The following is a 41,586-nucleotide window of genomic DNA, read 5'->3' on the forward strand; positions in this document are numbered from 1 at the left end:
AAAAATCCTCGTCCGAGAAAATCCGCGTGGTGGTTGAACCGGGTCGGCGGCGGGTGCGTAAAACTCTCCCAACGGCCCCTCACACCACGGGAGTAACACATGACGACCACCCCCGAGCGTACGAACGAGGACGAACCGGGCACCACCCAGCCGACCTCCCACGCCACCACGCGCCGCACGGTCCTCGCGGGCGCGGGTGTGGTCGGCGCGGCCGCGGTCCTCGCGGCGTGCTCCAGCGCGGGCGGCGGCAGCACCTCCGCCGCGCCGCCCTCCCAGGCGAGCGGGGACGGCGCGCAGAGCAGCGCACCGGGCGGTGCGCCGAGCGGCGCACCGGCGCAGGGAGGCGGCGGGGGCACGGTCCTCGGCCCGACCTCGGACGTGCCGGTCGGTGGCGGCAAGGTGTACGCCGCGGAGAAGGTCGTCGTCACGCAGCCTTCGGCCGGGACCTTCAAGTGCTTCACCGCGGTCTGCACGCACATGGGCTGCACGGTGAACAGCGTCTCCGGCGGGACCATCAACTGCCCCTGCCACGGCAGCCAGTTCCACATCGCCGACGGCTCGGTCGCGGGCGGCCCGGCGCCGAGTCCGCTCGCGTCCGAGAAGATCAGCGTCAACGGCGGCCAGATCTCGCTGACCTGACCTTCGGATGAGAACGTGGTTCTACTTCCGGGGGACGCCCGCGCGTCCCCCGGACCCCCGCGCGGCGTGCCTCGGCCGGGTTGTCGGCCTCCGCGCCGGAGAACCGGCTGACGAGGCGTCATACACGTGCAACGGGGTTCCCGGTACGATGGCGGCGTGTCCAAGGTAGACCTGTCACCGAGGCCCGTCGAGACCATGTCTCCCCGCCAGCTGGAACGCCGGAAGCACCTGATCGACGCAGCCCTGACGCTGGTCTCCGAGACCGGAGTGGAGCGGCTGCAGATGAAGCAGGTCAGTGAACGCTCCGGGGTTGCCCTCGGGACCACGTACCGCTACTTCTCCTCGAAGGACCATCTCCTGGCCGCGGCGGCGTCCGACTGGCGCGCCAAGCTGATGGACGATCTCACCGCGGAGCTGCGCGGCTCCGTCCCGCCCGCCCGCGGCAGCGACCGCGTCGTCCGCTTCGTCCGCCGCGGCATGCGCGCGTTCCAGCGGCAGCCGAACCTCGCCCGGCTCCTGGTCACCGTCACGGTGTCCACGGATCCCTTCGCCAGCGAGGTCGTCGACGCGATGGCGGCGACGGGCCGCGCCTCCCTGCTCGCCCTCATGCCGGACGTCCCGCCCGCGGCGCGGGAGGTGGTCCCCCACCTCATCGACGCGGCGTGGCAGGGCGAGCTCGTCGCCTGGGTGACCGGCCGCAGCACGCTGTCGGACGCCTTCGCCCGCCTCGAGGAGGTCATCCGCCTCGTCCTCGCGCCCTACAGCGCGGGCTCGATGGCCGTCTGAACAGCGACGATCCCAGCCCTGCGGCGACGAAAACACCCATGCCTCGCCGAGCTTCATCTGCGAGACTGCCGGTCCGGCGCGCGCTGCCACTGCCGACCACAGGACTCGGGGGATGCCTATGGGCACGTTCCAACGCACCAACCTCTTCTACGGCGTCGACCATGAGCAGGTGTACGCCGCATGGGAGGAGTTCTGGCGGCGGGAAGGGCACAGCCTGGAGGCCCTGCGCGACGACGACGCCCGCCGGCACTACTTCGGCGACTACTACACCCTCCACGAGCAGAGCGACGGCTGGACCGTGCTGAACTGGACGAACGGCTGGGAGTGGGACCTGCGCAGGCGGGCCCAGCTGCACGTCTCACGGGTGCTCGACTGCCCCGGGCTGCTGGTCTTCATCTACGACGACGACTTCTGGGGCTGCGAGCTGTTCAACCACGGCTCCGTGGTCGACCAGTTCCAGCAGCAGACCGACAACATCGGCTCTTTCTTCGGCGATCTTCCCTGCAAGGGGCGCCCCGACCTGCTTCTCGCCCAGTTTCCGGCGCTGAACCTGGACATGGAGCACGCTCGGGGTTATCTGACCCACTACAGCATCGACGACCCCGCCTACGAGGACGTCGACTGGGAGGACGAGCACGACCCTCGCAACAGCCCCGTCCGCCCGGGCGACGGCTGCGGCCGCCTTGACGGAGGCGCCTTCTGGGCCTTCAAGAACTTCCTCGGCGCCGGAGGCGGCCCGGCCTGGCGCAGGTTCACCACGGAACCCACGGCATCCGCCTGAAGGCCGGGCGGGGTCAGTCCCTGTCGCCCGAACGGGCTCGGCACCACTTCCGCACGGACCGCCCGACCCTTGAGGGCGGGACCCCGACGCGCGTCGCGTTCTGGGGAGCGTCCGGTGACTGACGCTGCCCGCCCCCGGCCGCGTGGCGACCTGGAGGGGCGTCAGCTCAGGAGCGGGCCGCGACCTGGGCCGCGTAGACGCGTTCGGCGCGGCGCAGGGCGGTGCGCAGGAGGCCGGGGTCGGTCAGGAAGCCGCTGCCGTCGGGCGGGATGAGCCAGTGGTACGGGCCGTGGGAGACGTGGGGCACGGGGACCCGGAGGGGGTGGCCGCGGCCGGCGGTGGTGACGCCGCGGATGGGCGGGGACCAGCCGGCGGCCGTGCCCACCGGAACGAGCACGGAGACGAGGCGCTCCGCGACCGCGCAGAGCGCGGGGCCGGCGTCGCCGGCGAGGCGCAGGCGGTCGAGGGCCTCGAGGCCGAGTTCGAGTTCCGCGCGGACGACGTCCCAGACGACGCCCACGGCGAGTTCCGCGCTGCCGTCGGGGCGGCCGTTCCACTCCGCCAGGGTCGAGCCGGGAACGGGCGCCGCGCGCAGCAGCCAGCCGATCGCCCGCGAGCTGTCCGCCATGGCAGGAGGGTAGGGCTTGGCCCTTCGGCGGCGCACTCCGATTGCGCGTTATTGCGAATCTCGTCCCGGTTGAGGCGGTACTGACGCATCAATCATCTCGTCGTCCTGTCGGCTCTCTGCCGCGCGGACGTACTCCGACAGGACGGAGGAGACGATCGCGCGCGCCGCCGAGCCGTAGCGGGCCACCGCGACGTAGTGGTCGAACACCCGCCGGTACAGGGCGATCTCGCTCGCCTCGGAGACGTTCACCTCGGCCGTCCACGTCTCCACCTGGACCAGCCGGTCGTCGAAGATCCAGAACGAGTGCAGCGGCGCCAGCGGCAGCGCCGCCGTGTCCGGGATGACCCCGAGCCGCACGCCCGGCAGGGACGCCACCGCCAGCAGCCGGTCCAGCTGGCCGCGGTGCGCCTCCGGCGGGCAGAGCCGGGCGCGCAGCGCGGCCTCGGTCAGCACGAAGTGGAACTCGTGGCCCGCGTGGTAGAGGACGCGCTGACGCTCCATCCGGGCCTCCACCGCCTGCGGGACGTCGTCGGGCGTGCCCTGGAGGGCGACCAGCGCGGTGAACAGCGAGCGCGCGTAGGCGGCGGTCTGGAGCAGCCCGGGGACCATGCCGGGCTCGAAGACGCGCAGCACGGTCGTGGCCCGGTCCAGGTCCATGCCGACCCGTTGGCGCGGGGCGTGGCCGGCGCGCAGCGAGCGGCGCCAGGTGACGTAGTGGCTGTCCAGGGCCTGGAGACGGGCGGTGACTTCGGCGGCGGCGTCCGGTTGGCCGCAGGCGCGGCACCACGCGTCTAGGTCGGCGGCGGCCGGAGTCTGGCGGCCGTGCTCGATCCGGGAGACCTTGGACGGCGCCCAGCCGAGCCGTTCGGCCAGCTCCTTGCCGTTGAGACCGGCGTCCCGGCGCAGGCGGTGCAGCCAGGCGCCCAGCGCCTCGCGTTCGCGCTGAAAATCCGTCATGGCACCGCCCCTCCCGAACGCCCGCCCCCGAGCTCCTCCCGAACGCCGCCCGCTGCCGGACCCGGCCGACCGTCTCCCCCGGCCCGTCTCCACCCGACCCGCCTCAGCCCGGGCCGGCTCAGCCCAGGAAGGACAGCAACTCCCTCGGGATCTCGACGGCATCCTCCCCCGGCAGCAGATCCCGCAGCTGTTCGCGCGCGCACGGATCGGTGACCGCGTACCCCTGGACCACCAGGGTGCCCCGGTCGGTCGCGTAGAGGGTGGGGCAGTTGCCGTTGTTCGAGGTGGTCCCGAGGAAGGTGAGCCGCATGGTCAGGGGGATCCCTTGGCAGGTGCGTTCAGTGACAATTGCTAGCACTCCCATGACAGAGTGCGCAAGCAGAGTGACACACCGTAAGGTGTGCACCGCGCATACCCGGCGCGCGCCACCCGGAAAGCGCCCCTCACCCTCCGTTCAGCGGAGCGTCCAGCGCGAAGGCCGCGTTGACGAGCGCGACGTGTGTGAACGCCTGGGGCGCGTTGCCGAGCTGGCGACGCGCGAGCGGGTCCCACTGCTCGCTGAGCAGCCCCAGCTCGCCGCCCACGGCGACGGTGCGGCCGAACACCTCGGCGGCCTCCTCGAAGCGCCCGCCCAGGGCCAGCGCCTCGGCCAGCCAGAAGCTGCACGCGAGGAACGCGCCCTCGCCGCCGGGCAGGCCGTCGCCGGTCGTGGCGGGATCGTAGCGGCGGACGAAGCCGTCGAGGTCGAGCTCGTCGCGGATCGCGTCCACGGTCCGCGTCACGCGCGGGTCGTCGGCGGGGAGGAACCCGCACTGGGCGAGCAGCAGGGTGGCGGCGTCGAGGCCGTCGCCGCCGTACGCCTGGACGAAGACGCCGCGCCGCGCGTCGTAGCCGTGGGCGCAGACGTCGGCGTGGACGACGTCGCGCAGCGCCCGCCACTGCGCCAGCGGCGCGGGCAGCCCGGTGGCTTCGGCCATGCGGACGGCCCGGTCGGCCGCCACCCAGCACATGACCTTGGAGTGGGTGAAGTGCCGCTTGCCGCCGCGCATCTCCCACAGACCCTCGTCGGGCTCCCGCCAGCGCGCGGCGACGGTGGCCATCAGGGAGCGGAACAGGCTCCAGACCTGGCGCTCCATGGGAATCCCGGCGTCCAGCGCCCGGTGCAGCATGTCGGCGACCTCGCCCTGGATGTCGAGCTGCATCTGCCCGACCGCCGCATTGCCGAGCCGGACCGGCCGCGAGTCGTCGTAGCCGGGCAGCCAGTCGGCCACGGTCTCGGGCATCGCCCGCTCCCCGGCGACGCCGTACAGGGCCTGGAGTCCGGAGCGCTCCCCGGCGATGGCCCGCAGCAGCCAGCGCCGCCAGGACGCGGCCTCCTCACGGTAGCCGCCGCGCAGCAGCGCGGCGAGGGTCAGGCTGGCGTCGCGGAGCCAGCAGTAGCGGTAGTCCCAGTTGCGCACGCCGCCGACCCACTCCGGCAGGGAGGTGGTGGGAGCGGCGACGATACCGCCGGTCGGGGCGTAGCTGAGCGCCTTCAGCGTCAGCAGCGAGCGCAGCACGGGCGCGCGCCAGGGCCCCTGGTAGCGGCAGCGGCCCGACCAGCCCTCCCAGGCGTCGAGGGTCTGCCGCAGGCTGCGCTCGGGGTCGAAGCGGCGGGCGGCGGCCAGGTGCGAGGGCTGCCAGGTCAGCGTGAAGGCGACGCGTTCGCCGGCCGCGACCGTGAAGTCGGAGCGGGTGCAGCCCTCGGCGCCCTCGCCCGCGCCGTAGGTGTGGACGCCGGGCGGGACGGAGAGCCAGGCGGCGTCGGGCCCGGCGACGGCGACTCGGTGGTGGCCGGTGCGCCGCACCCACGGGACGACGCGACCGTAGTGGAACCGGACCCGCAGGCTGCCGCGCATGGCGACGGTGCCGTCCAGGCCCTCCACGAGGCGGACCAGGCGCGGCGGCTCGCCGTCGCGGTTCGGGGGCCGCTGCGGCATGAAGTCGAGCACCCGCGCCTCGCCCGTGGCCGTGCGCCAGCGGGTCTCCAGCACGAGGGTGTCGCCGAGGTAGCGGCGGCCGACCGGGCGGGCGCCGTCGCCGACGGGGGCGAGGGTCCAGTGGCCGTGGCGCTCCTCGCCGAGGAGCGCGGCGAAGCAGGAGGGCGAATCGAAACGGGGCAGGCAGAGCCAGTCGACGGAGCCGTCCGCGCCGACGAGGGCGGCCGTGCCCATGTCGCCGAGGAGGGCGTAGTCCTCGATCCGTCCCGCCATGACGATCCGTCCCGCCCTGAGTCGCCCGCCGGGGGTCGTTACCGGCCGAATTACCGCCGTTTTCGCGGCATTTGTCTTAATATGGTGCCTCACAGCCCCGGAACGTCGCTACCGTTGCCGCTCCCTACCGGGAAGGAGCGCACCGTGGCCGGTCACACCTGGCAGACCTGGTCGCCCAGCTGGGTCGATCTGGAGACTCCGAACGCCGCCCGCGTCTACGACTACTACCTCGGCGGCAGCCACAACTTCGAGGCCGACCGCCGGATGGCGCGCCAGGCCGTGGAGCAGTGGCCGGACCTTCCCAAGATCATGCGGGCCAACCGGGCGTTCCTGCGCCGTTCGGTGCAGTACCTGGCGGCCGAGGGGTTCACCCGCTTCCTGGACATCGGCTCCGGCATCCCGACCCTCGGCCCCGTGCACGAGGTGGCCCGGGAGCTCCAGCCGGACGCGCGGGTCGTCTACGTGGACCGCGATCCGGTCGCGGTGGCCCACAGCCAGCTGATGCTGGCCGAGGACCCGCTCAGCCGGGTGGTCCAGGCGGACGTGACCGAGCCGGAGGAGCTGCTGGCCCGTCCGGACGTCGCGGACCTGCTGGCGGCCGGGGAGCGGGTGGGCCTGCTGCTGATCGCGGTGCTGCACTTCGTCCCGGACACGTACCGGCCGCACGCGCTGGTGGCCCGGCTGCGCGACGCGCTGCCCCCCGGCAGCGCGCTGGTGCTCTGCCACGCCTGCCGCGAGGGCCGCCCGGACCAGGTCGGCCCGCACCAGGACATCTACGCCCGCACCCGCACGCCGCTGACCATGCGCGGCCACCAGGAGATCGGGCGCTTCTTCGACGGCTTCACGCTCGTCGATCCGGGCCTGGTCTACCTGACGCAGTGGCGTCCGGACACCCCGGAGGCGGTCGGGCCGCACCCGGAGCGGCTCCCGGGCCTGGTCGGGGTGGGGCTGCTGCCGTGAGCGCCGACCGGCCCCGCCCCGGGCCCGCACCGCCGCCCTCGGACGCCTCCGAAGCAAGGAGGGCCGCGGAGGCCGCGGAGGCGGTCTCCCCGCAGGCGTTCCAGGACCGCTGGACCGCGATGCTGCGCCGCCACGGAACCTCACTGCATCCGACCAAGGTGGCGGCGCTGGGCGCCCGGACCGCCGTGATGATCTGCGAGGGACGGCTCGGCGCGGCCGCGGCCGCCCTGGTCGGCGCGCACTTCACCGACCCGGACCTGCTGGTCGAGGCGGTCGAGCTGCTGCGCGGCGCCCCCTCCGGGGAGGCCGGCCGAGCGGACGGCTCCCCGGAGGGCGACCCGGCCGGCGCCTTCGCCGCCGCCTGGGCGATCGCGCTGCGCGAGCGGACCCTGCGCCAGCAGGAGACCATCCGCACCGCGGCCGACGTCGCCCGCCGCGAGGCCGAGCAGGCGCTGCACGCCTCCGAGGCGCGGTTCCGGGCCCTGTTCGAGCACGCGGCCGTCGGCATCGGCGTCGGGAGCGTCGAAGGCGAGATCCTCGCGGCCAACCGCTCGCTGCTGGAGATGTTCGGCGCCCGACTTGAGGACCTGCGCGGCCGCGCGGTCACCGACCTGGTGCACCCCGAGGACACCCCCGAGATCTGGCAGGCCTACGAGGACCTGATCGGCGGGAAACGGGAGAGCTTCCAGTGCGACAAGCCGTACTACCGCCAGGACGGCGAGGTGGTCTGGACGCACCTGACCGTCTCGCTGATCCGCGACGAGGACGGCACGCCGCGCTACCAGGTGGCCATGCTGGAGGACATCACCGACCGTTACCGTCTCCAGGAGCGGCTGGCCCACCAGGCCACGCACGATCCGCTGACCGGCCTGCCCAACCGTGCGGCGTTCTTCGAGCGCCTGGAGGAGCTGTTCGCGACGGCCTCGCCGGGCTCGCACTTCGGGCTGTGCTACATCGACCTCGACCGGTTCAAGATCGTCAACGACTCGCTGGGCCACGCCACGGGCGACCAACTGCTCGTCGAGGTCGCCGGACGCCTGGCCACGGCGCTCGGCCCGCTCGGCCACACGGTGGCCCGGCTCGGCGGCGACGAGTTCGTGGTGCTGCTGGAGCACTGCGACGGCGAGCACGACGCCGTCGCCGCGGCGCGCGCGGTGCTGGGCGCCCTGCGCGAACCGATCCTCATCGACGGCCACAAGCTGGCCGTCGGCGCGAGCGTCGGCGTGCTGGAGCGGCCCGTCGGCACGATCACCCCGGGCGCGGCGGTGCGCGCCGCCGACCTCACGCTCTACCGTGCCAAGGAGGCGGGCGGCGCCCGCTGGACCCTCTACGACGCCCGGACCAACGCGGAGGCCGTGAGCCGCTACACCGTCTCGGTGCGGTTGCCGATGGCCCTGGACCGCGGCGAGTTCTTCCTGGAGTACCAGCCGCTGTGCTCGCTCGCCGACGGCTCGCTGGCCGCCGTCGAGGCGCTGGTGCGCTGGCGGCATCCGCTGCTGGGCGTCCTGCGGCCGGACGAGTTCGTGCCGGCGGCCGAGGAGACCGGTCTGATCCTTCCGCTCGGCCGCTGGATCCTCAACCAGGCGTGCGCCCAGGCGGCGGACTGGCAGCGCCGCTACGGCGCGAAGGCGCCGCAGGTCAACGTCAACATCACGGCGCGTCAGGCGCGCAGCAAGGGCCTGGTCGCCGACATCGGCCGGATCCTCGCCGACACCGGCCTGGAGCCCGGCCTGCTCCAGCTGGAGATCACCGAGGGCACCGCGCTGGGGCCCCACGACGAGTCGCTGCGCAACCTCAACATCCTGGTGGACAAGGGCATCACACTGGCCGTGGACGACTTCGGCACGGGCTGGTCCAATCTGGCCTACCTGCGCGACCTCCCGTTGTCCGGGATCAAGCTGTCGAGTTCGTTCATCGGCGATCCGGCCACCGGGTCGGCGCCGGAATCGGATGTCGCCTGGCGCATCGTCGGCGGCCTCGCCGACCTGGCTCGCAGTCTGGGACTGACGTTGACGGCGGAGGGCGTGGAGACGCTGGAGACCGCCGAGCGGCTGCGCGCCCTGGGCTGCGCCTGGGGTCAGGGCTGGTACTTCGGCCGGCCGGTCATGCCGGAGCAGCTGGAGGAGCTGTTCCTGGCAAATCCTTACAAAAGCGACGAATAGCATAAAACCCAGTTAAATTGCCTTGACTTCCGGGCGTCGCTTTGACCATGATGTTCCCCTGGTGGTCGATGGCCCTGGTTCTCGAACCGGCTTCAACGACCGCCGACGTGGTGGTCGACGCTTCACGCGTCAGGATCGCCGGCGGCACGGGGGCGAGGCTCGGGGGCGGGCTTCGGAGTCAGGGCTGGGGCACTCCGCCGATGCGATCGTTTCCCGTCTGAGCGCGGGCCTGACGGCTCGCGCAGCGGTGGCGCACGCCCCGATGGCGCATGCCCTGCCGCCCTCCGGAGGAATCTCCGATGAGCACCGGCAAGCCCCTGACCCTGCCCCCCATCCCCCGCACCGTCGCCGACGGCGTCCCCGCACGCCGGGTCACCGACCGACCGCGGACCAGATCCACCGTCAGCCTGGTCATCCCCGCGTACAACGAGGCGCGCAACATCCCCTGGGTCTTCCAGGAGATCCCACGGTGCGTGGACGAGGTGCTGCTGGTGGACGGCGACTCCCACGACGCGACGGAGCGGATGGCGCGGCTGTGCCGTCCTGCCACCCGCATCCTGCGGCAGGACGCGCCGGGCAAGGGCAGCGCGCTGCGCACCGGCTTCCTCGCGGCCCGCTGCGACTACGTCGTGATGCTGGACGCGGACGGCAGCATGTGGCCCGGGGAGATCCCGCACTACATCCACTTCCTGGACAACGGCTACGACTTCGTCAAGGGCTCGCGCTACATCGCGGGCGGCGGCTCCCAGGACCTCACGCCGATCCGCTCGTTCGGCAACAAGGTGCTGGTCGCCGCCACCAACCTGCTCTACGACGCGGGGCTGACCGACCTCTGCTACGGATTCTGCGCGTTCCGGCGCAACTTCCTGGACGAACTCGACCTGCACGCGCCCGGGTTCGAGATCGAGACGGAGATGGTGGCGCACGCGCTGCGCTCGGGCCTGCGGGTCGCCGAGGTCCCGAGCCTGGAACTCCCCCGCCGCGCCGGCCGGTCGCACCTGCACGCGATCTCGGACGGCCGACGCGTGCTGCGTACCCTGCTCGCCGAACGTCCCCGCTCCACCGGGGGCGACCGAGGGCCGGTCGGCGCGGCGGCGGGAACGGGGTCGGCTCCCACGGGGGCGACTCCCACGGGGGCGGCCCGATGAGAGGCCACGGCCGGCGCTCCGCAGCAGCCTGTCCCTGCCTTGCCGCACGCGATCTGCGCTACACCCCCGTCAGGGTCGTGGAACTGGAGCTGGACCGGCCGCAGGAGCTGCGCGCGCCGGGCGGCCTCGGTCCGGTCGTCCCGAGCGGACGCGTGTCGGCGCTGGTGCGACTGCACGGACACCCGCTCGGGCTGGTCCAGGCCGACGGCGCACCCGGCGATCCGGCCGGGCTCCGCCGGGCGCTGGTCGCCGCCGCCCATCGTGAACTGCCCCTGCCCGAACAGCGACACCACCTCGACCTCGCGGCGCCGCTGCCCTGGCCCGATCCGACCGTCAGCGTCGTCGTGGCCACCCACAACCGGCCGCAGTCGCTGCGCCGCTGCCTGGACTCGCTGCTGCGCACCCGCTACCCGGGCCTGGAGGTGCTGGTCGTCGACAACGCGCCCGCCACCGACGAGGCCCGGCGCCTGGTGCTGACGGGCTATCCGCCCCAGGTGCGCTACCTGCGCGAGCCCGTGCCGGGCCTGGCCCGCGCGCACAACCGCGGTCTGGTGGCCGCCCACGGCGCCGTCGTGGCCTTCACCGACGACGACACCATGGTCGACCCGCGCTGGCCGAGCGCACTGGCCGAGGCCTTCGCAACGGACCGTTCGGTCGGCTGCGTCACCGGCCTGATCCTTCCGGCCGAGCTGGAGACACCCGCCCAGGCCGCGCTGGAGGCGCACGGCGGCTACGCCAAGGGCTTCGCCCTGCGCCGCTGGTCGATGCGCGAGCGGCCGCCCGGCGAGCCCCTCTTCCCGTTCGCCGGCGGCCGGTTCGGCTCCGGCGCGAACATGGCCTTCCGAGCCTCCCTGCTGCGCCGGCTCGGCGGCTTCGACCCGGCGACGGGCACCGGAACCCCGGCGCGCGGCGGCGACGACCTGCTCGCCTTCTTCCGGGTGCTGACCTCCGGCGCGTCCCTGGTCTACCAGCCCGACGCGATCGTCTGGCACCACCACCACCGCACCCCCGACGCCGTCCCCGCGCAGGCGTTCGGCTACGGCGTCGGCTTCGGCGCGTATCTGACGGCCGCGGTCCGACACCAACCCGGCGCACTGCCCGCCCTGTTGAAAGTCCTGCCGCGTGGCGTGGGCATGGCCCTGCGGGGCGCCGGCCGAGACGCCGCGCAGGGACCGCCGCTCGCCGGGGCCAGCCCCGCCGAGCTGGCCCGGCTCCAGCTGCGCGGGCTCGCCTACGGTCCGATCGGCTACCTGCGCAGCGCGCTCCAGGACAGGTACGGCGCGGGCCGCGCCCACGGCGGCAGCAGGAGCGAGGCCAGGGACAGGAGCGGAGCAGCGGCCCGATGTCGGGGCCACCTGACGAGGACGAAGGCGGTGAGACCCGGTGGACGCAGCCCATGGCACTGACCCCGGATCCGGGTCCCGCCTCTCGGTGGTCGTCTGCTGCTACACCACCGACCGCTGGGACGACATCCGCGCCGCGATCGCCTCCGTGGCGGCCCAACAGCCGCCCGTACGGGAGACCGTGATCGTGGTGGACCACTGCCCCGGCCTGGAGCGGCTGGCCCGGGAGCACCTGGCCGACGACGCGGACGGGTCGTGCGTACGGGTCGTGGCGAACGCGGAACGCCGCGGCCTGTCCGGCGCACGCAACACCGGGGCGGCCGAGGCCCGCGGGGACGTGGTGGCGTTCCTGGACGACGACGCCACCGCGGAGCCGGGCTGGGCGGCCGCGATCCTGGCCGGATACGCGGACGCGGCCGACGTGCTGGGCGTCGGCGGCGCCGTGCTGGCCCGCTGGGAGCGCGGCCGACCCGGCTGGTTCCCGCCCGAGTTCGACTGGGTGGTCGGCTGCTCCTACCGGGGCGGACCGGAAACCGCCGCGCCCGTGCGGAACTTCATCGGCGCGAACATGTCCTTCCGCCGCACGGCCCTGCGGTCGGCGGGAGGCTTCCGCATCGACCTGGGCCGGGTCGGCACCCGGCCGCTGGGCTGCGAGGAGACCGAGCTGTGCCTGCGGCTCACCACCTCCCGGCCCGACGCGACGCTACTGCACCAGCCGGACGCGGTCGTGCGCCACCACGTGCCGCCGCAACGCGGCACCTGGCGCTACTTCCTGACCCGCTGCTACGGCGAGGGCCTGTCGAAGGCCGCGGTCACCGCCCGCGCGGGCGCCACCCGCGCGCTCGCCAGCGAGCGCGCCTACCTGCGCCGGACCGTCCCGCGCGCCGTCACCTCGGCGTTGCGTCCCGGCCCGCAGTGGTCTCCGCGCCGTGCCCTGGCCCTGGTCGCGGGCGTCTCCGCGACGGTCCTCGGCTACGGCGCCGGGACGCTGCACCGGCAGACACTGCACCGGCTGACACCGCCCCAGACGCCGAAGTCCGCCGCCGAGAGCGCCCCGGCCCGGGCGCCGCGTGCCGCCGCGACCCCGGCGCTGCTGTCCCCGGGGCGGGAGCAGGGCGGTGGCGCATGACCGTGGTGCCGGTGCTGCTCTACCACTCCGTCAGCGACTCACCGCCGGAGTGGATCGCACCGTTCACCGTTCCCCCCGCCACGTTCGCCGAGCAGCTGGACCGGATCATCGACGCGGGCCTGACCGTCGTCTCGCTGCGCCGTCTGGTCTCGGCGATCCGCGGCGGCCGGGCGCTGCCGCCCCGGCCCGCCGTGCTGACCTTCGACGACGGCTTCGCCGACTTCTACTGGAGCGTCGCCCCGCAGCTCCAGTCCCGCGAGCTGCCCGCCACCCTGTTCGTCACCACGGGCGCGATCCACCCGCCCGGCGGCTCCCCGACCGGCAGCCTGCTGGGCCCCGCCGACATGCTGAACTGGCGGCAGGTCGCGGGCCTGGACGCGGTCGGGATCGAGATCGGCGGCCACTCGCGCACCCACCCCCAGATGGACACCCTCACCAGCCGCGCGCTGTGCGAGGAGGTGGACCTGTGCAAGCAGGAGCTGGAGGAGGCCCTCGGCCACTCCGTCAGCAGCTTCGCCTACCCGCACGGCTACTCCAGCCCGGCGGTGCGCCGCAAGGTGCTCCGCGCGGGCTGGGACAGCGCCTGCGGCGTCGCCAACGCCTTCAGCTCCACCTCCGACGACACGCTGCGCCTGGCCCGCCTCACCGTCCGCGCGGACACCTCCGCCGCGACCTTCCAAGCCTGGCTCGACGGCCGCGGCGCCCTCACCGCCCCCTTCCCCGACCGCTGGTCCACCGTCGGCTGGCGCGCCTACCGCCGCCTCCGCGCCCGCCTCGGCCTCTCCCTGCCGCGCTGAGCCGCACCCCGCCGTGCCGGCATCAGCCCAGCTTCTTCAGCCCTTGGTCCTTGCTGCTGTCGAACATGGCGCCCCCCGTCGTTCCCGCGTTGGTTCCGTCGAAGCCCGGGTTGCTCCAGCCGGTCTCAGGCGCGTCCTCCTCCGGCTGCCCGGCAGCGCCACGCGCGGCCCGGCCCTCCCGCTCCAGCACCACGGGCAGGAACCAGTCGAGGAACATCCCCGGCTCCGCGCCCGGGCCGGTCAGCTCAACGAACCGGCGCTCACTGCCGCTGTCGTCAGCGAGCCAGTCATCCAGGCTCTGCGCGTAGGCATCGGCCTGGTCGGCACGGCCGGGCCACTCCCGCTCGCCCGAAAAGACCATCGAGGCCAGCTTGTCCACCAGCGACTCGGCGGACGCATGGGCGGACCTCACCTCGCTCCCCTCCGCGAGCCACTCCATGAGCCTCTCGACGTTCTCGCGGTCCACCGCCGCCATGCGCAGCCCCCCTGTGCCGTCCCATGTTCTGACAGGACACTAGAATCCGGGCCCCGGCGCGCGCTCTCCGAAAGAAGCAGAACTTCGCGCACACCGGCGACCGGCCTCCCGCGGACCGGTGCCGCCTGCGCCGACCGCGCTAGTGCTGCCACACCCGGACCCACTGCACCTGCATCTGGGCCTGGTTCACGTCGGCCGGCGGGGCGAAGGGGTAGCCCACGGCCAGGTTGAGGATCATCTCCATGGGCAGTTGGGGGATGTCCGCCGGAGTGTCGATGTGCCAGCGGGCCACGCCGTCGACGTACCAGGTCACGGAGTTCTGCTCCCAGTCGACCGCGAACACGTGGAACCCGGCGGGGAAGTTCACCGGCCCGTACCAGTGCTGGCGCTGCGTGGGCGTGCCGTCGGCGGCCTGCCAGTGGAGGGTGTTCTGCACCAGCTGGGTGGTGCCGCTGAACTCGGCGATGTCGATCTCCTGCGGCACGTCGTGCTCGGCCGGGAGCAGCCAGAAGGCCGGGAACATGCCTCCCTGCGGCGGGATCTTGATCGCGGCGGCGAAGTAGCCGTGCAGGAAGGTCTCCCGGGGCTGCGCGTCCCAGTTGTCGCGCCCGGTGGTGACCATGCCGGAGGCCCACGGGTAGGTCTTGCCGTCGCTGCCCTTGGTGGGCGTGCGGGTGGCTTCCAGGTTCAGCGTGCCGTCGGACACGGAGACCTGGCCGGGCAGGTACCACTCCAGTTCGTGGTTGCCCGCGTTGGTGCAGCCGGAGACGTTCCAGTCGTAGCAGGTGGCCCACTGTGCGGTGTCGAGCGAGCCGCTGCTGAAGTCGTCGGAGAAGGTGAGGTGCCACGGGCCCGGCGCCCCCTTGGCCGGGGCGGGCGAGCTCACGGAGGCGCTGGGATCGCCGGCGCTCGGCACGCCGACGGCGTTGCCGGCTCCCGGGGACGTGCCGCCGCAGGCGGCCGTCACTCCGAGGAGCAGCGCACCTGCCGCCAGCCGAAGCAGGTGCGTCGAACCTGACCGCCGTATCGCACGCATCCGGGCCACCTCCTCAGCCGACCACGAAGTGGTACACGGACGCGTCGGCGTTCTGGTACACCAGTGTGAATCCGGGGGTGGCGGAGGCGGCATCCGCCAGTCGGGCGACGGTGTCGCCCGGCAGTTCGCCGGTCAGCCGCAGCTCCCACGTCTGTGCGCGGCTGAGGATCAGGTAGCCGGGCGTCCCGGGCTTCAGGAAGCCGACGCTGTCGCGCAGTCCGGCGATCGGGTCGGCGACCAGCAACTCCTCGGTGCTGCCGGGCTCGGCGACGAGGCGCACCTCGGGATGGTCCTCGTAGCGTTCGTCGATGCCCGGCACCGCCCCGGTGACGCCCACGATGACCGAGCCCGGTGGCGCGTTGTCGATCGTCCACTGCGCGGCGGCGACCTCGCCGGAGGTGTAGTAGTTCATGGCCTCCTTGCTGTCGTAGCCGAAGAAGAGTCCGGCCAGCAGGGCGAGCAGCAGCGCCGGCACGGCGACCTTCCGCAGCCTCGACCACCGCGCCGGAGCCGCCTCGTCGGACTCCGGCCGCCGGGGCCGCAGCAGCGCCGCGATCAGGAACGCCGCGAAGGGAAGCGAGAACAGGTAGGCCCGGAACAGCATCTCGCCGCCGTAGGCGTTCGCGGCCAGAAGCGGCAGGGGCGAGAAGAACAGCCAGACCACCGGCGTGCGGCGGGTCCAGGGCCGCAGCACCAGAGCGGCGAGGGCGAGCAGGAACACCGCGGCGGACAGGCCCCGGTCGATCCAGCCGACGAGCATCTGCTCGGGCGCGGCCGTGCCGAGGCTGCGGAAGCCCGAGGCCACGTTGCCGTCCGGGCTGGCCAGCGACGACACGAAGGAGCCGAGGTTCTTCGAGAGGTAGGGCCGGGCCACGGTGGCGCCCCAGACGGCCGTCAGGACGACCGAGCCGATGAGCGGCGGCAGCACCACCCGCCTGTTGCGGCGCGGCACAGCGAGCAGCGCCAGACTGCTGATCACCATGAGCGGGGTGAGCTGGTGCGAGCAGACGATGGCCGCGTCGAGCAGCAGCACGACCACCAGCGACCAGCCCCAGCGCACGCCGCGCTCGGGACGGTCCGGCGGGTATCCGGGGGGCGGCTCCCCGGGTGCTCTCGCCCTGGCCGGAAGCCGTCGCAGCACCAGGGCCATCAGCCAGGCGTAGAGGATGAAGGCGAACGCCTGCGGAGAGAAGTAGTCCTGGCCGACCCAGGAGGTGGAGTAGAAGATCCACACGCCCGCCCAGACGACCCGCCGGTCGGTGGTGACAGAACGGAACATCCACAGCAGCGGCACCAGCAGCAGCGCGTTGACGAACGGCGGCGCCCAGGACGCGTAGCCCACCGGTGAGGACAGGCCGAGGACCTTGAGCACGCCGACGTTCGCCAGGAAGAATCCGGGCCACTGGTTGTAGATGTCCAGGTCCCCGGCGTGCGGGACCACCCCGTCGTGCCGCAGCATGGCGTCGACGATCGCGACGTGCTTCCAGGCCCACGCATAGCGCAGAGTCGGGTAGAGCAGCGTCGGCGTCGCGTGGATGACAGCGATGAGCCCGAGCACGTAGCCGGCGAGCCAGCCCTGGCCGAGGCGCGGTTCCCGGAGGGTGAGCACGAAGCCGATCGTCAGCAGGACGACGGCGACCCAGTAGAGCGGTGTCAGGACCTGGAGCAGCCCGAGGGCGCCCATGCCGGACAGGTCGACCTGACGCAGCGACACCAGCCACAGCGCCATCGCCGTGGGCAGCGGTGCGCAGGGCGCGTACCGCCGCAGCCCCACGCCCACCGCGCTCACGCTCACAGCCCCGGCCATCGCACCGCCTCCGCGAGCACCGGTGCGACCGCGCGGCGGTACCAGATCCGGCTGCGCCCGTAGCGCGGCGACTTGGAGACGTTCGCGGCGACGTGCCAGAGCCAGGCCAGCAACACCACGGTCGGGTCGGCGGCGTCGCCCTCGCGTGCCGCGCCGGACGCCGAGGCGAGCAGGGCCGCGTCGCCGGGGGCGAGTGCGCCCGTGCGCAGGACGTCCGCGACGACCGGGCCGAGGTCGGCCCCGGTCCGCAGGCAGCGCAGCATCAGCACGAAGGTACAGGCGTCGACGGCCACCGGTCCGTCCTCGCGGCCCTCCCCCCAGTCGATGACGCCGGTGACCCGGCTCGCCCGCTCGTCCAGCAGCACGTTCCCGGGGTGGTAGTCGCCGTGGGTCCAGCCGACGGCGAGCACGCGCCCGTCCAGGCCGCGGCCGATCCGCTCGCCCACGGCGGCCAGCCCGGCCGCGCCCGCTCCCGTGCGGCACCAGGGGATCCGGTCGCGCACGGCGGCGAGCGGCTCGGTCACCCACGCCTTGACGCGACGGTCGGTGCAGGGCTCGGACCGCGCGGTGGCGCGTCCCAGCGCGGCGAGGGCGTCCAAGGCCAAGTGCGCGACGTGGTCGGCGGCGACGCGGCCGTCGGTGTCGCGGCGGGCTCCGGCCGGTGCCGAGACCAGCACCGTGCCGGCGTCGCGGCCGGGCAGCAGGCTCTGGGTGATCAGCGGTCGCGGGGCGTCCAGTCGCCGGTCGAGCGGCGTCGGTACCAGCCGCCGCCACGCGCCGAGGCGCTCCTCGTCCTGGAGGCGCGTCAGCACGTCCCATTCCCGCGCGAGCGCGGCGGCGGCCGACGCGCTGTAAGCGTGCTTCAGCACGACGCCGCCTTGGCCCGGCAGGTCGAGCCGCACGACGAGCACGTCGGCGAGACCCTCTCCGCAGGGGTGTGCGAGCGGAGGATCGTCGGGCCGGTACTCCCGTGCCAGCCGGCGGGCGAGCCGCTGTTCGAGCGGCCCCCGCAGCACCGCCGACCGTCGCACGGGCAGCCACCCGCGCAGCTGTTCCCCGAGCGTCACCGCCTGTCCCTCAGCGCTCATCGGGCCGCACCCCCGCCCGTCCGCCTGCCGCCACGCCGTGCACCGCCCCGCCATGCACCGCCATGCCATGCGTGCGAACGCCGTGCCCGGCCCTGCCATGCACCGAGATGCCATGCCCCGACATGCCATGCACCGCCACCCCGTGCACCGCCATGCTGTGCGCGGCCGTCAGGTCCGCGTTCGCCAGGGCCAGGCGGGCGAGTCGGATCACGGCGCCGCGGCGGCCCGCCTCCGGGAGCGCGAGGACAGCGAGCACCGCTCGCGTCTCGTGCGTCAGCGCGGGCGGGCGGCAGATCGGGCAGTGCCCCGGGCGGTGGCCGAGGAGCGCGGCGACCGCGTCGGCCAGGCCGGCCTGGTAGGCGCCGGGGGCGACGTGGATGTGGCCCTCCGCCAACTCACGTGCGTGCGAGGGCACCACGCCATTGCGGGACCAGCGCAGCAGCGGCAGGTCGGCCGGACCGTCGCCGACGGCGAGCACGGGCGGCTCCACCGGTTCGCCCATCAACGCGAGCAGGGCTCGCACGCCCTCCGCCTTGTCCGCTCCGTGCGGGACGAAGTCGGTCTGCGCGTCGCCCGGCACGGCGTCGAAGAGCCGACCGAACCGGCCGTCACGCAGCAGGTCGGCCGTCTCCCGCTCGGGCAGGCCGGTGCGCCGCCCGTCCGCGTGTCGGAGGGAGGCGCGCACGCACCAGTGCGACAGCGGGTCGGTCTCGTGGCCGGGCAGGGAGGCGAGCAGGAGGGCCAGTCCGCCGTCGCCCTCGCCGCGCCGCGCGTCGTCGAGGACCACGCGGACGCGGCCGCTGCCCGCGTCGACGCAGGCAGCGCCGTACTCCCCCACGCCGCCCGCCAGCCCGTAGGCGGCGCAGCGGTCGCGCACCTCCGCGAGGGAGCGGCCGGTGGCCAGCAACGGCCGGTAGCCGTGGGCGCGCAGGGCGCGCAGCGCGGTGACCCCGAGCGGCGAGGCGGCGGGGAAGCCGAGCACGTCGGTCTCCAGCACGCCGTCGACGTCGAGCACGCACCAGCCGCGCGGCTCGGCAGCGGGCTCCCGCTCGTCGAGGTCGGCCAGCAACGCACCGGCGAGGAACCGCTGCGCGGCCCTGGCCTGCGCTCTTCGCGCGCGGGCGCGCAGATCCGGTCCGTCACCTGCGCCGTCGCCCGTGCCCGAGCGGGCGCCCGCGCCGCCCGCGAGCCGCACCGCGTTGCGGGCCTGGACCAGCTGGAACAGGAACCAGCGCGCCGGGTCGACACCACGTCCGGTCAGCTCGGTCCAGTGGCGCAGCAGTTCCTGCTCGGCCTCGTCGTCGGCAGGGCCGTGGGCGACGGCCCCGGCCAGGTCGTAGACGGCGTCGTAGCAGGCCAGGTCGAGGCTGGCGAAGCCGCCCTCGGCCCAGTCCAGCTTGCGGTGGCCCCGGTCGCCGTCCCCGGCCCAGTGCTCGGGCGCGGTGCGCCCGTCGACGAGGCAGGGACGGGAGGCCGACGCGAGCAGGTGTCGCGTCAGCGGCTGGACGAGCGCGGGCCGCAGCAGCACGGCGGCCCGGCCGAGCACGGGGGCGAGGGTCCGGGCGGCGGACTCCCAGACGGGGTCCCGCCCGCCCAACCGGCCGCTGCGGTCCTCGTGCAGCGGCAGCCGGCGCTCGCGCTCGGCGAGGTAGACGGCGACCTCGCGCGGCGGGACGGGCTGCGGGTCACAACGCGGCGGCCCGTCGGGCGGGCGGCCCCGGTCGCGGAGCAGCACGCCGTCGGCGAACCCGCGCACGCGCGGGACGAGCCCGTCGAGCGCCGCCGCCGATTGCGGCGCGAGCCGTCCGAAGCGGCCGACGCCGGTCCACTCGGCGTACAGGGCGAGTTCCTCGCGGGTGCCGTCCTCGGGGTGTTCGACGACCGCGGTGACCGGCACGCCCAGGTGTCCGGTGCGGGCGACCGGCCCGGGCTCGGCGGCCCGCACGTCGAGCACCCGGACGCCGTCGAGCAGGCGCGGCAGCAGCTCCGCGAGCGCGCGCGGCGCGAGCAGGGAGGGCACGTGCCAGGCGGTCCCGAGCAGGGTCACGCAGTCGTGGCGGGCCAGCCGTTCCGGGACGACGGGCGGGTCCTCGAAGCAGGCGAAGACGGGGACGATCGCGGCCGCCGGGACCCCCCGGCGCTCCAGCGCCGCCGCCACCTCGGCGAGCGCGCCGCCGGTGACGGGCGGGTCGTCGGTCAGCAGCACGCGTGCGGCGGACGCCGCGCCCGGGGGCGGCGGGACGCCGGGCCGGGTGGTCGCCACGGCCACGCGGCGGTAGCCCAGGCCGCGCAGGGCGGCGGCCAGGAGCGGCGCGAGGTAGCTGCCGGAGGTCCGGACGCCGAGCACCAGCAGCGGCGGTTCGCGGGCCGGGTACCGCGCGGCGTAGCGGCGGGCCAGCTCGGCCGCGTCGGCCGGGTGCTGGTCGAAGCTGCGGAAGCAGGCGGGCGGGCGGAGCAGGTCCCGTCCCACGAGCCGGGTGGCGAAACCGGGACCGGCCAGGACCCGTCCGGCGGCCACGGCTCCGAGGTCGGCGCCCATGACCAGGCCGGCGAGCGCCAGCGTCAGGCGCGTGGCCTCGCTCGCCCAGGCGCGCAGCGCGCGGGTCGGCGGGGCCGCGCGGTATCCCGCACCGGCCGCGTCGAGCGCACGGGAGGCGAGCCGGAGCGCGGGGCCGCGTGCGGCGCGCAGCGCCGGAGGCATCGCGGGGCCGTCGCCGCCGTGGCGGGCCAGGTGGACGAGCAGGCGTCGCGGCGGCCAGGCGACGGCGTCGATCCGGTCCTCGACGATCTGCGAGGCCCCCGCCGCCCACAGGAACGCGTCCAGCCACTCGTCCGAGGCGAGGGCGGAGCACAGGCCCGCCAGGGCCTCGTCCAGCGTCGCGAAGGGGTCGGCGACCGCCGCGCCCGCACCCGCGTCCCCGAGGGCGACCCCGGGCGCGGCCTCGCCCGTCGGGCTGGCCTCGCTTCTGGTCGGGCTCATCATCGGGCTCCCGGAAAGCCGTTCGGAGCGGGGGCGTCCTCCTCCGTGGGCACTCTTCGTTCAAGGGTGCTCCCCGTGAGAACGCCGGGCGACTCGAACCGGTTCACGTCGGCGGCGGGGGTGTCGGGGCCGGCAGCCACCAGTCGCGCCGCCACAGCAGCACCGCCGCGACGATGCTTTGCCCGATCAGCCACGCCGCGCCGGCCCCGTTGATGCCGAGGACCGGGAGCAGCAGCTCCGTCAGGCCGAGGACGAGCACAGCCAGCGCCGCGAGCACGCCCACCACGACGCGCATCCGGCGCCTGGCCCGCGACAGCGCGACGACGGTCGTATTGAGCAGGTTCGGCAGCGCGGAGAGAGTGAGCAGCCAGAGCACGACCAGGCCGTGGCTGGCGTACTCGGGGCCGAACAGCCGCAGCGCCCAGGGCGAGACGGCCAGGACGACCACGACCGCGAGCGTCAGCACCCGCCCCGCGTGGCGCAGCACGCGGCGGTAGTCGGCCAGCCGCGTGACGTCCCGTGCGGACTCCACGACCAGCGAGTAGCCCATGTTGACGCTGAAGGCGTAGAGGGCCAGGGGCACCAGCCAGGCGAGCGAGAAGTACGCGCTGTCCGCGGCTCCGAGCCGGTTGAGCACGATGACGGGCGGCAGGTTGACGGCGGCGAGCCAGCACATCGCGCCCAGGTAGTCGGCCGACACGTAGCCGAGCGTGAGGCGGGAGCTGTCCGCGGCCGCCTGGGGGGCGGCGCGTTCGTGCCGCGGCAGCGCGCGGGCGAAGACGAAGACGTTGGTGAGCGCGAGCGAGAGCGCGAGTCCGACCATCCAGGAGACGAGGATGCCGCTCGTCGCGCCGATGGCGGCGAAGACGGCCAGCAGCCCGATCTTCTCGACCGAGAACAGCCCGTTCTCCAGCGCCACCCAGTCGGCCCGGCGCAGGCCGGTGAGCACGCCGTCCTGGAGGTTGAAGATGGCGTAGCCGCCCGTCGCGAGGACGAAGAAGGCGCCCAGGCTCCAGGTGTGCAGGAAGTCCAGCCCCGGCGAGAGATGCGGGATCAGCAGCACGAACCCGGCGGTGAGCAGCAGCGTGACCGTGCCGGCCACCAGATAGGCCCGGCCGACCAGCCGCCCGGTGCGCGGACCGGCCGAGGGCACGAAGCGCACCATCGCGTTGGCCAGGTTCAGCTGGCCGACCCCGCCGAGGAACATCATCGCGGAGACGGCGGCCGTGTTCCGGCCGACCTCGTCGGGGGTGTACCAGTGCGCGCCGAGAGCCCAGTAGAGCGCGCCGAACAGCGATGTCAGCGCGGAACTGAGGGTGAGCAGGTGCCCGTTGCGCAGCAGCGGGTCGTACCGGCCGGCCGCGCTCAGGAGCGCCCTGCTGCGCGACCGCAGCGATCGGGCTGCGGCCGACGTGTTGGCTCCGGTGCTCACCACCGGCGGGCTCCCTCCTCGGCCTCTCCCTCGGCCCGGATCAGCAGAGTGCCCAGTTTATGCCCTTATGTCCAACCTTTGGTGGCGAACTACGAACTGCGGGCACCGCGCAGACCGGTCACGACGCGCGCCGCGCCCGCCTCCAGCCTGCGCCTGAGCTCCTCGATGCGGGTCAGCGGCAGGCGCTCGACACGGCAGTCGAGCACGGTCCGAGGCACGGCCCCCATGGCCTCCTTGTACGATTCGAGCCCGGCGACGCCCCCCGACATACCCATGCTGTAGGAACGGCAGCCCTGCTCGCAGGCGTCCTCGATGGCCACCCGCTGGAGCAGCAGGCTCGCCCGCAGGGAGGCGAACCGCTTCACGGCATAGCTGCGGAACGAGACGGCGTGGTTCCGGTAGACGAACGTGACCAGCCCCGCCACCGGCTCGCCCTCGTAGCGCGCCAGCCAGATGCGGCAGGCGCCGTCCAAGGAACCCGCCAGTGCCTGGAACATCGGCAGGGGTTCCCGACGACGGGCCAGAGCCGCCGCGAGGGACCAGGGAAGGCCCGACTTCTCCGCCCGCTCGGCCGACCACTGCAGGTACAGGTCGTAGAACGCGGCGACCGACCGCTCGGACGCGTCGTGTTCGACGGTGAGGCCCGCACGCTCGGCCTTGTGCACGTTCTTCCTGGTGGAGGCGTGGAACCGGTGACTCCAGACCTCGGAGAAGCCGCCGTCCAGGTCCAGCACGTGCACGCGGGAGCGGATCGCCTCGACGCCGCGCACCAGGCCCTGCTCCCAGCAGTCGGTCACGTCGTGCATGGCCGAGACCCGGATTCCGGCCGATCGCTCACCGAGCAGGTCGGAGAGGACGAGCGCCACATCGGACGGTCTGAGTCCGCCGGTCGCCAACAGCCCTCCGGGACCCATGCGGTGCGGGTACGCGGCCTCGAAGGCAAGCCCCGGCACGAGGCTGCGGCGGACCAGGGGCAGCAGCAGGTTCCGCCCTTCCCGGGTCACGTAGAGCCGGCTGGCGTCCCGGGCGCCCGTCAGCCGGACCACCGCGTCGAACCAGGCCGGGGTCTGGAAGACCGACGCGCCCGGATCGCTCGCCAGCAGGGCGTCCCAGGCGGACCGCGGCGCTGGGCTGACAACCTGTGGTGTGGTGGGCACGCGGCCTCCGGCGGAAGACGTTCGGGTGGATTGACCCTATGCCATAAACGGATATTCCGGGCTTATCAGGCATGATCGTAGGGGAGCCGCCCGGCTCCCGCCCGACGTCCGACGGGAGCGGAACGATGCGGCCCTGCGGCGTCGAGGTGACCAGTCCCGCGCCCCGCGACCTGTGGTGGGAGTTCCTCGGCCGGGACGACCTCGCCCTGGCCACCCAGACCCCGACGTGGCTCGACTGCCTCTGCGACGCCTATCCGCTGGAGGACGCGAGCCGGCTCTACCGCTTCTCCAGCGGGCGGCGGCTGCTGGTGCCGATGGTGCGCCGCCGAGGCGGGCTGGGCCGCCTGGTGCGGGAGGAGTCCTGGCCCGGCTGGGGCGTCGGCGGAGCCGTCGTCCCGGACGGCGCGCCCGACCCGCAGCAGGCGCGTCTCGTCCTCGCCGACCTCGCGGCGCGGCCCGCGCTGCGCGTCGCGGTCCGGTTCAACCCGCGCACACCCCCGGCCGAGTCCGTCTGGGAGGCGACCGCGCCGGACGGGTTCGCGACCGTCGAGCGCACCACGTACCTGACGGACCTGTCCGCGGGCTTCGACGCCGTCTGGTCCCACGGCTTCCACCCGTCCGCGCGCCAGGGCGTGCGGCGCGCCGAGCGCGCGGCCGTGGAGGTGACGGTGGACCGCACCGGGGGTCTCGTACCGCAGTTCCAGCGGCTCCACCGGGAGTCGGTGGCGCGCTGGGCCGAGCAGCAGCACGAGCCGCTCGCGCTGGCGCGCTGGCGCCAGCGGCGCGACGAGCCGCCGCGCCTGCTGGAGGCCGTGGCGGAGCGCTTCGGCGACGGCTGCGCGGTCTGGCTGGCGAGCGTCGCGGGGCAGCCGGCCGCTGCCATCGTGGTGCTGCGCCACGGTACCCACGCCAAGTACTGGCGCGGGGCCATGGACCGCGACCTGGCCGGGCCGGTCCACGCCAACCAACTGCTGCACCGCCTCGCTCTCGAGGACGCGTGCACGGCCGGCTGCCTCGTCTACGACATGGGCGACGCCCGGCCCGGCTCCTCGCTCGCCCGCTTCAAGGAGAACCTCGGCGCGCGACCGGTCGCCTCCCCCGCGTACTACCGCGAGCGGCTGCCGCTCACGGCCGCCGACCGCCGCCTGCGGGCGGCGGTCAAGCGGGTCATCGGATTCAAGGACGCCTGACGGCCGGGATCACCCTCCGCCCGTAGGCGTCGATCACGTCGTCCTGCCCGTCGTCCTGCCCGGCGTGCTGCCCGGCGGTGCCTGAGGCAGAACCGGTCGACGATCTCGTCCGGCCCGATGCTCAAGAATGCTCAACCCCCGCTCATAGCAAACAAGATCAGTCGCAAATGGTTGCCACTCGCGCGCACTCTGCGTACGCTGACGCGCGCACCACCGGCGGCGAATGCCTTGTCCCACAAGGCGCCCCTTCTCAGTGGTCGCCGCGGCGGCCGTACTCGCTCGGCCCGACACCCCGTCGACGCACCAGCAGAACGACGACACCGGCTCTGCCCTTCGCTTGTTCGACGTACTCCCGTTCGACGTACTCCGCACCCTGCGACCCTTGAGGAAGGCACATGACAGGCATACGACTCATAGCCGCCGCAGCACTCGCCTTAGGCGGCACGCTCCCGTCGGCCGCGGTGACCGCCGGATCGGCGGCGGGAGCGGCGGCCCTGCCCGTGGTCGTCCCACAGCCGGTCTCCGAGGCGCCCGGGACCGGAGGGGCGTTCACCCTGGATGCGGGCACCTCGATCACCGTCACGACTTCGGCGACCGACGTCGCCGGGGTGGCGTCCTATCTCGCCGGGCTCGCGCGCCCGTCGACGGGACTGGCCCTGCCGGTCGTCTCCGGCGCCGACACGGCGGCGGACTCGCTCGTCCTCGATGCGACCGGGCCGTCCTCGCTCGGCCCGGAGGGCTACACGCTCAGCAGCACGTCGAAGTCCGTTGTCATCACGGCGAACACCGCCGACGGCCTCTTCCACGGCGTGCAGACCCTTCGCCAGATCCTGCCGGCGCAGATCGAGTCCACGACGGTGCAGTCGGGCTTGAGCTGGAGCGTCCCGTCGGTGACGATCTCGGACAATCCGCGCTACGCCTACCGCGGCATCATGATCGACACCGCGCGCCACTTCTACCCGGTCCCGGCCGTCGAGCGGGTCATCGACCAGGCCGCGATGTACAAGCTGAACGTGCTCCACCTGCACATGACCGATGACCAGGGCTGGCGTATCGCCGTCAACGCCTACCCGGACCTGACGACGGTCGGCAGCAACATCCCGGTGGCGTCCGGAAAGGTCGACGGCGGGCCCGGCTTCTACACCCAGGCCGACTACAAGGCCATCGTCGCCTACGCGGCGGCGCGGTACATGACGATCGTGCCCGAGGTCGACGGCCCTGGGCACACCGGCGCCGCGGTGACCTCGATGGCCACGGGCAAGGACCGTAACGACATCCCGATCGACCCGAACAACTCCGCCGACGACACCGATGTGCAGACCTTCCTCGACAAGGTCACGGCCGAGATCGCCCCCATGAGCAGCAGCGGCTACTTCCACATCGGCGGCGACGAGTTCTCCGGGACCTCCGCGCAGTACCAAGCGTGGGTGTCGAGCTCCGCCAGTGCCGTCGTGGCCTCCGGCAGGACGCCCATCGGATGGAACGAGATGGGCCAGGACACCACCATCCCGACCGACTCCGTGCTCGAGTACTGGGCGGGTGACGACACCGGTGTCGCCACCGGCCTGGAACGCGGGGAGAAGCTCATCGAGGCCCCCGCGCCGCATGCCTACTTCGACATGAAGTACGACGCGAACACGCCTCTGGGCCTGACCTGGGCGGGGTACGTGCCGCTCTCCAAGGCGTACGGCTGGGATCCGTCGGCCGCCACAGCCTCGCTGGAGTCCGCCGCCGGCATCCCCGCAGGCACGGTTCCCGGCGACCCGACCATCGGCGTGGAGGGTGCGCTCTGGGCCGACTCCGTCCCCGCCTCCTACACGACCGGTCAGATCGAAGGCTACGCGGACTTCATGCTCCTGCCGCGCCTGCCCGCACTGGCCGAGGAGGGATGGTCTCCGGCGTCCGTGGTCACCGCGTCGAGCGCCTGGACCGACTTCGCCTCGCGGATCGCCGCCCAGGGACCGCGCTGGGACGTCCTCGGATACGGCTACTACCGCACCCCCGAAGTGGCGTGGCCGGCCCGGCCGATCCACCTGGTCGACCACTGGACGATGGACGGCGCCTCCGGCACGACCGTCGCCGACTCGGGGACCGGCGGGTTCAACGGCACCGTCACCGGGACGACCAGGTTCGCCCCGGGCAAGGTGGGCGACGCGGCGGTCTTCGACGGCAGCGCGTCGCCCGTCACCACCTCCGCGCCGGACCTCCCGGCCCCGTGGACGGTCAGCGCGTGGGTCGATCCGACCGCCGCCAACGCAAGCGTGTCGCTGCTCTCCGGTCCCACGATGGCGCTGAAGGTCCAGCAGTGGAACGCCACCGGGGAGTTGGGCGCCACGAAGTACGGCGTAGCGGACTACACGGTCAACGACAAGGCGCCACTGAACACGTGGACGTACGTGTCTTTCGTCGACGACGGCACCCGGATCACGGTCTACGCCAACGGCCAGAGCGTCGGCGCCATCGCCGCCAGCATGCCGCTGAACAGGGCCTCGATCGGCAGCACAGCCAAGGACCCGGGCAAGGAGAACCTCGACGAGGTCTCGGTGTTCGACAACGCCCTGACCGCGAGCCAGGCGGCAGCGCTGTACGCCTCGGCCCAGACCGGCGGCACCTCGACCGGCTGAACACGGGTCGCAGCGGCGGCCGCACGCGCGGCCGCCGCCGACCCTCAGGCAGCCCCCGGATTCCCGGCGCGTCTGCGCCCTGGCCTGTTGTGGATCACCCGCTCAGGACGGGGATGACGTGCTCGCCGTAGGCGTCGATGGTCGGTTCGACGGCGTCGTGCATGGCGTAGATCGCGAACTGGTCCACGCCCAGCGAGCGCAGGTGCTCCAACTTCTCCAACTGCGCCTCGACCGGGCCGATGAGGCAGAAGCGGTCGACGATCTCGTCCGGGACGAAGGCGGTGTCCGGGTTCCCGGCGCGGCCGTGGTGGGAGTAGTCGTAGCCCTGGCGCTCCTTGATGTAGTCGGTCAGCGCGTCCGGCACGAGCCCGCTGTGCTCGCCGTAGCGGGAGACGAGGTCGGCGACGTGGTTGCCGACCATGCCGCCGAACCACCGGCACTGCTCCCGGGCGTGGGCGAGCTGCTGCTCGCTGCCGTCGGTGACGTAGGCCGGAGCGGCGACGCAGACGGTGACGGACGCCGGGTCGCGGCCCGCCGCCACCGCGGCGTCGCGCACCGCCTTGACCATCCACTCGGTCAGGAACGGGTCGGCCAGCTGGAGGATGAAGCCGTCGGCCTGGCGGCCGGTCAGCTCCAGCGCCTTCGGGCCGTAGGCGCCCATCCAGATCGGCAGCTTCGGCTCACCCGTGATCCACGGGATGTGCATGACCGTGCCGTCGACCTCGGCCTCCCGGCCCTCCGCCAGCTCCTTGATGACGTGCATGGCGTGCGAGAGCCGGTCCAGCGTGGCGGGCTTGCGGCCCGCGACCCGCTGCGCGGAGTCCCCGCGGCCGATGCCGCAGACGGTGCGGTTGCCGAACATGTCGTTCAGGGTGGCGAAGAGGGAGGCGGTGACCTCCCAGGTGCGGGTGACGGGGTTGGTGACCATGGGGCCGACCGTCAGCCGCTCGGTGTTGGCCAGGATCTGGCTGTAGATCACGAACGGCTCCTGCCACAGCACGCAGGAGTCGAACGTCCAGCCGTGGGTGAACCCGGCCGCCTCCGCCCGCTTCATCCGCTCGACGAGCAGACGGGCCGGAGGGTCGGTCTGGAGCACGAGGCCGATGTCCATGCGGGGCCTTTCAGAGGTGCGGTGTCTGAGGTGCGGTGCGGGGATGCTGCCCGGGTCTCGGTCAGGTACCGGGTCTCAGTTCAGGTACTGGGTCTCAGTTCAGGTACTGGCAGGTGGCACGCGGCACGAAGGTGCCGTGGCCGGCGTGGCCGAGGTACTCGCCCCGGTCGACGACGACCGCGCCGCGCGACAGGACCGTCCGGGCGCGCCCGGTGACCTGGCGACCCTCGTAGGCGGAGTAGTCGACGTTCATGTGGTGGGTGGCGGCAGACATGGTGTAGCGGTCGTGCGGGTCGAAGACCACGATGTCGGCGTCCGCGCCGGGCGCGATGGTGCCCTTGCGCGGGTAGAGGCCGAACATCCGGGCGGGCGTGGCGCAGGCCAGCTCGATCCAGCGGCGGCGCGAGATGTGGCCGTCCAGGTGGGCCTGGTGCAGCAGGTCCATCCGGTTCTCCACGCCCGGCAGGCCGTTGGGGATCTTCGAGAAGTCCCCGCGCCCCAGGTCCTTCTGCCCGACGAAGCAGAACGGGCAGTGGTCGGTGGAGACCACCGACAGGTCGTTGGTGCGCAGGCCCCGCCAGAGGGCCGCCTGGTGCTCCTTGGGCCGCAGCGGCGTGGAGCAGACGTACTTGGCGCCCTCGAAGTCCGGCTCGGCCAGGTTGTCCGTCGACAGGAACAGGTACTGCGGGCAGGTCTCGCCGAAGACGTTCAGCCCCAGGTCCCGGGCCTGCGCGAGCTCCGCGACGGCCTGCTCGGCCGAGACGTGCACGACGTAGAGCGGCGCGCCGGCCACCCGGGCGAGCTGGATGGCGCGGTGGGTCGCCTCGGCCTCCAGCAGCTCGCGCCGCACCTCGCCGTGGTAGCGCGGGTCGGTGTGCCCGGCGGCGAGTGCCTGCTCGACCAGGACGTCGATGGCGATGCCGTTCTCCGCGTGCATCATGATCAGCCCGCCGTTGCCGGCGGAGCGCTGCATCGCGCGCAGGATGCGGCCGTCGTCGCTGTAGAAGACGCCGGGGTAGGCCATGAACAGCTTGAAGCTGGTCACGCCCTCCTCGACGAGGAGGTCCATCTCCTTCAGCGACTGCTCGGTGACGTCCGACATGATCATGTGGAAGCCGTAGTCGATCGCGCAGTTGCCCTGCGCCTTCGCGTGCCAGGCGTCCAGGCCCTCGCGCAGGCTGTGGCCGACGCTCTGCACGGCGAAGTCCACGATCGTGGTCGTGCCGCCGAAGGCGGCCGCCCGGGTGCCGGTCTCGAAGGTGTCGGACGCGAAGGTGCCGCCGAAGGGCAGCTCCATGTGCGTGTGCGCGTCCACGCCGCCCGGGATCACGTAGCAGTCGGCGGCGTCGATCGTCCGGTCCGCCTGCCAGGCCTGGGCCTCGGGGCTCCCCGTCGCCGCGAGGGCGACCACCCGCTCCCCGTCGATCAGGACGTCGGCGTGGAGCTCGTCGGCGGCGGTGATCACCAATCCGTTCCGGATGACGGTCCGTCCGTGCGTCACAGCGTCCCCTTCCTCACAGTGCCTCCTCGATCACAGTGCCTCCTCGATCGCGGGGCCTTCTCGATCACAGGGCCTCGTCCATCGCCCACAGCTCCTTCTGCGCCCGGTCGAGCGCCTGCACCAGCAGCTCCGCACCCTGCTCGGCCTCGTCGACGGTCAGCGACATCGGCGGGGCGATGCGCAGCGCGTTGCCGAGCGGTCCTCCCTTGCCGATGAGCAGGCCCAGGTCGCGGGCGTGTTCCAGGGCCAGCGCGGCGGCGACCGCGCTCGGCTCGCCCGCCCGGTCCACCAGCTCGACGCCGAGCATCAGCCCGCGCCCGCGCACCTCGCGGACGACGGGCAGGTGCCGTGCCCCGGCCTCCAGCCGCTCGCGCAGCACCGCGCCGGTGCGCCGGGCGTTGCCCTGAAGGTCGTGCTCCAGCAGGTGCCGCAGGTTCGCCAGCGCCCCGGCCGTGGTGACGGGGCTGCCGCCGAAGGTGGAGATGGAGTTGGCGCCGAGGGAGTCCATCAGCTCGGCGCGGGCCACGACGCCGCCGATGGACAGGCCGTTGCCGAGGCCCTTGGCGAAGGTCAGCGCGTCGGGCGGGCCGGCCTCCGCGTGCGCCTGCCAGCCCCAGAAGTGGTCCCCGGTGCGGCCCCAGCCGGTCTGCACCTCGTCGCTGATCCACAGGATCCCGTAGCGGTCCAGCACCCGCTTGAACGCGGCGAACAGCCCGTCCGGCCCGTGGGTGAAGCCGCCCACGCCCTGGATCGGCTCGGCGATCAGCGCGGCGACGGGGCCGCCGACCTGCCCGAGCATGTCCTCCAGGTCGGCGGTGCAGGCCTCGATGAACGCGGCGTCGTCCAGATGCGCGAACGGGCCGCGCGTGCGGATCGAGCCGTGCACGTAGAGGGTCTGCAACGGCGAGAGGCTGGTCGGCGACCAGGAGCTGTTGCCGGTGATGCCGATCGTGGAGAAGGACCGCCCGTGGTAGCTGTTGCGCATCGCCAGCACCTGGTTGGAGCGCCGGTAGCCGGTGGCGAGCAGCAGCGCCGCGTCGTTGGCCTCGGTCCCGGAGGTGGTGAAGAAGACCTTGGCGTCCGGGATCCCGGAGAGCTCGGCGATCTGCTCGGCGAGCTCGACCATCGGCGAGGAGAGGTACAGCGTCGAGGTGTGCAGGATCCGCGCGGCCTGGTCGGCGACGGCCCTGGTCACCTCGGGCAGCGCGTGGGCGGTCATGGTGGTGAGGATGCCGCCGAAGAAGTCCAGGTAGCGGCGGCCGTCGGAGCCGTACACGTGCCGGCCCTCGCCGTGGGTGAGCTCCAGCGGCTCGCGGTAGTACAACGCCAGCCAGGACGGGGTGACCGCCCGGTGCCGGTCCAGCAGGCTCTTGGCTTCGTGGGCGCCGCGCGCCTCGTGTGCCCTGTCGTCCGTCATCGCCGTTCAGGCCCCCGTCAGCGGGCCGTAGGCGTCGGGGCGCCGGTCGCGGTAGAAGGCCCACTGGTTGCGGACCTCCTCGATCAGCCCGAAGTCGAGGTCGCGTACGACGAGCTCCTCCTCCTTGTCGGAGGCGACCTCGCCGACGAACTGCCCGCGCGGGTCCACGAAGTAGCTGGTGCCGTAGAAGTCGTCGTCGCCGTACTCCTCCACCCCGACGCGGTTGATCGCGGCGATGAAGTACTCGTTGGCGACGGCGGCGGCCGGCTGCTCCAGCTGCCACAGGTAGGCGGACAGCCCGCGGCTGGTGGCGGACGGGTTGTAGACGATCTCGGCCCCGGCGAGGCCGAGCGCACGCCATCCCTCGGGGAAGTGGCGGTCGTAGCAGATGTACACCCCGACCCGGCCGACGGCCGTGTCGAACACCGGCCACCCGAGGTTCCCGGGGCGGAAGTAGTACTTCTCCCAGAACCCCTTGACCTGCGGGATGTGGTGCTTGCGGTACTTGCCGAGGTAACTGCCGTCGGCGTCGATGACGGCGGCGGTGTTGTAGTAGAAGCCCGACTGCTCGACCTCGTACACGGGCACGACCATCACCATGTTCAGCTCGCGCGCGAGCTCGCGCATCCGCGTCACGGTGGGCCCGTCCGGCACCGGCTCGGCCCACCGGTAGTGCTCGGGTTCCTGCACCTGGCAGAAGTAGGGGGCGTTGAACACCTCCTGAAACCCGATCACCTGCGCACCCTGCGCGGCCGCGTCCCGCGCGTACCGCTCGTGCACCTCGATCATGGACTCGGTGTCCCCGGTCCACTTCGCCTGCACGAGTGCCGCGCGCACCACGCGCGGCACTCCCTGCATCGACCCTTGCATCGACCTGTTGACGGATTCCGACATGTGCGGCGCCTCGCCTTCAGCGTGGATCTACGTGCGTAGAAGTAGAAGCATGGTCGTTCCCGACCTTGATGGCAATATGTCGGGCATACCACAACCCTGGCGGTTCTTCCCTGCTCAGGGGCGTGTCGCACGCTCCGTGGCCGGCAAAAAGTCCGCATGGGTCACGGAGGACTCCCCCAGCACGGCCGCAAAGTCCCTGGCCCACGGCATGGGGAAGCCCTTCGCGGACTGAGCCCACCGCCAGGAAGCCGAGCAGGGCCGAGCGCATCCGCACGTACGGCTCGATGCGCGTCAGGCGTACCCAACGGAGTGGCGGGCCGGCGCCGGCGAGACCTGGCAACCAGCTCCGTACGAAGACTGGACCGGCGTCTCGACCGCGGCCCCGCGGAAGAGGGCGCAGTCGGATGTCGCAGGAGAGGGTGCCAGGCGTCGACCCTTGCGGACCATGGCGCCAGGACCGGCAGCAGGGATGAACAGGGCACGACCGCCGTGTGCCCTACAGGCGGTGGGACACGCGGACGCGCTGGCCGAGGGACGCCGCCCGCCTGGTCCCCCGGTGCTCGTCGAGATAGTGGGCCAGTTGGGCGAGTTGGACGTTCACCGCAGCGGATTGCACACCCTGCGCACGGTCCAGGGCGTCCTCGACCGCCTGGCAGGCTTCGCTGATCTCACCCGAACGGAAGTGGGCTGTGGCAAGCAGGCAGAGGGCGAGAACCTGGTCGGTCAGCCGATCCGGGCTTCGGGTGACGCTGGCCGCCTCGAACTCACCCCGGGCTCGCTGCAGTTCGCCGAGCTCGAGGAGGCATCGCAGCGTGGTGTCCGCAAGTTCGGCTGCCCCGAAGTAGTCGAGCCAGGCGTCGTTGTCGGAGCCGGCCTCGACCAACCCCTTGGCCGATCGCTCCAGGCTCACCTTGGTGGCCCCGGCGTCCTGGCGGGCAGCGTGAAATCGGGCCTCGGCCGCGTGCAGGGCAGCCCTGGCCCGCCGACCGTGGCCGGCGGTGCCCAGCAGGGCCGCACGCACCAGGTCGAAGGTACCCGGATGGTCGCCTGCCAGCGGCGCGTGTTCGGCCAGGGCAGCCAGGACGTGCGCGCCCAGCACGCGGTCCTCGCCGTGGTGCGCCATGGACAGGGCCAGCAGCAGGTAGCGACGGGCCAGTCCGTGGAGACCTGCGTCGTGGGTGTAGCGGCCGACGGACAGGTGGGCGAGGGCGGCGGAGCGGAAGACGCTGCGCCCGACGGTGCCTGGATACCGGCCGGTCAGCAGCGGCGCCAGGCTGCTTTGCAGGAACTGGACCGCGGGCAGCCGGGCCGCGATTCCGCCGGTGCGGCGGGCGATCAGATCGAAGGCCTGGAAGGTGGTGCTGAAGCGGGCGAGATCGACGGGTGTCACGTCATGGCCGGGGCCGTGGCCGACCGGCGCGGCCGCAGTGTCGGCGACCAGCCAGTGCAGGGCCGGTCCGCTGAGCGCGGCTGCCGGGATCCCGTAGCGGGTCGAGCTGTGCCGGTCCAGGTCGCTGACCCACAGGGCACGGGCCGCGGCGACGAGTTCGACCGGATCGTCCAGGAACTCGGGCGTCCACGGGGAGCGTGTCGAGCCGACGGGCCGGGCCATGCCGATGTCAGCGGTGGTGACGATCCGGCCGAGCCTCAACGCGAGTGTTTCGGCGATGAGTTCGGGCGGCACCGCGCGGCTCATCCGGCCGTCGCGCCACCGCTGCACGCTGGTGTGCGTGCACTTGGCGTCCCGGCCGTGTCGAGCCGCCGTGTCCCGCACCGCGCGCGCGAACTGCTTGTTGGACATGGCGGCCTGCTCGATGAGTGAGATGAGCTGCGAGTTCGGCCGCAGTGCGGGCGCCGGTGCGGCGTACATGCCACTGCTCATGCAGGGCACTTTAGGGCCCCGCGCGGGGCGTTCCATGTCGGTTGCGTTAATTCGTGCGCTCTGAGCCCTGCTGTGACGAGTGGACCCCCGGTGAGCCCTATTGCCGACAAGTGAAGATCTGATTTTCTACTTCCCTGCGCCCCCTTCACAGGAACCCCGCGTGGCGTGGCGCAATCACCCGGAGTAGTCCGTCCGCGCCTCTGCGCTCGGTCTCCATTCGACGAACCGACAGGAGCACTCGTGACACTGTCCCGATCTCCGTTGACAGGCTCCTGCCATGGCTAGGGGACACGGCCGCGACTCCGAGTCACTTGAGACGCATCCCGCGCGCGACGACCTGGCACTGCGCACAGCGTGCGAGGACGCCGCCATGGGCCGCTGGGACGCACCGCGCGACGTGATCGCGGCCAGCGGACGCGACTGGGACCGGAGGGTCTTCCGGCTGCAGATTCTGGCTCGCCACGGGGTACGCCTGCGCTGGGCCGAAACCTGGGCGTCTGCCGAACCCGGCAACCCGGACGCCGTGGTGATGCTCGCGCACGTCCAGGCACTGCGCGCCATCCTGGCAGGTGAGACCAAGGACCGTGAACTCCTGGACTCGGCCTGGCAGACCTGTCTGCGGGCCGCCGACGCACTGCCGCCGGACCCCTCACCGTGGCTGGTACTGATGGCGCTGACCCGTACGCTGGCGCCGGACACCAAACTGATGCAGCAGTTGTGGGCCGAAGCCAGCCGCCGCGACCCCTACGGCCGCGAAGGCCACCACGAACTTCTGGCCTACCTGATGCCACGTCATCACGGCTCCGCTGCCATGATGTTCGACTGGGCGCACGAGCGGGCCCAACTGGCCCCCCGGGGTACGCCGATCGCGGTGCTGCTCCTGGTCGCGCAGGCCGAGCACTACCGTCACCGTACGCAGCAGGATCCACAGAACCTGCGGTTGGTCATCCACTCGTGGACGGACCGCCCCGACGTCGACCTTGTGCTGGACCACTGGTGGAGTTTCCGTTCACCACGGCGCCACGCCAACTTCATCGACGACGCGCACTATCTGGCGCACGCCCTCTCCTTTGCCGGCCGGCACGCCGAAGCGGTGGAGGTCTTCGAGGAGATCGGCCCCTACATGAGCCAACTCCCCTGGGCCCTGTGCGGAGACGCGGAGCAACTGTTCCGCAGTCACCGGGAGCAGGCGATGAAGCCGGTCCGCGCCAACCCCGGCCGCTGGCGTCGATCGACCTGAACAGCCCGACCGACCTGATCGACCCGGTCAGGCTCATCAACTGGTCGCGCGCCGACCTCCCTTGACGCCCCCTCATACTCTCCCGCCGGTCCGCAGCCCCCTCCCCCCGAGAGGAAGAGACACCATGCCCCTGGAACCCGAGTACCTGTCCGACGAGGAGCGCCTCGCGCAGCTGGGTTACACCCAGGTGCTGGCCCGGCGCATGTCAGGCTTCTCGAATTTCGCCGTCTCCTTCACCATCATCTCCATTCTTTCCGGCTGCCTGACCCTCTACGGCTTCGGCCTCACCACCGGTGGTCCGGCCATGCTGACCTGGGGCTGGGTGCTGGTCGGCGCCATGACTCTGTTCGTGGGCCTGGCGATGGCCGAGGTCTGCTCCTCGTACCCGACCTCGGCGGGACTGTACTTCTGGGCGAAGGAGATGGCACCGCCGGGTTCGGCGGCCGCATGGGCCTGGTTCACCGGATGGTTCAACGTGCTGGGCCAAGTCGCGGTGACCGCCGGTGTCGACTTCGGTGCCGCCACCTTCCTGAACGCCTACCTCGATCTCCAGTGGGGCTTCAGCACGACCGCCCAGCACACGATGATGCTCTTCGCGGGCATCCTGCTGCTGCACGGTGCGCTGAACACCTTCGGCGTGCGGTTGGTGGCGCTCCTCAACAGCGTCAGCGTCTGGTGGCACGTCGGCGGCGTGCTGGTCATCGTCGGGGCGCTGATCGTCGTTCCCTCCCACCACCAGTCGGCCGGATTCGTCTTCGGGCACTTCGCCAACGGCACCGGTTTCCACTCCGGGCTCTACGTCGGCCTGCTGAGCCTGCTCGTCGCTCAGTACACCTTCACCGGCTACGACGCCTCGGCCCACATGACCGAGGAGACCAACGACGCCGCGGTGGCGGGCCCGCGCGGAATCGTCCGCTCGATCTGGCTCTCCTGGATCGCCGGATTCGTGCTGATCGTCGGCATCACCTTCGCCATCCAGAACTGGGACGGCACTCTCAACACCGCCACCGGGGTGCCGCCGGCCCAGATCTTCATCGACTCGCTCGGGCTGACCGGGGGCAAACTGCTGCTGCTGATCGTGATCGGCGCCCAGCTGTTCTGCGGGATGGCCTCGGTCACCGCCAACTCCCGCATGATCTACGCCTTCTCGCGAGACGGCGCGCTGCCCTTCAGTCGGGTCTGGCACCAGATCAACCCCAGCACCCGCACACCCACCAAGGCAGTCTGGCTGGCCGTGGGAGCTGCGCTGTCACTCGGCCTGCCGGACCTGATCAACGCCACCGCGTACGCCGCGGTGACCTCGATCGCCACCATTGGCCTGTACATCGCCTACGTGATCCCGACCTTCCTGCGGCTCCGTCAAGGGGACCGATTCCAACGCGGCCCGTGGCACCTGGGCCGTTTCAGCCGCCCGATCGGCATCGTCGCGGTGGCCTGGGTGCTGCTGATCACCGTGTTGTTCATGCTGCCCCAGGTCAACCCGATCACCGCCCAGAACTTCAACTACGCCCCCGTCGCCGTGGCGATCGTGCTCGGCTTCGCCACGCTCTGGTGGTTCGTCTCGGCCCGCACCTGGTTCCTCAACCGGAACCACCCGCACAACCGCAAGCTGGCCGCACCCGACCAGGCTGCCGCGGAGTCGCTGTCGCGGCGCTAGGGCGCGTATCGAGTCGTGATCAGCGAGTTGCTCCGGTGGGGTCTTTGATCCAGATCATCGAGGCTCGCAGATGGAGGCCGGCGAGGTAGCTCTCCGGGGTCTTGTCGTACCTGGTGGCGATGCCTCGCCAGGCCTTCAGCTTGTTGATCAGCCGCTCTACGGTGTTCCTCTCCTTGTACGCATTATCCAGCAGCGGTGAGCAGCGGCCCTCCAGCCGGACGAGGCCGCATGCGAGGACTCTACGAAGCGAACGTGCATGATCCAGGCCTGCGTCGGGGTGCGGCGCATTCCCGTGGCGACGCCGTCGGCAGGCGCGGGCTCCCCTGGTCTGGAGCTCCCGGTCGTGGGCCCCGCCTCCTGGGTCCACGACCGGGTCACGAGGGGATGCAGCGCAGGCTCTCGTCTCAGCCCCCGAACAGCTTCAGCAGGTGTATCCGCACGGCCTGCTGGTCGCCGAGGTCGATGCCGTTCGCCGATTTCACCCGCCTGGTGCAGGAAACCCCGGCGCTCCGCGACTACGCCCACCGCATGTGGACTCGCCACGAAGCAGCCCTGCCGCGAGCCATTGCCGAGGAAGTCGGCGCCCCCGAGGACGACGTCACCTGCGCGGCTCTGGCTCATTTCGCCCTTGAGGCCCGCAACCTCATCCTGCGGCACACCGAGCCGCACCGCGCCGCCGACGAGGCTTTCGCATTGCTCGAACACGGCCGGGCGGCCTCCCACCCGCGCAGCTGACCCGGCCTGCTCGGAGCCGTGGCGTGCGCGGGCGCATTGGGAGCGCCCACCGCAGCACCGCGCACGCCTACACCGACGCCTGGACCGTGAGCACCGCCGTCGCCATCCTCGGTCTCGCGGCCCCGATCCTCCCGCGCGCCAACCGCAGTCCCTCCCACCCGACATGTACGGGCGGGCACCACGTCACAGAGCCTGCCCACTCAACCCGCTCACGCCCGGAGGGCGGCAGCGTCGTGACCGATCCAGGGCTCATCCGTCGGAGTCTCGCCGACTAGGATGGCCCGCATGGCACGTTGGGAACCGGACGCACAGGGGCGGCTGCAGCAGGCGGCCATGGAGCTCTTCGCCGAGCGCGGATACTCCGAGGTGACCGACGCGTACGAGGTCCTCGTCGACGACCTCTCCCGGCAGGTCAAGGCCGGCTTGTCGGCGGACGTCTCCGTGCTCTACCCGCAGTTGGCCGGATAGCCCCGCACCGGCGCTGACACGACCTGCCTCAGCGGGCCCGCAGCCGGGCCACCCCGACCGCACGACAGCGCGGCAGGTCGAAGGCCGCCGGCCCCCCGGGCTGCGGGCCTCCTCCCCACCGCGCTCTCGGTCGGCGATCGGTCGGCGATCAGTCGGCGATCCTGGCGTGCATCTCCCAGACCAGGATCTCCGCGGGCTCGACCGCGGTGACCTTCCGCCCTCCCGTCGCCGTGAAGCGCACCGCGTCACCGGCGCCCAGCGGTCCGACGCCCTCCAGAGCGACGTCACCGCGGGGAACGAACAGGTGGAGGAAGGGCGCGTCGGGCAGTTCGATGCTCTGGCCGGGCTGCAGGCGGGCGGCATGCAGCGCGGCGTAGCGGTTCTTGATGCGGATGGCGGAGGCGCCGTCGTGCTTGTCCATGCCGGACGCGACGGGGACCAGACCCCCGGACATCAGCTCGTGGTCGATCTCGAGCTGTTCGTAGCCCGGCACGATGCCGGCCTCGTCGGGGACGACCCACATCTGGACGAAGTGCACCGGCTCGGTGTGGGCGTCGCCGCCGTCCAGGCGCCAGGAGTCGTTCTTCTCGGAGTGCAGGATGCCGGTGCCGGCACTCATCCGCTGCGCCAGTCCCGGATAGATCACGCCGGAGTGGCCGGTGGAGTCCTGGTGCACCAGCGATCCCTGCATCACCCAGGTGACGATCTCCATGTCGCGGTGAGGGTGGGTCTCGAAGCCGCTGCCCGGGCGGACGAGGTCGTCGTTGTTGACCAGCAGCAGCCCGTGGTGGGTGTTGGCGGGGTCGAACCGGTCACCGAAGGAGAAGGAGTGCTTGGAGTCCAGCCAGCTGATCTGCGTCCGAGAGCGGTCGCCGGCACGGCGGACGTCGATCTGAGGCCTCATGTTGGCGGTGCTCACTGTTTTGATCCCTTCAGATTCCCGACACGCTTCGTGCCTTGCTCAGCATAGTTGATCCTTCAACTATTCCGGAGGCCCGGATCGCCCGCGCGCCACCACAGACGGGAATACACGCAGGCGTGGCTCCGGTTGCTCGGAGACATCGGATGCACGGAGTTGGTTGCGATGAGCCTCTTGGGACCTGGAGTCACGTTCAGTCGCATCGGCGCGCCCACGACAGCGCGTCGAGGACTTCGGGCCCGGCGGCGCCTGCTGGTCGCAGCCATCGCGGTGACGGCGGACGCGGCAGCTGCCCTGCTCCTCGCCGGCCACGGCATGGCCGTCACCTTCGTCGGCGTCGCCTCGGCGGTCCTGGCCTGGGTACTGGTCGGACGTCTGACACGTTGGCAGCCACTGTCCACCCGCAAGGCCTTGGAAGACTCGGAGGAGCGACGATGAGCGTGATCGCGCGACCGCCGTCCTCCGGCGCAGTCACCCGTCCGCGCAAGGAACGGGTGACTCGTTCGGGTGGGCGGTGCACGCGGCGGGAAGGACGTCATGCCGTCGAGCTTCTGGCCGTCTCGGCGCTCGGCCTGGTCCCGTGGACGGTCGTCCTGGGGCTGACGCTGCCCTCCGACTACCGCGTGCATGCGTGGAGCGCCGCCTGGGTGGGCTTCGACGTGATGCTGCTGGGCGGCATGGCGACGACCGCCGTGCTGGGCCTGCTCCGCCGCCGGGCTGTGGTCATTCCCGCACTGGTGACCGCTGTGCTGCTGGTGTGCGACGCCTGGTTCGACGTCTCCCTCGATCTCGGCACATCCGGCGTGTGGACGTCCTCCGCGCTGGCGGTGTTCGTCGAACTGCCGATGGCGGCGTTCCTCTTCCGCAAGGCCTACACCTTGCTGCGCCTCCAGTGGGTACCCCAGGAGCCGAGGCCGATCGTGGACGACGCCGCCGAACCGGACGGCCCCCGCGCGGCGGCCATCCGCACCGGCACCGGCACCGGCACCGGATCGGGCCACGTCATCGCACGCTGACGGCACCCTTCCGTCGCCCCGGACTGCATCTGTTCGATCTGTTCGGCGACGGCCGGCACCCCGCTGCCGCCGCTCCGCACCACGACGTCCGTCTCTCCGAAGTGGCGGGCCCCCGGGATGACCGAGCAGGCTGGAAGTCCCGCCGGGGCCGCCCGGAACGGACCCCCGGCGCCGCTGATCAGTGGGATTCTGCGGAGGGAGCGGAGGGAATCGATCCGCCGTGGTCATCGTCGCCGTCGTCTTCGCCGTCCTCGGGGCCGCCAGCAACGCGGCAGGCACAGCCTTCCAGCGGAAGGCGGCAACCACCGTCCCGCGCGGCGGAGGGCTGCGACTCATCGTGGCCTTGTCGAAGCAGCCGGCCTGGCTTGCCGGCATCGCCGGAGTGGTGGGTGCGGCCCTGTTCCAGGCCCTGGCCCTGACCTTCGGCCCGCTGGCCCTGGTGCAGCCGCTGTTCATCCTCGAGCTTCCCTTCGCTCTGCTGATCGCGGCACCGCTGCTGCACCGGCGACTCCCGGCCGCTGGCTGGTACGGCGTAGGCGCCGTCGTGCTCGGTCTCGCTCTCGCACTGGCCTGCGCCGCGCCCACCGGCAACACCAGCCAGGCGTCGATGGACCGCTGGATCCCCGCGCTGGCCGTCTGCGTGGGCCTGATCGGCGTCGCAGTCGTGATCGCGAGGCGCTCCGGATCCTCACTCGTTCGGGCTACAACTCTGGGTGCCGCCGCAGCCATCGGCAACGCACTGACGGCAGCCCTGCTCAAGTCGGCGACGGGGACCTTCTCCGACCACGGCCCGAAAACCTTCCTCACGTCATGGCAGACGTACGGCTTCGCCGTCACCGGCGTGGCCGCCGTCCTCCTCCTGGAGAACGCCCTTCAGGCCGGCTCCCTTGCCGCGTCCCAACCCGCCCTGACCATCGGCGACGCCACAGTCAGCCTGCTCCTGGGTATCACCTTGTTCGGCGAGACCATCCGGACCGGCTGGTTCGTGATCCCGGAGCTCGCCGGCGTGGCCGTGATCACCGTTGGCGTCCTCGCCCTCTCTCGTGCCGTCCCCCACATCCGCGACGTCACCGACCGACGCTGAGAGCCACCCGCCGGTCGCGGGATCCGGGGGTGATCGTTCCGGGTACAGGTCGGAGCCGACCCTCCATACCGACGTCGCCGGTCAGAGCCATGGGAATCCTGTCCGTCTCCCGTCGGGCCTGTGCCCGGACGGATACCGAATGTTGCAGAACGCTTACAGGCGACTACGGAGTGTGCCAAGCTGACGCCACGGCAGCTCTCGACCTTGGAGTCCCCACGAACTCGTCAGGAGGGCTGGATGAGCTACTGCCCGACCTGCATGCGTTATGTCAACGGCGCCGTCAGCTGGGCT

General features: G+C 72.4%; 35 protein-coding genes and 1 pseudogene. 18 read left to right on the top strand and 18 right to left on the bottom strand.

Annotated elements, in window-relative coordinates:
• The first annotated feature begins 99 nt into the window (after positions 1-99).
• The 3 genes from TR50_RS35865 to TR50_RS35875 all read left to right on the top strand — a co-directional run bounded on the left by TR50_RS35865 (position 100) and on the right by TR50_RS35875 (position 2,206).
• A complete protein-coding gene (locus TR50_RS35865) occupies positions 100-639 on the top strand; it encodes a Rieske (2Fe-2S) protein (protein WP_042432185.1) in 540 nt (179 codons plus the stop codon).
• A gap of 156 nt (positions 640-795) precedes the next feature.
• Complete coding sequence (locus TR50_RS35870) at positions 796-1,425, top strand: TetR/AcrR family transcriptional regulator (protein WP_152648825.1); 630 nt, start codon at positions 796-798, stop codon at positions 1,423-1,425.
• 112 nt (positions 1,426-1,537) lie between these two features.
• Positions 1,538-2,206, top strand: coding sequence for a hypothetical protein (locus TR50_RS35875; protein ID WP_152648826.1), 669 nt, complete (start codon positions 1,538-1,540; stop codon positions 2,204-2,206).
• 166 nt (positions 2,207-2,372) lie between these two features.
• Here TR50_RS35875 and TR50_RS35880 read toward each other — a convergent pair whose 3' ends face one another.
• The 4 genes from TR50_RS35880 to TR50_RS35895 form a co-directional block, all read right to left on the bottom strand.
• Positions 2,373-2,834, bottom strand: coding sequence for a hypothetical protein (locus TR50_RS35880; protein WP_042432195.1), 462 nt, complete (start codon positions 2,832-2,834; stop codon positions 2,373-2,375).
• A gap of 48 nt (positions 2,835-2,882) precedes the next feature.
• Positions 2,883-3,791, bottom strand: a complete 909-nt coding sequence (locus TR50_RS35885; protein WP_042432197.1) for a helix-turn-helix domain-containing protein — start codon at positions 3,789-3,791, stop codon at positions 2,883-2,885.
• A 118-nt stretch (positions 3,792-3,909) separates the two neighbouring features.
• Positions 3,910-4,101, bottom strand: a complete 192-nt coding sequence (locus TR50_RS35890; protein ID WP_042432200.1) for a hypothetical protein — start codon at positions 4,099-4,101, stop codon at positions 3,910-3,912.
• Positions 4,102-4,234: 133 nt separating this feature from the next.
• Positions 4,235-6,043: a glycoside hydrolase family 15 protein gene (locus tag TR50_RS35895; RefSeq protein ID WP_042432203.1), complete on the bottom strand. Its 1,809-nt coding sequence runs from the start codon at positions 6,041-6,043 to the stop codon at positions 4,235-4,237.
• Positions 6,044-6,187: 144 nt separating this feature from the next.
• Between TR50_RS35895 and TR50_RS35900 the strand changes: the two genes are divergently transcribed.
• From TR50_RS35900 to TR50_RS35925, 6 genes are all read left to right on the top strand, one after another.
• A complete protein-coding gene (locus TR50_RS35900; RefSeq protein ID WP_042432205.1) occupies positions 6,188-7,003 on the top strand; it encodes an SAM-dependent methyltransferase in 816 nt (271 codons plus the stop codon).
• On the top strand, positions 7,000-9,165 hold the full coding sequence (locus tag TR50_RS35905) for a putative bifunctional diguanylate cyclase/phosphodiesterase (RefSeq protein ID WP_236654733.1): 2,166 nt from the start codon (positions 7,000-7,002) through the stop codon (positions 9,163-9,165). Before TR50_RS35900 ends, TR50_RS35905 begins: the two co-directional genes overlap by 4 nt.
• A 299-nt stretch (positions 9,166-9,464) precedes the next feature.
• Positions 9,465-10,313, top strand: a complete 849-nt coding sequence (locus TR50_RS35910; RefSeq protein ID WP_042432208.1) for a glycosyltransferase family 2 protein — start codon at positions 9,465-9,467, stop codon at positions 10,311-10,313.
• A gap of 77 nt (positions 10,314-10,390) precedes the next feature.
• A complete protein-coding gene (locus TR50_RS35915) occupies positions 10,391-11,719 on the top strand; it encodes a glycosyltransferase family 2 protein (RefSeq protein WP_063775211.1) in 1,329 nt (442 codons plus the stop codon).
• Positions 11,697-12,785, top strand: a complete 1,089-nt coding sequence (locus tag TR50_RS35920; RefSeq protein WP_201776921.1) for a glycosyltransferase family 2 protein — start codon at positions 11,697-11,699, stop codon at positions 12,783-12,785. Before TR50_RS35915 ends, TR50_RS35920 begins: the two co-directional genes overlap by 23 nt.
• On the top strand, positions 12,782-13,582 hold the full coding sequence (locus TR50_RS35925; protein WP_236654734.1) for a polysaccharide deacetylase family protein: 801 nt from the start codon (positions 12,782-12,784) through the stop codon (positions 13,580-13,582). The genes TR50_RS35920 and TR50_RS35925 overlap by 4 nt, the downstream gene beginning before the upstream one ends.
• Before the next feature lie 22 nt (positions 13,583-13,604).
• On the opposite strand, the gene TR50_RS35930 is transcribed toward TR50_RS35925, so the two are convergent.
• The 7 genes from TR50_RS35930 to TR50_RS35960 form a co-directional block, all read right to left on the bottom strand.
• Positions 13,605-14,057: a hypothetical protein gene (locus TR50_RS35930; RefSeq protein ID WP_042432211.1), complete on the bottom strand. Its 453-nt coding sequence runs from the start codon at positions 14,055-14,057 to the stop codon at positions 13,605-13,607.
• Positions 14,058-14,196: 139 nt separating this feature from the next.
• A complete protein-coding gene (locus TR50_RS35935) occupies positions 14,197-15,093 on the bottom strand; it encodes a glycoside hydrolase family 16 protein (protein ID WP_042432214.1) in 897 nt (298 codons plus the stop codon).
• 13 nt (positions 15,094-15,106) lie between these two features.
• Positions 15,107-16,900 carry a hypothetical protein gene (locus TR50_RS35940; protein ID WP_052441736.1) on the bottom strand — a complete coding sequence of 598 codons (1,794 nt, stop codon included), beginning with the start codon at positions 16,898-16,900 and terminating at the stop codon, positions 15,107-15,109.
• Positions 16,885-17,988, bottom strand: coding sequence for a phosphotransferase (locus TR50_RS35945; protein WP_160311245.1), 1,104 nt, complete (start codon positions 17,986-17,988; stop codon positions 16,885-16,887). The genes TR50_RS35940 and TR50_RS35945 overlap by 16 nt, the downstream gene beginning before the upstream one ends.
• Positions 17,978-20,968, bottom strand: coding sequence for an HAD family hydrolase (locus TR50_RS47310; protein ID WP_042432219.1), 2,991 nt, complete (start codon positions 20,966-20,968; stop codon positions 17,978-17,980). Before TR50_RS47310 ends, TR50_RS35945 begins: the two co-directional genes overlap by 11 nt.
• Before the next feature lie 103 nt (positions 20,969-21,071).
• Positions 21,072-22,403 (bottom strand): lipopolysaccharide biosynthesis protein, encoded by a 1,332-nt coding sequence (locus tag TR50_RS35955; RefSeq protein ID WP_042432222.1) that lies wholly within the window; start codon positions 22,401-22,403, stop codon positions 21,072-21,074.
• Positions 22,404-22,489: 86 nt separating this feature from the next.
• On the bottom strand, positions 22,490-23,557 hold the full coding sequence (locus TR50_RS35960; RefSeq protein ID WP_042432225.1) for a GNAT family N-acetyltransferase: 1,068 nt from the start codon (positions 23,555-23,557) through the stop codon (positions 22,490-22,492).
• A 146-nt stretch (positions 23,558-23,703) separates the two neighbouring features.
• Here TR50_RS35960 and TR50_RS35965 point away from each other — a divergent pair, with 146 nt between their 5' ends.
• Both TR50_RS35965 and TR50_RS35970 read left to right on the top strand, forming a co-directional pair.
• Positions 23,704-24,747: a GNAT family N-acetyltransferase gene (locus tag TR50_RS35965; protein ID WP_160311246.1), complete on the top strand. Its 1,044-nt coding sequence runs from the start codon at positions 23,704-23,706 to the stop codon at positions 24,745-24,747.
• Between the two features lie 395 nt (positions 24,748-25,142).
• Entirely contained in the window at positions 25,143-27,371 is a 2,229-nt protein-coding gene (locus TR50_RS35970; RefSeq protein WP_084701579.1) for a family 20 glycosylhydrolase, read from the top strand.
• A 94-nt stretch (positions 27,372-27,465) separates the two neighbouring features.
• Here the strand turns inward: TR50_RS35970 and TR50_RS35975 are convergent, their stop codons facing one another.
• From TR50_RS35975 to TR50_RS35995, 5 genes are all read right to left on the bottom strand, one after another.
• Entirely contained in the window at positions 27,466-28,482 is a 1,017-nt protein-coding gene (locus TR50_RS35975) for a TIGR03842 family LLM class F420-dependent oxidoreductase (protein WP_042432232.1), read from the bottom strand.
• A gap of 94 nt (positions 28,483-28,576) precedes the next feature.
• The gene (gene hydA, locus TR50_RS35980) at positions 28,577-29,983 is read right to left on the bottom strand and encodes a dihydropyrimidinase (protein WP_042432236.1); all 1,407 of its coding nucleotides are present in this window, start codon (positions 29,981-29,983) and stop codon (positions 28,577-28,579) included.
• Positions 29,984-30,047: 64 nt separating this feature from the next.
• The gene (locus TR50_RS35985) at positions 30,048-31,400 is read right to left on the bottom strand and encodes an aspartate aminotransferase family protein (protein ID WP_042432239.1); all 1,353 of its coding nucleotides are present in this window, start codon (positions 31,398-31,400) and stop codon (positions 30,048-30,050) included.
• 6 nt (positions 31,401-31,406) lie between these two features.
• Positions 31,407-32,249, bottom strand: coding sequence for a nitrilase-related carbon-nitrogen hydrolase (locus tag TR50_RS35990; RefSeq protein ID WP_152648831.1), 843 nt, complete (start codon positions 32,247-32,249; stop codon positions 31,407-31,409).
• 541 nt (positions 32,250-32,790) lie between these two features.
• Positions 32,791-34,176 carry an NsdA family TPR-like regulatory protein gene (locus tag TR50_RS35995; RefSeq protein ID WP_152648829.1) on the bottom strand — a complete coding sequence of 462 codons (1,386 nt, stop codon included), beginning with the start codon at positions 34,174-34,176 and terminating at the stop codon, positions 32,791-32,793.
• A 277-nt stretch (positions 34,177-34,453) separates the two neighbouring features.
• On the opposite strand from TR50_RS35995, the gene TR50_RS36000 reads away from it, so the two are divergent.
• Together TR50_RS36000 and TR50_RS36005 are read left to right on the top strand one after the other, a co-directional pair.
• Positions 34,454-35,416 (top strand): hypothetical protein, encoded by a 963-nt coding sequence (locus TR50_RS36000; protein WP_236654735.1) that lies wholly within the window; start codon positions 34,454-34,456, stop codon positions 35,414-35,416.
• Between the two features lie 124 nt (positions 35,417-35,540).
• Positions 35,541-37,073 carry an amino acid permease gene (locus tag TR50_RS36005; protein WP_042432252.1) on the top strand — a complete coding sequence of 511 codons (1,533 nt, stop codon included), beginning with the start codon at positions 35,541-35,543 and terminating at the stop codon, positions 37,071-37,073.
• Between the two features lie 19 nt (positions 37,074-37,092).
• Here TR50_RS36005 and TR50_RS50460 read toward each other — a convergent pair.
• A pseudogene (locus TR50_RS50460) lies at positions 37,093-37,446 on the bottom strand (hypothetical protein); the annotation flags it as partial.
• Between the two features lie 89 nt (positions 37,447-37,535).
• On the opposite strand from TR50_RS50460, the gene TR50_RS36010 reads away from it, so the two are divergent.
• Both TR50_RS36010 and TR50_RS50465 read left to right on the top strand, forming a co-directional pair.
• Positions 37,536-37,808 carry a hypothetical protein gene (locus TR50_RS36010; RefSeq protein WP_369405809.1) on the top strand — a complete coding sequence of 91 codons (273 nt, stop codon included), beginning with the start codon at positions 37,536-37,538 and terminating at the stop codon, positions 37,806-37,808.
• Positions 37,809-38,093: 285 nt separating this feature from the next.
• Entirely contained in the window at positions 38,094-38,276 is a 183-nt protein-coding gene (locus TR50_RS50465; protein WP_042432255.1) for a hypothetical protein, read from the top strand.
• Positions 38,277-38,424: 148 nt separating this feature from the next.
• On the opposite strand, the gene TR50_RS36020 is transcribed toward TR50_RS50465, so the two are convergent.
• Positions 38,425-39,180, bottom strand: coding sequence for a pirin family protein (locus TR50_RS36020; RefSeq protein WP_152648832.1), 756 nt, complete (start codon positions 39,178-39,180; stop codon positions 38,425-38,427).
• A gap of 180 nt (positions 39,181-39,360) precedes the next feature.
• On the opposite strand from TR50_RS36020, the gene TR50_RS46180 reads away from it, so the two are divergent.
• The 3 genes from TR50_RS46180 (at position 39,361) to TR50_RS36030 (ending at position 41,295) form a co-directional block, all read left to right on the top strand.
• Positions 39,361-39,633, top strand: a complete 273-nt coding sequence (locus TR50_RS46180) for a hypothetical protein (RefSeq protein ID WP_152648830.1) — start codon at positions 39,361-39,363, stop codon at positions 39,631-39,633.
• Positions 39,630-40,211 (top strand): hypothetical protein, encoded by a 582-nt coding sequence (locus TR50_RS36025; RefSeq protein ID WP_063775213.1) that lies wholly within the window; start codon positions 39,630-39,632, stop codon positions 40,209-40,211. The genes TR50_RS46180 and TR50_RS36025 overlap by 4 nt, the downstream gene beginning before the upstream one ends.
• 220 nt (positions 40,212-40,431) lie before the next feature.
• Entirely contained in the window at positions 40,432-41,295 is an 864-nt protein-coding gene (locus TR50_RS36030) for a DMT family transporter (RefSeq protein ID WP_042432261.1), read from the top strand.
• Positions 41,296-41,586: the final 291 nt, after the last annotated feature.

The organism is Streptacidiphilus anmyonensis, assembly GCF_000787855.1.
In the GTDB taxonomy this organism is placed as follows: domain Bacteria; phylum Actinomycetota; class Actinomycetes; order Streptomycetales; family Streptomycetaceae; genus Streptacidiphilus; species Streptacidiphilus anmyonensis.

What these genes read in the sequence shown, in the direction of transcription:
- TR50_RS35865 (WP_042432185.1), top strand. Translation starts at nt 100, where the DNA reads ATGACGACCACCCCCGAGCGTACGAACGAGGACGAACCGGGCACCACC.
- TR50_RS35875 (WP_152648826.1), top strand. Translation starts at nt 1,538, where the DNA reads ATGCCTATGGGCACGTTCCAACGCACCAACCTCTTCTACGGCGTCGAC.
- TR50_RS35880 (WP_042432195.1), bottom strand. Translation starts at nt 2,834, where the DNA reads ATGGCGGACAGCTCGCGGGCGATCGGCTGGCTGCTGCGCGCGGCGCCC.
- TR50_RS35885 (WP_042432197.1), bottom strand. Translation starts at nt 3,791, where the DNA reads ATGACGGATTTTCAGCGCGAACGCGAGGCGCTGGGCGCCTGGCTGCAC.
- TR50_RS35890 (WP_042432200.1), bottom strand. Translation starts at nt 4,101, where the DNA reads ATGCGGCTCACCTTCCTCGGGACCACCTCGAACAACGGCAACTGCCCC.
- TR50_RS35895 (WP_042432203.1), bottom strand. Translation starts at nt 6,043, where the DNA reads ATGGCGGGACGGATCGAGGACTACGCCCTCCTCGGCGACATGGGCACG.
- TR50_RS35910 (WP_042432208.1), top strand. Translation starts at nt 9,465, where the DNA reads ATGAGCACCGGCAAGCCCCTGACCCTGCCCCCCATCCCCCGCACCGTC.
- TR50_RS35925 (WP_236654734.1), top strand. Translation starts at nt 12,782, where the DNA reads ATGACCGTGGTGCCGGTGCTGCTCTACCACTCCGTCAGCGACTCACCG.
- TR50_RS35930 (WP_042432211.1), bottom strand. Translation starts at nt 14,057, where the DNA reads ATGGCGGCGGTGGACCGCGAGAACGTCGAGAGGCTCATGGAGTGGCTC.
- TR50_RS35935 (WP_042432214.1), bottom strand. Translation starts at nt 15,093, where the DNA reads ATGCGTGCGATACGGCGGTCAGGTTCGACGCACCTGCTTCGGCTGGCG.
- TR50_RS35940 (WP_052441736.1), bottom strand. Translation starts at nt 16,900, where the DNA reads ATGGCCGGGGCTGTGAGCGTGAGCGCGGTGGGCGTGGGGCTGCGGCGG.
- TR50_RS35945 (WP_160311245.1), bottom strand. Translation starts at nt 17,988, where the DNA reads ATGAGCGCTGAGGGACAGGCGGTGACGCTCGGGGAACAGCTGCGCGGG.
- TR50_RS47310 (WP_042432219.1), bottom strand. Translation starts at nt 20,968, where the DNA reads ATGAGCCCGACCAGAAGCGAGGCCAGCCCGACGGGCGAGGCCGCGCCC.
- TR50_RS35970 (WP_084701579.1), top strand. Translation starts at nt 25,143, where the DNA reads ATGACAGGCATACGACTCATAGCCGCCGCAGCACTCGCCTTAGGCGGC.
- TR50_RS35975 (WP_042432232.1), bottom strand. Translation starts at nt 28,482, where the DNA reads ATGGACATCGGCCTCGTGCTCCAGACCGACCCTCCGGCCCGTCTGCTC.
- TR50_RS35985 (WP_042432239.1), bottom strand. Translation starts at nt 31,400, where the DNA reads ATGACGGACGACAGGGCACACGAGGCGCGCGGCGCCCACGAAGCCAAG.
- TR50_RS35995 (WP_152648829.1), bottom strand. Translation starts at nt 34,176, where the DNA reads ATGAGCAGTGGCATGTACGCCGCACCGGCGCCCGCACTGCGGCCGAAC.
- TR50_RS36000 (WP_236654735.1), top strand. Translation starts at nt 34,454, where the DNA reads ATGGCTAGGGGACACGGCCGCGACTCCGAGTCACTTGAGACGCATCCC.
- TR50_RS36005 (WP_042432252.1), top strand. Translation starts at nt 35,541, where the DNA reads ATGCCCCTGGAACCCGAGTACCTGTCCGACGAGGAGCGCCTCGCGCAG.
- TR50_RS36010 (WP_369405809.1), top strand. Translation starts at nt 37,536, where the DNA reads ATGCCGTTCGCCGATTTCACCCGCCTGGTGCAGGAAACCCCGGCGCTC.
- TR50_RS50465 (WP_042432255.1), top strand. Translation starts at nt 38,094, where the DNA reads ATGGCACGTTGGGAACCGGACGCACAGGGGCGGCTGCAGCAGGCGGCC.
- TR50_RS36020 (WP_152648832.1), bottom strand. Translation starts at nt 39,180, where the DNA reads ATGAGGCCTCAGATCGACGTCCGCCGTGCCGGCGACCGCTCTCGGACG.
- TR50_RS46180 (WP_152648830.1), top strand. Translation starts at nt 39,361, where the DNA reads ATGAGCCTCTTGGGACCTGGAGTCACGTTCAGTCGCATCGGCGCGCCC.
- TR50_RS36025 (WP_063775213.1), top strand. Translation starts at nt 39,630, where the DNA reads ATGAGCGTGATCGCGCGACCGCCGTCCTCCGGCGCAGTCACCCGTCCG.